The sequence below is a fragment of the Mesorhizobium sp. LSHC420B00 genome, assembly GCF_000503055.1.
Classification (GTDB): Bacteria; Pseudomonadota; Alphaproteobacteria; order Rhizobiales; family Rhizobiaceae; genus Mesorhizobium.
Genome location: NZ_AYVY01000020.1, coordinates 110987 through 156703, shown reverse-complemented (window position 1 = coordinate 156703; position 45717 = coordinate 110987). Strand labels below are relative to the sequence as shown.

The window sequence follows — 45717 nt, the reverse complement described above, 5'->3', positions numbered from 1 at the left end:
GCGGCGCGCGCACCGGAAACTGCGATCAGTGCCGCAGCGGAGCCGAGAAGAAGGCTCTTGATGTTCATTTTCTGACCTCCAGTCAGAATCGAGGGCGGAGGTCGGCAAAAAGCAGCTCGTTCGGCTGTTTTTATTTATATTTTCAAATAGATAAGTCCTAAGGCCGTCAGTGAGGCCCTGTCCGCCAAAAACGCTTACTGGCGAAGGCCTTGCCTGAACCGGTCTTGAAATATCGCTCGAGTTGCCGTGCGTTGGCCTCGGTTTCAACCCCGATGTAGGACTTCAAAGTTACAGGCAGATAGGCCTTGGTCGAAGTCACATAGCCTGATCGATGCGATTCGAAGCGGCGCCGAAGGTCGTTGGTCGACCCGACGTAGACATCGCCGTTACGAAGTTGCAGGAAATAGACGTACCACATAGTCCCCCTACGCTACTTCGTAGCTTCGGGCGACACCCTACGCCCAAAATGCGGTTCCGGGTGGCCTGCCACCCGAAGCCCGCAGGGCGTAGGGTGGCGGAGAGGATGGGATTCGAACCCACGAGAAGCTTTTGACCTCTACTCCCTTAGCAGGGGAGCGCCTTCGACNAACGGGGCGGCAGCGCCTGCCGATGCTGCAGCTGTCCCGCCAGCGCCTGCAGCGGCCGCCACACCGCCCGTGGCGGCAGCGGCACCGACGGTAGTTCCGCCGGAAGCCGCGCTGGCCGTCGGCCAGAAGGCGATCTTCTACGAGGAGCGCACCAGCACCGCTCAAGGCTCGGCCGAGCCCGGCAATATCGTCTGGTCGCTGGTGCAGGAATCGCCCGGCGGCGACCTGCCGCCCGAGCCGGCGATCCGCGCCGAGGCGACCATTCCAGGCAAGGATATCCAGTTGCGCATGACGATCCGTCGCAACACCGACCAGACGCTGCCGGCCAGCCATATCATCGAGATGATCTTCCTGACGCCTGACGGCTTCGAGGGCGGCGGCGTCGACAACATCCTGCGTGTCGCCATGAAGGGCTCCGAGCAGGATGCCGGCAGCCCGCTGATCGGCATCCCGGCCAAGATCGCCGACGGTTTCTTCCTGGTTGCGCTCAACGATACCAAGGCAGATGAAGACGCCAATCTGACCTTGCTCAGGGGCCAGGACTGGATCGACGTGCCGGTCGTCTACAAGACCGGGCGGCGGGCGCTGCTCACGATGGAAAAGGGCATTCCGGGCGAGAAGGTGTTCGATGAGGCGCTGAAGGCCTGGCAAACCAAGACGGCGGGTTGAGGCCGGCTCACCAGCCCAACCCCTCTTTGGCTCAGAAGCCTTGGAACAACATGTCGATTGCGCTCACGATGTCGTCGTGATGGCGAGAAAGATTTCCTTCGGCAATGGGCAATTCAGATGTCATCAAGGCTGACATGAATTGAGTGACCATGACATGGTCCTTACCGTTGATGGTGAAGATAGGATTTAGCCGGCGGCCCGGCACTGGAGCCTTATTGGCTGGCATCAGCGGGACGACTACCTTGGTGTCGAGCCGTCCCAGAAGGTCGGACTGAACATCGAGAAGATAACCGTCGCCTTCGGCACTCTGGTAGAAATCATAACGCGCCATCAAAACAGCCGGTGCTTGGCCAGAGGCAAGCCGTTGCGCCTGACATAGTCATTGGAACTTTCGATCGCTTCCTTGTTTTCCTCCCGCCATCGCCGGCTTTTTTCGGCCGAAATCGCCTTGGCGATACCCTCTTCTGCAGCGCGGGATATATTGATACCCAACGCCTTGGCGTCCTCGATCAATCCGGAGTCGATCGATGTATTAACCGACTTTCTTTGGGTTTTTGGATTCGATCGAAGCATGGAGCCGCTCCCATTTATGCGCATAATGTAGGCGCATATGAGCGTGCATTCAACCTCTCACCCCTCCATCTCTTCCCGCAACATCTCGAGTTCCAGCCATTCCTCTTCGAGCGCTTCCAGCGTGGCGCGCTCCTTGTCGAGCGCGGCAATCGTCTTCTGGAACGACGCCGGGTCGCGCTCATAATAGGCCGGATCGGCGATGTTGTTCTCCAGCCGCGAGATCGAGGCCGACACCGCCTCGATCTTCTTGGGTAAGGTTTCCAGCGCGAATTTCTGCTTGAACGACAGTTTCTTGGCCGGGCCCCTGCTAGCGGCCGCTTCGCTCCTGCTTGCCGCCGTCGCCTCGCCGGTCTCTGCCTTCGGCCGCGCCTTGCGGTCGTCCAGCCTGGTGCCGCCGCGCTGCGCCAGCATATCGGAATAGCCGCCGGCATATTCGATCCAGCGGCCGTCGCCATCCGGCGCGATGATGCTGGTCACCGTGCGGTCGAGGAAATCGCGATCGTGGCTGACCAGGATCACCGTGCCGGCAAAGCCGGCGACCAGTTCCTGCAGCAGCTCCAGCGTCTCCATGTCGAGATCGTTGGTCGGCTCGTCGAGCACAAGCAGGTTTGCCGGCCGCGCCGAAACGCGGGCGAGGATCAGCCGTGCCCGCTCGCCGCCCGAAAGCTCGCGCACCGGCGTGCGCGCCTGTTCCGGCTTGAACAGGAAGTCCTTCATGTAGGACACGACGTGGCGCTGCTCGCCATTGATGACGAGGTTCTCGCCGCGCCCGTCGGTCAGATACTGCGCCAGTGTCTCCTGCGGATCGACGGCCTCGCGCTTCTGGTCGAGCGTGGCGATCTCCAGGTTGGTGCCGAGCCGCACCGTGCCTGCGTCCGGCTTCAATTCGCCGGTCAGCATCTTCAATAGCGTCGTCTTGCCGGCGCCGTTCGGCCCGACCAGACCGACGCGATCGCCGCGCTGGATGCGTGTCGAGAATCCCTTGACCACGGTCAGATCGCCAAAGCTCTTCTCGATGTTCTTGGCCTCAATCACCAGCTTGCCGGATTCGGCGGCGTCGCTGGCTGTCATCGTCGCCGCACCCTCGGCGCCACGATGACCGCGAAAGCGCTGGCGCATGGTCTGCAACTCACCGAGCCGGCGCATGTTGCGCTTGCGCCTTGCCGTCACGCCATAGCGCAGCCAGTGCTCCTCGCGCACGATCTGGCGGCCGAGCTTGTGCTGCTCGCGCTCTTCCTCCTCCAACACCGTGTCGCGCCATTCCTCGAAATAGGCAAAGCCCTTATCGAGACGGCGGGTCTGGCCGCGGTCGAGCCAAATTGTGGCGCGTGACACGCGTTCGAGAAAACGGCGGTCATGCGAGATGACGACCAGGGCCGAGGAGGTGCGGGCAAGCTCCTCCTCCAGCCATTCGATAACCGAAAGGTCAAGATGATTGGTCGGCTCATCGAGGAGAAGAATGTCGGGCTCGGGCGCCATGACGCGGGCGAGTGCCGCGCGCCGCGCTTCGCCGCCGGAGAGGTCGTTCGGCCGTTCTTCGCCGGATAGGCCGAGATGCTCCATCAGATAGGTCGCGCGGTAGGGATCGTCGGCGGGCCCGAGGCCTGCCTCGACATAGGCGCGAACGGTCGCAAAACCGTCCATGTCGGGCATTTGCGGCAAATAGCGCACGGTCGCCGAGGGCTGGCGGAAGACTTCGCCGTCCTGCGGTTCGATCAGCCCGGCAGCGATCTTGAGGAGCGTCGACTTGCCAGAGCCGTTGCGGCCGACCAGGGCGATCTTGTCGCCAGCTGACGCCGTCAGGGCGGCACCGTCGAGCAGCGGCGCGCCGCCAAAGGTCAGCTTTATCCCGTCGAGATTGAGAAGTGGCGGCGCCATGTCAGCTTTCAGGTAGGGGAAAAGGATGCGCGAGCAGCAGCGCGCGGCCGCTGGCCAGCGCGATTTCCAGCCGGCCCTTGACCTCGTTGGAAATGGTCAGCGACGAGCCGAAGGCAACCTCGACATGGGCGAGCGGCCATTTGGCGCCGGTGACTGTCAGGCCGGCGAGATCCGAAAAGCCGAGCACCGAAAACAGCGTACCGTCGACATAATCGAAGCCAGTCTTTCCAGGCAGCAAAGGAATGCCTTCCTGTGCGCCGCTGGTCAAAAGCACTTCCGTTCCGCCTTCCGCCAGCCGGACGCTGAGCGCCAAATGCAGGAAGATGTGGTCAGTGCGTTTGCCGCCGAAGGCGCCTGCCAGCACAAGGCTGGTCGCACCGCGTTCGAGCGCGGCGGCGATAGCGAGTTCACCGTCGGTCTTGTCCTTTTCGGCGGGAAACACCTGCCGTGGCACGGCGGCCAGATCCTCCGGCAAATCGGCAGGCACGGAATCGAAATCGCCGACCCAGAGTTCCGGCATCAGGCCCAGCATAAGGGCATGGCCGATACCGGCATCGGCAGCGATGACGCGGGAGCCTTCGACCTGGCGGTCGAGCAGCGGCGTGCGGATGAGATCGCCGCCAAGCAGGATGGTGAATGTGCTCATATCTCGTGGCCCTTACCAGCCCTGCCCCGGAAACGGAAGATGAAACGGCAGATGAAACGGGACGCCGCGCTTTGGATGCCCGGCAAACTTCCGCTTGCGCAGCACTTCGGCCGGGCCTATGTGTCGCATCGCTCTAACGGGGTGCCGGACGCGATCTTCGCGGACCGGCTGAGAGGCAAGACTGCCAACCCGCTGAACCTGATCCGGTTTGTACCGGCGGAGGGATTAGACGTTTCGGACAGCCCGACGCCTCAATTCCTTTCAACGCGAACGAAGGAGGCGCCGATGCGCAGTTTTTTCCACTCTCTTGTCTCGATTATCCTGCTTGCGGCATCCGCGCTTGCCCTACCGGGGCAGGCATCGGCACAGGATAAGCTGACCGTCTATACCTATGAAAGCTTCACCGCCGATTGGGGTCCGGGACCGGCGGTGAAGAAGGCCTTCGAGGCCGAGTGCAGCTGCGTCGTCGAATTCGTCTCGGTCGCCGACGGCGTGGCACTGCTCAACCGTGTGAAGCTGGAAGGGGCCGCGACCAAGGCCGATATCGTGCTTGGCCTCGATACCAATTTGACGGCGGACGCCAAGGCAACCGGCCTGTTTTCGCCGCATGGCGCCGTGACGGACGTCAGTGTGCCGGGCGGCTGGCGCGACGATATCTTCGTGCCGTTCGACTATGGCTATTTCGCTGTCGTCTACGATAGCGAAAAACTGAAGAGCCCGCCGAAGAGCCTCAGGGAATTGGTCGAGGGCGATGCCGGCGACAAAATCGTCATCCAGGATCCACGCACCTCGACGCCGGGCCTTGGCCTGCTGTTGTGGGTCAAGTCGATCTATGGCGACAAGGCTCCGGAAGCCTGGGCCAAACTCAAGGCAAAGGTGCTGACGGTGACGCCGGGCTGGAGCGAGGCCTACGGCCTGTTCACCAAGGGTGAGGCGCCGATGGTGCTGTCCTATACCACTTCGCCAGCCTACCACATGGTTGCCGAAAACACCTCGCGCTACCAGGCGGTGTCCTTCGAGGAAGGCGAATATCTGCAGATCGAGGTCGCTGGGATCACCACCAAGGGCGCGAAGAACCCGCTGGCGGAAAAGTTCATCGCCTTCATGACCGGGCCGAAATTCCAGGATCTCATTCCCGAAACCAACTGGATGTTCCCGGCCGGCAAAACCGACAAGCCGCTCAATCCGGCGTTCGACAAGCTCGTCAAACCGACCAAAACCTTGCTGTTCAGCTCGGAAGAGGTCGCCGCAAATCGCAAGGCCTGGGTCGACGAGTGGCTGGCGGTGATGAGCAAGTAGCTCGGATAGAAAGATGATCGCCCTACGGCGCCCGCCTCTGTCCTGCCGGACATCTCCCCCACAAGGAGGGAGATTGGCCGTCATGCCGGCTTTCGCCAATCTCCGACATTGCCGGAATGAGCGGAGCGCTGAACCTGCCAATCTCCCCCCATGTGGGGGAGATGTCCGGCAGGACAGAGGGGGGCGCGAAGGAACGCAATCCTCGCTAAGAATCTCGAATCTGGTGGTCTAGCGTGCAACGCGCGCCATCATCGGATACCCGCGTCGCTGCCGGTATCGTCGCGCTCGCCGCCATCGCGCTGCTGATCGGCGGGGCATTCGCCGGGCTCGTCGTCGAAGCCATGCGCGACCTGTCGGGCGCCGCCTCCGCCTTTGATTCCTATCTTCTCCGTGTTGCCCGCTTCACGCTCTGGCAGGCTCTGTTGTCGACCCTGCTCTCCGTCGCACCGGCGCTGTTCGTCGCGCGCGCGCTGTCGCGGCATCCACAGTTTTTCGGGCGAGGCTTTGTCCTGCAGCTTTTCGCCGTGCCGCTGGCGCTGCCGGCCATTGTTGCCGCACTCGGTGTCTTGGCACTCTATGGCCGCGCCGGGTATTTCGCCGGCTTGCTCGGTGCGATTGGCGGCCAGAACTGGCCCGGCATCTATGGCCTATCGGGTATTCTCGTCGCCCACGTCTTTTTCAACCTGCCGCTGGCAACGCGACTGTTCCTGGAAGCGTTGCAGACGGTGCCGGCTAACCAATGGCGGCTGGCGAGCCAGCTTGGCATGGGTGCTGCGCCGGCCTTCCGGCTGATCGAATGGCCGGCGTTGCGTGCGGCCCTGCCGGGCGTTGCCGGGCTCGTTTTCATGCTGTGCATCACCTCCTTCACCATCGTGCTTACGCTCGGCGGCGGGCCGCGCGCGACGACGCTGGAGGTTGCCATATACCAGGCGCTGCGTTTCGACTTCGACCCGGCGCGGGCGGTGACGCTGACCTTGTTGCAGATTGCCCTGACCTTCGTCGTCGTGCTGGCACTAACGCGGCTTGGCGCCAATATGACCGGCGACGCCAATCTGCCGGTAGCCCCGCGCCGGTATTTTTCAGCCGGTGCGGCCGAGACCGTGCTGAACGCACTGGTGATCGGGCNATCTGCCGGTAGCCCCGCGCCGGTATTTTTCAGCCGGTGCGGCCGAGACCGTGCTGAACGCACTGGTGATCGGGCTGGCACTGCTGTTTGTCGCCGGACCGATGGCGGCTACGCTGTCGGCCGGGCTTGGCGCCGATCTCGGCCGCCTGGCCGGCGAGAGCGCGGTGCGGCAAGCGACGGCGACCAGTGCCGTGCTCTCCCTCCTATCGGCGCTGCTCTCCTTGGCGTTGTCGCTGTCGCTGGTTATGGCGCGCCGGGCGCTGGCGCTCACCCGGCGGACCGGCAGGCGGACGCTGCTCGAACACCTGGCCGACACCGGTGCGGGGTTCGTCCTGGTGGTGCCGCCCATCGTCATCGGTGCCGGCTGGTTCCTGCTCCTGCGCAGCGTCAGCGATGTCTTTGCGATCGCCCCTGTCATGGTGGTTGTGGTCAATGCGGTGATGGCGATGCCGTTCGCCATCCGCGCCATCCGCCCCGCCTATGACGCGGCGAGCGAACGCCACGAACGGCTCTGTGCACAGCTTGGCATCTCGGGCTGGAACCGGTTGCGTCTGGTCGACTGGCCGTCGCTGCGGCGGCCGCTCGCCACCGGCTTCGCCTTCGCCATGGCGCTGTCGCTCGGTGATCTCGGCGTCATTGCGCTGTTCGGCAGCGATTCCGTGCAGACATTGCCCTATCTGTTGCTGGCGCGCATGGGCAGCTACCGCACCGAGGATGCGGCCGGCCTGGCGCTGCTGCTCGGCCTTGTCTGCCTGGCGCTTGTGCTGACCGCGGACTGGCTGGGAAGGAGGGAGAAATCATGATGCCGATCAGCCCGGAACGGTCGATTTCGGTCGAAAAAGGCGCGGCCGTGCGGCTCGATAATGTCTCGTTCAGCTATGGTGAAACGCCGCTTATATTCGATGTCGATTTCCCGGCGTCGGAAATCACCGCCATCATGGGGCCGAGCGGTTCGGGAAAGTCGACGCTGCTCAATCTGGTGGCCGGTTTCGAAGCGCCGCGGTCAGGCCGCGTGCTCATCGGCGGCGCCGACGTCAGCACTGCGCCGCCATCAGCGCGGCCGGTATCGATGGTGTTCCAGGAAAACAACCTGTTTGCCCATCTGTCCCTCGAGCAGAATGTCGGGCTCGGCCGCTCGCCTTCGCTCATGCTGAGCGAGGCTGACCGCGCCGCAATCGCCGCAGCGCTGAAGCGCGTCGGCCTTGCCGGCAAGGAAAGCCGGCTGCCGCGCGAACTCTCCGGCGGTGAGCGGCAGCGCGTCGCGCTCGCTCGGGTCCTGGTGCGCGACCGGCCGGTGTTGTTGCTCGACGAGCCGTTCGCTTCGCTCGGACCGGCACTGCGCGACGACATGCTCGACCTGGTCGCCGACGTCCATTCGGAGCAGCGTATGACGGTGCTATTCGTCACGCACCAGCCGGACGATGCGCGCCGTATCGGGCAAAACATGGTTTTCCTGGATGGTGGCACGGTTGCCGCGACGGGCACTGCGGCCGATTTTTTCGTCGGGGCTGGACCGGAGGCATTCCGACGCTATATCGGCTCGGGTCCGTTTGCGGCTGGATCACGAGATGTTGCCCGGAAGCGGACATAATTTATGGTCAAACCGGCGGAAGGCGAAGCGGCGCTTGCTTGCCATGGTCGAGGTAGTGTGGCTAGGTCCGCCAGGAGCTGGTCCGGCTTAGACCGTGATTTGCCCTTGCTGCCTCGTATCTGTCGGACGCCGTAGCACTTGATTTTGCGCGTGATGCTTTCCGGAAATCGCGCCCGATTTTCGCGGTCACGTGCCAGGACTTGAAAGGAAGCCGATCTGCCGACCGGCATCGACAATCGGAGGGTGAAACCGCTGGCGCGCTTTCTGGCGCTGGCCGGTCTTGCCGTGGCGCTGGCAAGCTGCCAGATGTTCACGCCTCCCGACGTGCAGGAATCAGGCTTTCAGCCCTCAGACAAGCCGATCACGGTCGACAACGTCGCCGCCAACGGCAAGCTCGCCCAACTGGCGAAGGCGCAGCACCCGCGCATCCTCGCCACCTATGGCGGAGAATATTCCGACCCCAAGCTCGAGCGCATGGTGGCCAAGATCGTCGGCAGACTGACCGTAGTGTCGGCCAACCCGACCCAGACCTACCGCATCACCATCCTCAACTCGCCCAACGTCAATGCCTTCGCGCTGCCGGGCGGCTATCTCTACATCACCCGGGGCCTGCTTGCCTTGGCCAACGATTCAGCCGAGCTTGCCGCCGTCATTGCGCATGAAATGGGCCATGTTACGGCCAATCACGGCCTGCAGCGCCAGCAGCTGGAAGCCGAAGAGGGGTTGGCGACCAAGGTCGTTTCGGATGTGCTCGGCGACAACCCGACGGCCAAGGCGGCGCTGATCCGCGGCAAGCTGAGGCTGGCCCAGTTCTCGCGCAATCAGGAGCTGGAGGCCGACGCCATCGGCATCAAATCGATCGGCGAAGCCGGTTTCGATCCCTACGCTGCCGGCCGCTTCTTGCAGTCGATGTCGGCCTATACCGATTTCCGCTCGATCAGCGGCGCCACCGACGCCAGCCTCGACTTCCTGGCGACGCACCCCAACACGCCGCAGCGTATCGACCTCGCGCAGCGCCACGCCCGCCAGTTCGGCGCGCCCGGTGTCGGGTCGCGCGATCGCGATTCATTCCTTTCCGGCGTAGACGGGCTGCTTTACGGCGACACACCGGAGGAAGGCTATGTGCGCGGCGAAACTTTCCTGCATCCTGGCCTCGGCGTGTCGTTCTCGGTGCCCAACGGCTTCATCATCGACAATTCGGCAGCGGCGGTGACGGCGACAGGCCCGGGCGACATCGCGATCCGCTTCGACGGCGTTTCGATCGACAAGGGCCGCTCGCTGACCGACTACATCCGCAGCGGCTGGGTTGCCGGCCTCGACGACAGCAGCGTGCGCCAGGAAACGATCAACGGCAACGAAGCGGCAACCGCGCATGCCGGCGCCGATGGCTGGCAATTCGATATTGCGGTGATCCGCGCCGGCGGCCAGGTCTACCGCTTGCTGACCGCGGCGCCTTCGGCCAGCACCTCGCTGAGCACGGTGGCGCGCTCGGTCAGCGGCTCGTTCCGCATCCTGAGTGCTGCCGAGAAGGCGGCGTTGAAGCCGCTGCGTATCCGCATCGTCACGGTGCAGCCCGGCCAGACAATGGGCTCCCTGGCCGCACAGATGGTCGGCGTCGACCGCAAGCTGGATTTGTTCAGGGTGCTCAACGCGCTGTCGCCGGGTGCCGCCGTTTCGGCCGGCGACAAGGTCAAGATCGTCACCGACAAATAGCAGCCGACGCGATTCAGGCTGCGAGAAATTCCGGGTTCTGCTTCACCAGCGCCGCCTTGAGCTTTTCCATGGCGCGCGCCTCGATCTGCCGGACACGTTCCTTGGAGATGCCGAGCGTCTCGCCGAGCGCTTCGAGCGTCGCGCCCTCGTCGCTCAGCCGGCGCTCCTCGATAATCCTGAGTTCTCGCGCATTGAGCGCGCCGAGCGCCGTCTTCAGCCAGACAGAGCGGCGTTCGACATCGATCGTGTCGCCGACGACCTCGTCGGGCAGCGGGTCATCCGAAACCAGGAACTCCATCCGCTCGGTTGCGCCCGCATCGTCGGCAAGCGGCGTGTTGAGCGAGCTGTCGGGTGCCGAAAGGCGGGAATCCATCATCGCCACATCGGCCTCGGAAACGCCGAGAGCCGCCGACACTTCGCGGTAAAGCGTGGCATTCGACGTCTGCTCGGCGCCGTTTGCCAGGCGGGCGCGTAGGCGCCGCAGGTTGAAGAACAGCGCCTTTTGCGCCGAGCTGGTGCCGCCGCGCACGATCGACCAGTTGCGCAGGATATAATCCTGCATCGAGGCGCGGATCCACCATGTCGCATAGGTCGAGAACCGCACCTCGCGCTCGGGCTCGAAACGGGCCGCGGCCTCCAGCAGCCCGACATGGCCTTCCTGGATCAGATCGCCCAGGGGAAGGCCGTAGTGGCGGAACCGCGACGCCATAGAAATGACCAGCCGCATATGGGCGACGGTGATGCGGTGCAGCGCGTGCTGGTCATTGTTCTCCTTCCAGCGCAGCGCCAGGAGATGCTCTTCGTCGCGCTCCAGGTAAGGGGCTTTCATCGCCGCGCGAACCATGGTCCGTCCTGCACTGTCTTGCATCATGCCGCGCTCCTGCTTCAGGCGTTGCGGTGCGATCGCTGAATCGTGAGTTGGCGCCGATGGTTGAAATGGCGGCGCCGCGCCCTACAACAGCCAAGAACGTGCGATGCGGGGGAATGTTCCCCCGGACTGTCATGCCGATTGCGCTGTTCCAGGCGATTCGCCATCGGCCTTGACTCAGCCGGGTGGCGCCGGGAGGTGTTGGTTGAGAATGGGATTTCAAGGGCGCGAGATTTTTGAAATTTAGTTTCTTATTTTGGCATCGCGCATCTGTCATTTTCCGGCACTCGCAACGACGCCGGACATCGGCCAAGGACGGGATCACAGAAAAATGAAATGGCTCAAATCGCTCATTATCGCCGGAACGCTGCAGGTTCTGGCAATCGCCGCCGGTCATGCCGGCGCCAATCTCGACCAGATCAAGCAGTCCGGCGTCTTCAAGGTCGGCACGGAAGGAACCTATGCGCCCTTCACCTATCATGATGCTTCCGGCGCGCTGGTCGGCTTCGACGTCGAGATCGCCCGGGCCATCGCCGAGCGCCTCGGCGTCAAAGCCCAGTTCCTCGAAGGCAAATGGGACGGGCTGATCGCCGGTCTCGACGCCAACCGCTACGATGCCGTCATCAACGAGGTCGGCATCACCGAGGCGCGCAAGGCCAAATATGATTTCTCCGATCCTTACATCGCCTCCAAGGCGGTGCTGATCGTGCGCGGCGACAACACCGACATCAAGGGTTTCGCCGATCTCAAGGGCAAGAAGGCGGCGCAGTCGCTGACCTCGAATTTCGGCAAGCTGGCTGAAACCAATGGCGCCGAGCTCGTCGGCACCGACGGCTTCGACCAGTCGATCCAGCTTCTTCTCACCGGCCGCGCCGACGCCACCATCAACGACAGCCTGTCCTTCCTCGACTTCAAGAAGCACAAGCCCGACGCCAATGTGAAGATTGCCGCGCAGGAAGAAAACGCCGACTATTCCGGCGTCATCGTGCGCAAGGGCGATCCGGAACTGGTGGCCGCCATCAATAAGGCGCTGGCCGACATCAAGGCCGACGGTACCTACCAGAAAATCGCCGATACCTATTTCGGCCAGGACGTTTCGAAGTAAACGGCTTTTCTCGCGTGGGCCGAATGCCGGCCCGCGTCGTTCATGTCGCGGCGAGCTGTCTTTGACGGCCCGCCGCTTTCGCGTGATATGAGCGACGGCAATCTGGCAAGGAGGAGGCTTCGTGCCGCACTGGCTGCAATTGATGCTGGAATCCCTGCCTACGCTGCTGTGGGCTGCACTGATCTTCACCGTGCCGTTGACGCTGCTGTCGTTTGCATTCGGTCTTGTCCTCGGCCTGGTCGTGGCGCTTGTCCGGCTGTTCGGTCCCAAACCGCTGGTCGCCGTGGTCCGCTTCTATGTCTGGATCTTCCGCGGCACGCCGCTTCTCGTGCAACTGTTCCTTATCTTCTACGGCCTGCCATCGGTCGGCATCCTGCTCGACGCCTTTCCGGCAGCACTGATCGGCTTTACCTTGAACATCGGCGCATATTCGTCGGAAATCATCCGCGCCGTCATTGGTTCGGTGCCGAAGGGCCAGTGGGAAGCGGCCTATTCGATCGGCATGACCTGGGCCCAGGCAATGCGGCGCACCATTCTTCCACAGGCGGGGCGCGTCGCCGTGCCGCCGCTGTCCAACACCTTCATCTCACTGGTCAAGGATACATCGCTCGCCGCCGCCATTACCGTGCCCGAGATGTTCCAGGCGGCGCAGCGCATTGTCGCCACCACCTATGAGCCGCTGATCCTCTATGTCGAGGCAGCGGCTCTCTACCTGGTCATGAGCTCCGTGCTGTCGGCCTTGCAGGCCCGATTGGAAACGCGGCTTAACCGCTATGGTGGCTTCCTGGAGGCGCGTGCGTGATCGGCCTCACCAACATCGAAAAGCGTTTCGGCGACAATTTGGTGCTGAAGGGTGTGACCGTCACTATCGAGGAAGGCAGCGTCACCGCGCTTGTAGGGCCATCGGGCGGCGGGAAAAGTACGCTTTTGCGCTGCATCAACCTGCTCGAACTGCCGACTTCAGGCACGGTGCGGATCGGCGACGATGCACTCGAATTCCACCCCGGCGGCAGGGTCTCGACCAGGGATATCCAGCGGCTGCGGCTGCAGACCGGCATGGTGTTCCAGAATTTCCAGCTGTTTCCGCATCGCACCGCGATCGAGAACATCATGGAGGGGCTGGTGACGGTGCTTAAATGGCCCAAGGAAAGGGCGCGCGAACGGGCGCTCGCCCTGCTCGAAAAGGTCGGCATGGCGCACAAGGCCGACGCCTGGCCGGCGACGCTGTCAGGCGGCCAGCAGCAGCGCGTGGCGATTGCCCGGGCGCTGGCGCCGTCGCCGAAAGTGCTGCTCTGCGACGAGCCGACCTCTGCACTCGATCCGGAACTGGCGCAAGAGGTGGTCGACGTGCTCGGCAAGCTCGCCAGCGAGGGCACGACCATGGTGATGGCGACGCATGATCTGCGGCTCGCCTCCAAGATCGCGCGGGAAGTGGTGTTCCTCGATGCCGGCAACATCGTCGAACAAGGGCCGGCCGCGGTGCTGTTCAGCAACCCGGAGCGCCAGCGGACCAAGCGGTTCATCGCGACGCTGAAGCAGGAGGCGGAAAGGGAGGGCGGTGGCGAAGGTTAGCAATGCATTCGCCGGTCAGCCAAAACAAAAAACCCGGCGCGAGGCCGGGTTTTTCTGAATTTGAAGGCGAAAAAGCTCAGGCAGCCTCTTCCTGCTCGGCTTCCTCGTTGTCGGCCTTGGCGCCGCGCTTCGGGCCCTTGTTGAGGTTCACCTCGATAAGGCGCACCGCTTCGGTCTCCGACATGCGGTTGACGGCCGCGATCTCGCGGGCCATGCGGTCGAGGGCCGCCTCGTAGAGCTGGCGCTCGGAATAGGACTGCTCCGGCTGGTTGTCAGCGCGATAGAGGTCGCGCACCACTTCCGAGATCGAGATCAGATCGCCGGAGTTGATCTTGGCATCATATTCCTGGGCGCGGCGCGACCACATGGTGCGCTTGACGCGGGCGCGGCCCTGCACGACCTTCAGCGCGCGCTCGACATAATCCTCTTCCGATAGCTTGCGCATGCCGATCGAGGTCGCCTTGGCGACTGGCACCTTGAGGCGCATCTTGTCCTTCTGGAAGTCAATGACGAACAGTTCCAGCTTGTGGCCCGCGACTTCCTGCTCATCGATCGAGACGATCTGGCCGACACCATGCGCCGGATAGACGATGTACTCGCCGGTCTTGAAACCGTGGCGCGCTGCGGTGGACTTCTTCTGCGGGGTGATCGTTGCCATTACGCCCTGAACTCCTTGTTGTGGTACCGGCATCGTGCCGGCCCGAACTCGTGCGACCGGGGTGACCGGTCCTTAGCCACACAACGATGAACTCACCGGAAGGCCAGGACCGGCAAATCGCAACATTGCGACCGCCTGCCCCAGATCGCTCTGGTCCGGATTGAGAAATTCACCTTTCAGTGATTTGGGGCGTTTGCGCCATAAATCGACGTTGTGTCACCGGCATGTTGGGTTGATATAACACAAAAAGTCGGAAGAATCAAGGTTTTGCTGCACGCGCGAAGGCCATGCGCCATCGCCGCCTGTCAAGGCAGTTCTGTATCACGTCTGTTACGCCGCGTCAGGCTGCCGCAATCAGCGCTCTCGTTAATCGCCTTCGCCGGGCTCCGGGGAGAAATATTTCTCGAATTTGCCAGCTTCCCCGTCGAAGGATTTGGCGTCGGCCGGGGGCTCCTTCTTGGCGGTGATGTTGGGCCATTTATCGGCATATTCGGTGTTGATCTGCAGCCATTTGTCGAGGCCCGACTCGGTGTCGGGCTTGATCGCGTCGGCCGGGCATTCCGGTTCGCAGACGCCGCAGTCGATGCACTCGTCCGGGTGGATGACGAGCATGTTCTCACCTTCGTAGAAACAGTCGACCGGACAGACCTCGATGCAGTCCATGTATTTGCATTTTATGCAATTGTCGGTCACGACATAGGTCATTGGTCGGCTCCGGGACGTCCCATTTTGTTGGGCTTTTTTGGTGAGGTAACGCCTTTGTCCGCCGCTGGCAAGGGCAGCCCTTGCCAGCGGTGCCGGGGTTTCCGGAATGGAATTCCAGAGGCCCGGCAAAGCGGAAGTTCGACCTTGCTCAATCGTCGCCGAGCAGGTGGTCGGTCTGGCGGCGTTCCTTCTTCGTCGGGCGACCGCTGCCGGCCTCGCGCAACGGCGGCACCGCATCCGGAAGCGCCTCGCCCTTGGGCGCGGGGGGCGGCGACATGTCCTCGTAAAGCAGGCGGGCTTCTTCGGCCGGGCCGCGCCGTGCGCCGGTGCCAAGGACTTTCCAGACGAAGATCCGCCGCTCGAGCGTGATGGTCAAAACGTCACCCGGCCGGACCGTATCGGATGCCTGCGCTGCTTTGTCGCGATTGATGCGGACGCGTCCGGTGACGACCAGCTTGGCTGCCAGCGTGCGTGATTTTACCGCGCGCGAGAAGAACAGCCACTTGTCGATGCGCTGGCGGGCATCAGTGACCATCGGACGAACAGCTTACTTCTTCAGCTGGTCGCGCAACGCGGCGAGCTTGGCGAAGGGCGAGTCCGGATCGAAGCGGACCGGGCGTTCCTCACGCGGCTTTGGCTGGAAGGCGGGCTTTGCGCCTTGGGCGCCGCCTTTGCCGTCCTGCCGTCCAGCCTTCCAGTCGGGCCGGTTTTCGCGCCGGTCGAGGCGTTCGCCTTGCGGCTTGCCGGCGCGCTGCTCTGCCGCCTCGCCTTGCGGCTTGGGCTTGAACTTGCTGCGGTCGAAGCGTGGCTTGCCGGCGCCGTCGCGCTGATCGTGGCGCCCTTGACGGGCGGGCCGGTCGCCCGGCGTCGGTTGCCCGCCGGCATCTACCGGCGCATCGCTGCGGCCGTCCGGCGCAGCTTGACCATTGCGCGGGCGACTGTCCCGATGATTGTCCCGGGGGCGGTTGTCATGCTGGCGATGACGCGGGCGCTGGTCGAAACGACCCTGCCGCCACAACAGCACAGGTTTTGGCTCCTCGGCTTCTGGGGCAGCTTCGCCGGCGACGGCTTCCGCCGTTGCTGCAGGTTCGGCCGGCGATGCTTCCATAGTGTCGGAAACCGGCGGCTCTGCCGGTGCCGTAGCCTCAGTTTCCGCCCCAAGTTCCGTCCTTGGCTCAGCCGCTGGTTCTGCAGCCGCTTCGGCGGCGGGCTGGGTCTCTTGCGTGACTTCTGCCGCAGCTTCAGGGGCTGGAGCTTCCGGCTGGTCTTCCGCGACAGGCTCTGCCGCCGCTTCGGTCACGGCTTCGGCCGCCTCCGCAACAGGAGCCGCATCCGACACAGGCTCCGAAGCCTCCGCCGAAACCTCCGCCGGCGGCTCTGCCGCGGCAGCTGCTTCCGCCATCCTCGCCTGCTCGGCTCGCGTTGCCTCTTCCGCCGCCTGCTTTGCAGCGGCCGCTTCACGCGCGGCATTGTCCTGTGCTTCGAGCCGCGCCTTGACCTCGGCCGCCGGCTTGGCATCGGCGCGATAGCCGAGCCCCTTCAGGATTTCTTCCATGTCGTCGGCGGTGGCGCCGAGGATCGACATCATCGGCGGCGTCACCATGAAGGACTGACCGTCATAGGCGCCGTCGGGGCGAGGTCCGAGGCCCGGCTTCCAGTTGGTCGCCGGCCGGATCAGGTCGGCCAGCCGTTCGAGAATATCGACGCGTACAGCACGCCGGCCAAGATTGCGGTAGCCCGCCAGCTTGTAGAAGGTCTTGTCGAAGGTTGGATCGATGACCACCGAGGTGCGGCCGGAGGCCAGTGCGTGAACGACATCGCCGAAGCCGGGCTTGTCCTTGCCGTCGTTTCTCAGCGCCCACAGCAGCGTTATCAACCCGGCCGGCGCCGGCTTGATCAGCGCCGGCACGAAGACATGGTAGGCGCCGAAGCGCACGCCGAGACGGCGAAGCGCCGCGCGGCCCTCCTGGTCGAGCGACTTCATCTCGTCGGCGATGTCGCGACGGTTGATGAGGCCGAAATGCTCGACGAGCTGGAAAGCGATGCCGCGGCCGATGCCGGTGATCTGCTCGGCATTCTTGAGATCGACCAGCGGCTTCAGCAGGGATTCGATCTGGAAATTGACGAAGCGCTCGGCGCGCGCCGCAACCTTGTCGCGGGCCGGGCCGGTGAGTTGCTCGTCGGCGAGCAGAACGAGACGCGGCTTCAAAGCGTCTTCGCCAGCGACCAGCGTGCCGATCGGCGCGCCGATCCAGCGCAGCGTGCCATCCGAACCCAGCGCGATGTCGCCATTGGCCGAGGCGCCGAAGCGTTCGGCACGCGCCTCGAACTCGGCGGCAAGCGCCTTCTGCGCCGCCGCCCGCACCGCCTTGGCGTCCTCGCCGCCGGCGCTCTGGTCGGCGGTGAAGCGGAAACCCTGCAACTCGCCGACGTGATGGCCTTCGACGAGGACGGTTCCGGTTGGGCTGATTTCGGCTTCAGGCATCGTGTTTTCTCTAAGGCGCCGCATGAGGACGGAAGTCCTGCGGTCTACAAAACGTTTCGTCAACCGCTCATGCAGCGCATCCGACAATCTGTCTTCGATTTCGCGCGTCTTTTCCTGCCAGTGTGCCCGATCGGCCAGCCAGCCGGGCCGGTTGGAAACGAAGGTCCATGTGCGGATCTGGGCAATCCTGTGCGATAGCGTGTCGATATCGCCTTCAGTGGTGTCGGCCCGGCGCACCTGCTCGGCCATGTAGTTCTCGTCGACATGGCCGTGCCTGGCAAGGTCCATGTAGATGGAGGCGATCAAGTCGGCGTGCTGGGCCGGCGCGATCTTCCTGTAGTCGGGCAGCGCGCAGGCTTCCCACAGCAGCGCCACCCGCCTGGCGTCGGTGGTGAGTGCCCGGATGTCCTCGTCGCGCGACAGATGCTCGAGCGCCTGCGCGTCCACGGCCGGCAGTGCGCGCGTCAGGCCTTCGACCGGGGCGTTGGTCTCGATCGAGCGCTTCAGCGCATCGAGGTTGGCGAAATCGAAATGCGCGGTACGCCACTGCAGCACTTTCACCGGATCGAAATCATGCGCCTCGATCTTCTTGACCAATTCCTCATCCAGCGGATCGACCTGGCCGGTGACGCCGAAGGTGCCGTCGCGCAGATGCCGGCCGGCACGGCCGGCAATCTGGCCGAGCTCGGCCGCGGTCAGGTTGCGGTACTGGTAGCCGTCGAATTTGCGATTCTGGGCGAAGGCGACGTGGTCGAGGTCGAGGTTGAGGCCCATGCCGATGGCGTCGGTGGCGACGAGGTAGTCGACATCGCCCGACTGGAACAGCGCCACCTGGGCGTTGCGGGTGCGCGGGCTGAGCGCGCCGAGCACGACGGCGGCACCGCCCTGCTGGCGGCGGATCAGCTCGGCGATGGCATAGACCTCGTCGGCCGAGAAGGCGACGATCGCGGTGCGCCGCGGCAGGCGGGTCAGCTTCTTCGAGCCGGCATAGGCAAGATGCGACAGCCGTGGCCGGGTCACCACCGACACGCCCCGCAGCAGGCGCTGCAGAATGCCGTGCATGGTGGCCGCACCCAGCAGCAGCGTCTCCTGGCGGCCGCGCAGATGCAGGATGCGATCGGTGAAGATGTGGCCGCGTTCGAGATCGCCAGCGAGCTGGACCTCGTCGATGGCAACGAAGGCGGCGTCGGTCTCGCGCGGCATCGCTTCCACCGTGCAGACCGAGTATTTCGCGCCCGCCGGCTGGATCTTTTCCTCGCCGGTGATGAGCGCAACCTTATGGGCGCCGACCTTCTCGCAGACGCGCGTATAGACCTCGCGGGCAAGCAGCCTGAGCGGTAGGCCGATGACGCCGCTCTCATGCGCCACCATGCGTTCGATGGCGAGATGGGTCTTGCCGGTATTGGTCGGGCCGAGCACGGCCGTCACGTCTCGACCCGACAGGATCAGCGGTTCAGTGTGTTTCGGATGGATGTTCATCGGCCTGGAAATAAGGCTCTCTGCCTCGCATTGTCGGGAGCGCGCCCATATTGGCCGCGTATGACAGGCGACACATAGGGATTTCGGGCGCGAAGCGAAAGCGGAATGTGCCGAGGGCAGGCTGATTGGTCGGTTCGAAGCCAGAAATCTGTTCCCGATTAACAGTTGGAACGAGTCTGGAACGAATCAGCGACGAATCACTGACTCGCGCTGATTCAGGTTTTGTTCACGGCTACATCTGGGATTTCTGCCGGCGAGTCTCACCACATGCTGAATCACAGAAACTGGCCCGATTCATGCAGGCGGCATTCAAACGAGCACCACCGTTAACCTTTGCCGGTGAATGATCGTGGCCGGCCAATCTGCTTCGCCCAACATTATGGAATTATTGATGTTTCCTAATCCGCTTTAATCATTTCGAGGGTGTTTTCGGCTCTCGCCGTTAACGTTCCGCTCAAAGCCGGAACGAATCGGCGACGAATCAGCGATAGGCAAAGTTTCTTGGTTTGTTCACCGCAACATGTTGTGTTGTGAACAGCTTTTCCACCGAGAATCCACAGGCTGCCGGGCAGTTTTTGCACAGGCTGGGCAGCGGCCGTTAACCTTTGCGTGCCGGATTGGGGCAGCGTGCTGAATCGAGATCTTGCAACGGGAAGACCGCTATAGAAACGGGCCGTTTTGCAGGCCCGTTCGTCCAAGCGCGTATCTATCTCAACGTAAAGATAAACGGTCAGGCGATGTACTGCCCGCCATTGGCTGATATTGTCGAGCCGGTGATGAACCCGGCATCGTCGGAAGCGAGGAAGACGACGCAGCGCGCGATCTCCTCCGGCTCGCCGAGACGGCCGACCGGGATCTGCGGAAGGACACGCTCGTTGAGCACCTTCTCGTCCATCGCTTTGACCATCTCGGTGGCGATGTAGCCGGGGCAGATGACGTTGACGGTGATGCCGGCGCGCGCGCCTTCCTGGGCCAACGCCTTGGTGAAGCCGATATCGCCGGCCTTCGAGGCCGAATAATTGACCTGGCCGACCTGCCCTTTCTGGCCATTGATCGAGGAGATGGTGATGACGCGGCCGAATTTGCGGTCGCGCATGCCGCCCCACAACGGATGCGTCATGTTGAAGACGCCGGAAAGGTTGGTGTCGAGGACCTCTTTCCATTGCTCGCGCGTCATCTTGTGGAACATCGCGTCGCGCGTGATGCCTGCATTGTTGACCAGCACCGATACGGGACCGAGATCGGCCTCTACCTGTTTGATGCCGGCAGCGCAGGCCTCGTAGTCGGCAACCGACCATTTGTAGACCGGGATGCCGGTCGCTGCCTTGAACTTTGCTGCCGCTTCCTCATTGCCGGCGTAGTTTGCGGCAACCGAATAGCCGGCGCTTTTCAAGGCGACCGATATCGCCGCGCCGATGCCGCGCGACCCGCCTGTGACGATTGCAACCTTTGTCATGTGTCCTCCCGGGAAATGCAGATGACTGAGCGTTGAAGCGGTAGGGTTTGCCCTCTATTCCCTACTCGCTTTGCGCCAGTATCCTATTCGTATCGCTTATCTCATCACAATGCTTCCACGCACATGGCAACGCCCATGCCGCCGCCGATGCACAGCGTGGCAAGACCTTTCTTGGCACTTCTGCGACGCATTTCGTAGACCAGCGTGTTGAAGATGCGGGCGCCCGAGGCGCCGACCGGATGGCCGATGGCGATGGCGCCGCCATTGACGTTGACGATGGATGGGTCCCAGCCCATGTCCTTGTTGACGGCGCAGGCCTGCGCGGCGAAGGCCTCGTTGGCTTCGACCAGATCGAGGTCGCCGACCGACCAGCCGGCCTTGGCCAGCGCCTTGCGCGAGGAGGGGATCGGTCCCGTCCCCATGATCTGCGGGTCAACGCCGGCGGTCGCCCAGGAAACGATACGCACCAGCGGCGTGATGCCGCGCCTTGCGGCTTCCGCTTCGGTCATCAGCACCACGGCGGCCGCGCCGTCATTGATGCCGGAAGCATTGGCTGCTGTCACCGTGCCGTCTTTGTCGAAGGCGGGCTTGAGCTTGGTCATGGCGTCGATCGTCGCGCCATGGCGGATGTACTCGTCCTGGTCGACTATCGTGTCGCCCTTCCTGCCCTTGACTGTGAAGGCAACGATCTCGTCGTTGAATTTTCCGCCTTTCTGCGCAGCCTCGGCCTTGTTCTGGGAAGCCAGTGCGAACTGGTCCTGGTCGTCGCGGGTGATTTGGAACTGGCGGGCGACGTTCTCCGCCGTGTTGCCCATATGATAACCATAGAAGGCATCGGTCAGGCCGTCCTTGATCATGGTGTCGATCAGCTTGAAATCGCCCATCTTGACGCCACCGCGCAGATGCTGCGCATGCGGAGCCATCGACATCGATTCCTGGCCGCCGGCAACGATGATTTTTGCATCGCCCTGGGCGATCTGCTGCATGCCGAGCGCGATGGCGCGCAGGCCGGAGCCGCAGAGCTGGTTCAGGCCCCAGGAGGTCGCCTCCTGCGGCACGCCGGCGGCCATGGCCGCCTGCCGCGCCGGGTTCTGCCCTTGAGCCGCGGTCAGGATCTGGCCGAGAATGACCTCGTCCACCTCCTTGCCGTCGACGCCGGCACGGACAAGCGCTTCCCTGACGGCGACGGCACCCAGTTCATGGGCTGGCGTGTTGGCGAAGGCGCCGTTGAAGGAGCCGACAGGCGTGCGCGCCGCACTGGCGACAACGATGGCGTTGGAAGCGGACATGTTCTTCTCCAGACTTTCGGGGAGCGATTTCGGGTGCCGTCGGGGACTTTTCTTGCCCTTTCCACAACCCGAGTCAAACCCGAAATGGGCATGGCGTTCCTCCGCGGCAAGCAGGCCGCGCGTCGCTGCGATGACGGCCCATCCGTGCTGCGCAGCATAAAATGTTCCCGCACTGCACAAACAGCTTGGATTCATGACGCTTTTGCGCATATCCTTTAACAAGGCGCAATCGTTACCGGCGGCTTACTTAAGCTGGCCGGTGTCCGGGGAGGATGCAGATGGCCGCGAAAGACGAACCTATTGTTATCAAGAAATATGCCAATCGCCGTCTCTACAATACGGGCACCAGCACCTATGTGACGCTCGAGGATCTCGCAGAAATGGTCAAAAAAGGCGAGGACTTTACTGTCCAGGACGCCAAGACCGGCGACGACATCACGCATCCGGTGCTGACCCAGATCATCTTCGAGCTGGAGAACAAGGACGGGCAGAACATGCTGCCGATCCCGTTCCTGCGTCAGCTCATCGCCTACTACGGCGACCAGATGCAGATGATCGTGCCAAGCTTTCTCGAACAGTCGATGCTGGCCTTCTCGAAGGAGCAGGAACGCTTTCGCGAGCAAATGAAAGATGCCCTCGGCAAGTCGCCGATGGACATGATGAAGATCGCGACGCCGATCAAGGTGCTGGAGGAGCAGACTCGGCGTAACATGGAAATGTTCCAGAACGCCATGCGGCTGTTCACGCCGTTCCCGCCTGCGGGGTCTGCGCCGGCAGCAGCACCGGCCGAACAGGCCAGGAAAGAAACACCGGAAAAACCGGACGACCTTCAGGAGCTGAAGGAGCAGATCGCCGCGATGCAGCGCAAGCTCGACACGATGTCGTGACTGCCGGCCGGCGAAGCGCCGGCCCAAAATTTCCCTCAGCAGGCCTGTGTCAGAAAACATCTTCGCCTCGAAGGTGAAGATGTCATCCACGCTCTATTTTGTGGCACGCTCTATTTCGTGGCATGCCCTATTTCGTGGTCACCGTCACCAGAGCGGTAACAGGTTTGCCGTCTACTAGAATGGGCCGGTGATGATCATCGGCAAGAAGCACGCCGATCACGTGTCTGCCGGCGGCATCCGGGCAATGGCCGAAACGGGCCTTGATAAGATCACCGCCAAAGTCGCTGTTCATGCTGTTGTACGGCTTGCCGGGGATGTTGCAGGTGTCTCCGTTGGGATCGATCTTCATATGCACGTGGCCGCATTGCTTGATTTCCCCGCACTCACCCGCAGTGAGCAGCCTGAAGTTGCTCCTGACGACAACGCCTATCGCCTTCTCAGGAGAATTGCCCAGTTCGACAACTGAACCCGCCGTCGGCCAGACGACTTCCAGGGTGGGCCGATCCTCGGCCTCGGCAGATACGAGCGACAATAAGGAGAAAGCGAGGGCAGTCGTTGCGGTGATGCGAAACATGGTAACCTCCGTTGCGATGTAAACATTGATTACATACGCAGCGCTCGAACACAAGGGAAATAATCAGTGATTACATTCCGCTCTCGTGCTATTTGACTGAGATGACCAAGACAACTGATTCCGACGAAGCCGGAGATGCCAAGCGATACCATCACGGCAATCTCGTCGAGGCCTTGATCACGGCAACCGTGGAGATCATCGAGGAGCGGGGAGCCGAGCATGTGTCCGTACGCGAGGCCGCAAAACGTGCCGGCGTTTCGCCCGGCGCGCCATTCCGGCATTTTCGATCGAAAACAGCGCTGCTCACCGCGGTCGCCGAACAGGCCATGGATCGGCTGACAAAGGCCGTTGCCAAGGCGCGGTCGAAAATCGACAGCGCAGATCCCATTGAGGCCTTCGAAGCAATCGGACAAGGCTATCTGGAATGGGCAATTAGCAACCCCACGCATTTCCAGATCATCAGTTCCCGAACCCTGATTGATTTTGAAGGGTCGGACAGCCTTCGTGATCATAATGAGGCTATTCGGCGGACGATGATCGACTTGCTGACGCAAGCGCAACAACAGGGTCGGCTTGCTCCCGGCACCGACTTTGATCATCTTGTGCTTGCCGCGCGTGCACTCGTTTATGGGTTGGCACGCATGGCGATCGATGGTCATTTCCGGGAATGGCATCCGTCCGAGCCGCCAGCCCTGGCCGCGCAGCGGGCTCTCCGACTTTTCATGAGCCGGATGACCATTCCATCTAAAGCTTAATCCGCCAGCACCCAAAAAAAGGGCCCGCGATTGCGTCGCCAGCTAATGGAACTCCGGCAGCGGTCCCTGGTAGCGGGCGCGTGGTCTGATCAGGCCGCTGCTTGTCACCTGCTCCACGGCATGCGCGGCCCAGCCGATGCTGCGGCCGAGCGCAAACAAGCGAAACGGCGCATCGGACGGCAAACGGAGGCTGCGCGTCAGCGCGGCCAAGGCGAAATCGACGTTCGGGCGCATGCCCGTTGCCGCAAAGGCCGCATCGCAAAGCCGTAACAGCCCATCATCGACATCGATCGCGGCCAGCAACGGTTCCGCACGCGGATCGCCGTCGGGATAAAGCGGATGGCCAAATCCGGGCAGTGGCCTGTCGTGACCGAGCCAGCGTCCGACAGCCGCATCCGGCCCCAATCTCTGCGCATCCTCCGCCAGCATCATGACCGCCTCCGCGGCGCCGCCATGGCGCGGACCGGAGAGCGTGGCGAGGCCAGCAAGCAGGCAGGCCGAAACAGGTGCACCGGTGGACGCGGCGACCCGCGCGGCGAAGGTCGATGCGTTCAGTTCGTGATCGGCCAACAGCACCAGCGAGCGGCGGATCAAGTCTGCGCCGGCTGCATCGAGGGACCAGCCCTGCGCCAGTCGTTCGTGCACGGCACCGATTCCGCGAACCGCGCCGAGCGCCTGGGCCAGAGCGGCGATGGCGCCGGCCGCATCGTGGTTGAGCGAAGCCGCCCTGCGGCCGAGCGAAGGCCGGCCCTTGGCCGCCAACGCGGCCAATTCCGCGAAGGCAGCCGGCCGGCCAGTTGCGCCGTTGCCATGGCGGCTCGCCGACACGAACGACACTGGTGCGTCAGATGCCCAAAGCAGGTTTGCCGTCTGCTCCAGCGTGGCAGTCTCGCAGAGTGCAACCGCATCCTGGCCACGATAGACGAGGCGGCCGTGCAAAACGGTCGAGATCGTGGTGGCGATCGCCGGCTCACCCCAGGCAATTGCACTTTCGGCGATTGCCTGGGGATTTCGGCCGCGCGCCCGGCGGCTCGCCAGCGCCGCGATGTCGTCGGCGCGATACTGGCTGCGGCGTGGGTCGGCCCGATCCGGCCGCATGCCGATGCGTCCGCGGCTGACATAGGCATAGAGCGTCTGGGCGCGCACCTTGAGGCGCTCCAGGGCTTCGTCCCGCGTCAGCCACTCAGTGATGTAAACCTGGCACGTTGATTCGGTTGATCAAGATTGATGGTCCAGCCGCCAACCCTTATCTACGACCCGGAAAGGGTCAAGGAGAAAACCAATGGCGAATGGGCTCGATGATGTGGTGGTGGCAGAAACGGTGCTCTCCGATGTCGACGGTCTTGGCGGCCGCCTGACCATCCGGGGCCATTCGTTGCCGGAACTGGCAGGCCGCTGGAAATACGCCGACGTGGTTCGGCTGCTGTTCGACGGCTCTTTCGACGATCTTCCCGGCGAAAAGGAGCTGGCGAAAGCGATCGGCCGGGCGCGCAGTGAAGTGTTCGAGCGGATCGAACCCTTGCTGCCGTTTCTCGCATCCCTCGATATCTACAGCGCGATGCGCGCCGGCATTGCCCTACTGCCGGACGGCGACAAATTGCCGGACGCGCTCAGGCTGGTTGCGGCACCTGCCGTGCTGACGCCGGCCTTGCTGCGCTTGCAGCGCGGCGAAAGCCCAATTGCGCCTGATCGCAAGGCCGATCATGCCGCCGACATGCTGCGGATGCTGACCGGCATGGCGGTCTCGCCGAAGTTGGCGAAAGCGCTCGATACCTATCTTGTGACGGTTTGCGACCATGGCCTCAACGCATCGACCTTCGCCACGCGCGTGGTCGCCTCGACGCAGGCGGGGCTTACTTCGGCGGTGCTGGCCGGACTCGGAGCGCTCAAGGGGCCGCTGCATGGCGGCGCGCCAGGTCCGGTGATCGAGATGCTGGATGCGATAGAGGCGCATGGCGACGCCGCCATCTGGCTGCGCGACGAGATCGCGCGCGGCCGCCGCATCATGGGCTTCGGGCATCGCATCTACCGTGTGCGCGATCCGCGTGCCGACGTGCTGAAAGCGGTGGTGCGGCAACTCGGCGCCGAGGGCGAAGCCGGCCACCGGCTGGCGTTTGCCGAAAGCGTGGAGCAAGCGGCGCTTGAAGTGCTTCGCATCGCCAAGCCGTCGCGCTCGCTCCAGACCAATGTCGAGTTCTTCACAGCACTTCTGCTGGAGGCCGCGGGCTTTCCGAAAGAGGCGTTCACCAATGTCTTTGCTGCCGGGCGCGTCGCCGGCTGGATCGCCCACGCCCGCGAGCAGCAGACGAGCGGACGGCTGATCCGGCCGCAGTCGCGCTATATCGGGCCGGTGCCGGACCTCGTCGCCTAAGGATTTTCCCCCGCATGCTTTGCGGAAACCGGCCCCGCTACAGCCGGTGCCAGACACTCTCTCGTCAAGGTGAGAGAGGTCCTCATGACAAAAATTTCATGTCATTGCTCCACACATCCGCTGTTCTTGGGTGGCAGAGAGCCTATATGCTGCAGTGCAGCATGGTTCCGCGGGAGCCCGCCTCGAAAGGAATAAGCCGCCTTGACCGCCAGAAAAACCGCCATCGTCACCGGTTCCACCTCGGGCATCGGCCTGGCCATTGCCCACGCGCTCGCGGCCGAAGGCTGCAACATCGTCGTCAATTCCTTTTCCGACACCGCCGACGACCACGCCATCGCCGACGCAATTGCGAAACACCACAAGGTCCAGACCGCCTATGTCAAGGCTGACATGTCGAAGCCGGCCGAGTGCCGGGCTCTGGTCATGAAGGCAGCCGAGACATTCGGCTCGGTCGACATCCTGGTCAACAATGCCGGCATCCAGCATGTCGCGCCGGTGGAAAGCTTCCCGATCGAGAAGTGGGATGCGATCATCGCCATCAACCTGTCATCGGCCTTCCACACCATCGCCGCCGCCATCCCGTTGATGAAACAGGCCGGTGGCGGCCGGATCGTCAACGTCGCCTCGGCCCATGGGCTGGTGGCCTCGCCGTTCAAGTCGGCCTATGTCTCGGCCAAGCACGGCATTATGGGCCTGACCAAGACGGTCGCCCTGGAACTGGCGCGCGACAAGATCACCTGCAATGCCATTTGTCCCGGCTATGTGCTGACGCCGCTGGTCGAGGCGCAGATCCCCGACCAGATGAAGGCCAACAAGATGGACCGCGAGACTGTGGTCCGCGAGGTCATGCTCGAAAAGCAGCCGACCAAGGAGTTCGTCACCGTCGAGCAGGTTGCGGCGGCGGCAGTGTTCCTGTGCTCGGATGCGGCAGCGCAGATCAACGGCACGCACATCTCTGTCGATGGCGGCTGGACCGCTCAGTGAGCCGTCCAGCGGTCAAGGGTCACGCCATGCCGAAAAACGGCAAGGCGGAGGAGCCAAAGAAGATCAACATCGCGCTGCAAGGCGGGGGTTCGCACGGGGCGTTTTCCTGGGGCGTGCTCGATCGGCTGCTCGAGGACGGGCGCCTCGATATAACGGCGGTTTCGGGCACCAGCGCCGGCGCCATGAATGCCGTCGCGCTGGCCGACGGCTTCGTTCGCGGCGGCGTCGAGGGCGCACGGCGGAAACTTGATGATTTCTGGCGTGCGGTGGCGGCAAAGGGCCGCTTCAGCCCAGTGCAGCGCATGCCGTGGGACGTCGCCTGGGGCAATTGGTCGATCGAGAACACGCCCGGCTATTTCCTGTTCGATACGATGTCGCGGGTATTTTCGCCCTATGTCGCCAATCCGCTCGCCATCAATCCGCTGCGCGATGTGGTCGAACGTGAGATCGATTTCGACAATGTGCGCGCCTGCAAGTCGATGGAACTGTTCATTTCCGCGACCAATGTCGAGACCGGCCAGTTGCGTGTCTTCTCGGACGGCGAGATCGACCTCGACACGGTAATGGCGTCGGCCTGCCTGCCGCAATTGTTCCGCGCCGTCGAGATCAAGGGCGTGCCCTATTGGGATGGCGGCTATGGCGGCAACCCGGCACTGTTCCCGTTCTTCAAGACGGCGGCCACTGAGGACGTGCTTTTGGTGCAGATCAATCCGGTGGTCCGCGAAGGGACGCCGAAGAGCGCCAATGAGATCCAGAACCGCATCGACGAGATCACCTTCAATGCCGGGCTGTTGCGCGAATTCCGCTCGATCGCCTTCGTCAAGGAACTGATCGCCGCCGGCCGATTGCCGCACGGCGAATATCGCGACATCCGCATGCACCGCATCGATGCCGACGAAGCGTTCAAGGATCTGTCGGCATCGTCCAAGGTCAATGCCGAATGGGCGTTCCTTGCCTATCTGCGTGACCTCGGCCGCACCGCAGCCAGTGATTGGCTGGAAGAAAATTACGACGCCGTCGGCAAGCGGCCGACGATCGATCTGTCCGGCGAGCTCGACGACGGCTTGAAGCCGGTGCGCGGGCCGGCGCCGGGCCGGCGGGTCAAGGAGTTTCTTGCGGCGCGCAAGCAGCCCGAGGCCGCCCGCCGTCCGGCCTAGAACGATTTACCGTTTCACGGAAACGCCGAACCGCTCTATCTTTTTTGACGCAATTCCGGACGGAAAACCGTTTCACACTTTTCCTGGAATTGTTCTGGCTCCCCCGCAAAGCAGATGACATCGCAATCTGTCCAATCATCCTGACACTTGCTGCCATACCGCTGTTTTGGCGATCAACAGCCGATGCTGCAGCCGCATCTTTGCGGACAAAGCAACAATCCATCAACTTTTCTGACTATATTGCGACGCAACTTTAAGGTAGAAGCGCGCTTCGCCGATCACGGCAATTTGAATACGGCCTCGCGCGCACCCATATCGGCGACGCGCCCCAAGTAGAAGATGCGGCCTGGCCGAACCCCGCGCACTGGAAAAAATGACGATGCCGAAATTCAGGTTTCACAAGCTTGCAGCCATTGTTGTGCTCATCGGGTTCGCCGGCTGGATGGCGACAGGCGAATTCTCGTCCGTCGGCAGCGCGTCCGCCGACAACAAGCCCAAGGCAGGAGAGGTCGAGCAGCCCAAGGCCGCCGACTCAGGCAAGCCCCAAACTGGCGAACAGGGGGCTGCCAAGCCGGGGACTGCCGAGGCAGAACAGCCCAAAGCGGCCTTGCGGACGGTCGCGATCATAACCCCGCCGCGGCGCATCTATGCGCGCGCTATCCGCATTTCCGGACTGACCGAAGCCGACAAGCGCGCGGTCCTGGCGACACGCGTCGCCGGCGTCATCGACAAGCTGCCGGTCAAGCAGGGTCAGCACGTCAAGACCGGCGACCTGATCCTGATGCTTGCCGCCGAGGAAAAAATCTCGGCGGTCGACAACGCCAAGCAGCTTGTCGTGCAACGTGAGGCCGAGCTGGCTGCGGCCCTGCGGTTGATGAAAACCGGCAATCTGCCGACGCTGCAGCTCGATACGGCCCGTTCCAACCTGACGCTGGCCAAGTCGCAACTGGACGCCGCGCAAGCCGAACTCGACCGCAACGAGGTGAAGGCGCCCTTCGACGGTGTCATCGACCGGGTGCCGGTGGAGCTTGGCAGTTCCGTCATGCAGGGCGGCGAGGTGGCGACCATTCTGAAGCTCGATCCGGTGATCGCCCGCGGCGAAGTCAGCGAGCGCGATCTCGGCTATCTGAAGATCGGTGACGAAGCCAATGTGCGCCTGGTCAGTGGCCAGACCGTCAAGGGTACGGTGCGCTACATCAGCCGGGATGCATCTTCGGCAACCCGTACCTTCCGGGTTGAAGTCGCTATCCCCAATGCCGATGGGTCCGTACCGGCCGGCATGACGGCAGAAATTGCGCTCAGCGCCCAGCCGACCGACGCCGTGATGCTGCCGCGATCGGTGGTGACGCTCGGCGACAAGGGCGACCTCGGCATCCGCGCCGTCGACAAGGATGACAAGGTCGTGTTCTTCCCGATCGACCTGGTCGACGACACGCCGACCGGCCTGGTGCTCGGCGGCATTCCGGCCGACGCCCGCATCATCGTCGCTGGCCAGGAGCTGGTGAAGGAAGGCGAAGTGGTCAAGCCGGTCGAGGCCGACCAGGCGACCATTCAAAAGCTGTTGGGCGAAGCGACGACCGGGACGCAGTAATCATGGACATCGTCAAACTTGCAATCAGCAATGCCCGGCTGACCATTGCGGTCCTGGTCTTTCTCATCCTTGCCGGTGCGGTCGCCTACCAGTCGACGCCGAAGGAAGCGGAACCCGACGTTCCGATTCCGATGATGTATGTCAGCCTGATCTATCAGGGCATCTCGCCGGAAGACTCCGAACGCCTCCTGCTGCGGCCGATGGAAGCCAAGCTGAAGAGCCTGAAGGGCCTCAAGGAGATGCGCTCGGCCGCCTTCCAGGGCGGCGGTTATGTGCTGGTCGAATTCCAGCCACAGACGGATCTCGCCACTGCGCTGCAGGACACGCGCAGCAAGGTGCAGGACGGCAAGGCCGACCTGCCGCAAGCGGCTGAGGAGCCCGTGGTCTCCGAGGTCAACATCTCCGAGTTCCCCGTCCTGGTCGTGACGCTGTCGGGCGAGGTGCCCGAGCGCGTGCTGACGGCGGCGGCGCGCGAGCTGCGCGACCGCATCGAGGAAGTGCCTGGCGTGCTCGAGGGCTCATTGCAGGGTGCGCGCGACGACCTCGTCGAAGTGGTCATCGATCCGATGAAACTTTCGTCCTACGGGCTGCAGCTCGACCAGTTGATCGGTGCGGTCGGCGCTTCCAACAGTCTTGTCGCCGCCGGCAACATCGAAGGATCCGAGGGCAAATACGCAGTCAAGGTGCCCTCGCTTATCGAGACACCAGAAGATGTGGCGGCGCTTCCGGTCGTCGCCGGCCCCAACGCGGTGGTGCAGGCCAAGGATATCGCCACCGTCCGCTCGACCTTCAAGGACGCCGAGACGGTTACCCGCCTGGACGGCAAGCCGGCGATTGCCATCGAGGTGAAGAAGCGCATCGGCTCCAACCTGATCGATACGATTGGCAAGGTCAGGGAGGTGTCCGACGCCTTCATCAAGACGATGCCGGAGGGCATGCACGTCACCTACACGCAAGACAAGTCCGTCTTCGTGAACCAGTTGCTCGGCGACCTTCAGAACCACGTGATGATCGCCGTCATCCTGGTGTTCATCGTCATTCTCTACGCGCTGTCTGGCCGTGCCTCGCTACTGATCGGATTGGCCATCCCCTCATCCTTCCTGATCGGCATCCTGTTGCTGGCGATGATGGGCTACACGATCAACATGATCGTGCTGTTCAGCCTCATCCTGGCGGTCGGCATGCTGGTCGACGACGCTATCATCGTCACCGAATTCGCCGAGCGACGCATGAGCGAGGGCATGCCGAAGGAACAGGCGTTCGCGCTTGCGGCCAAGCGCATGGCCGGCCCGGTCATCGCCGCGACGATGACGCGCATTGCCGCCTTCTCGCCGCTGTTGTTCTGGCCGGGCATCATCGGCGATTTCATGAAATACATGCCGATCACGTTGATCGTGACGCTCTCGGCCTCGATGCTCTATGCGCTGGTCTTCGCGCCGACGCTGGGCGCCATATTTGCCAAGGCGCCGGCTCATCACCCCGACGACAATCGCGACGGCTGGTACATGGCCGTGGTCAAGCAGGCGGTGCATTATCCCATCACCGTGCTTGTCCTTACCGTCGCGCTGTTGTTTGGCGTGGGCTACGCCTATTCGAAATTCGGCGCCGGCGTCGAATTCTTCCCGAATGTCGAGCCTGACTACGGCCTGCTCTATGTCCACGCCCGCGGCAATCTTTCGCTTGCCGAAATGGACGCGGCTACCAAGACGGCGGAAAATCGGCTGCTCGGCTGGCCGGGCGTGAAGTCTGTCTATACCCGTGTCGGCAAGACGCAGGGCGGCGGCCAGGACGTTCCGGAAGACGTGGTCGGCGTGATCCAGTACGAATTCGTCGACTGGCGCGAGCGCAAATCGGCGAACTCAATCCTCGACGAACTGCGCGGCGTGATGGCCGGCATTCCCGGTGTCGACGTCGAGGTTCGCGTGCCGGAAGCCGGCCCGCCTACCGGCAAGCCGATCCAGATCAGGCTTTCGGCCGTCGATCCGAAGGGTCTTGACGACAAGGCCCGCGCCGTCGCCGCGCGCATTGCCAAGGTGCCCGGCGTCATCGATATTTCCGATGGCCTGGCGCCGCCCGGCGTCGATTGGGCGCTCGAGGTCGATCGCGCCAAGGCGGCGCAGTACGGCATCAGCCCGACCGCGGTCGGAACGGTGGTCCAACTGGTGACCAACGGGCTGAAGCTCAGCGAGTACCGCCCCGCCGGCGCCGACGATGCCGTCGACATCAGACTGCGCCTGCCCGAGGATCGGCGCACGCTGTCGACGCTCGACGAACTCAGGGTTCAGACCGCGCAAGGCTCGGTGCCGATCTCGAACTTCGTCGTGCGCAAGCCGGAGCCGACGGTCGGTATCCTCAATCGCATCGACGGCGCGCGAACGGTGGTCGTCCAGGCCAACGTCGCTGCCGGCGCCCAGGTGGCTGCCGTCCAGCAGGAGGTCACCAAAGCTGTCGCCGACATGAACCTCGGCAGCGGCATTCGCTGGAAGCTTGCCGGTTCCAATGAGGACAGCGCGGAGGCCGGGGCCTTCCTCAGCAAAGCCTTCGGTGCCGCGATCTTCCTGATCTTCATTGTGCTTCTGGCGCAGTTCAACAAGTTCACCAGCGTCTGGCTGGTGCTGTCCTGCGTGGTCATGGCGACGATCGGCGTGTTCCTAGGGCTGCTGCTGACGGGAGAGGCATTCGGCATCGTCATGTCGGGCATCGGTGTCATCGCGCTGGCCGGCGTGGTGGTGAACAACAACATCGTGCTGATCGACACCTATGACCGGTTGCGCGAAGAGGGCTGGGACAAATACGAAGCCGTTCTGCAGACCTGCCGCGAACGTGCCCGCCCGGTGGTGCTGACGGCGGTGTCGGCGATCCTCGGCGTGCTGCCGATCGCTTTCGGCCTCGGCCTCGAAATCTTCCATCACGAGACGACGATCAACGCGCCGTCGACGCAATGGTGGATTTCGCTGTCGTCGGCGATCGTCTTCGGCCTGTCCTTCGCCACCGTGCTGACGCTGGTGGTGACCCCGTCAATGCTGATGGTGTTCACCCGCGCCAAGGTAAAACCCGGTGCGCGTCGGGGCTGGTTCAGTCGCCTGTTGGGGCGCGGCAAGGCCGAGATCTCGTCGGAAGGCCTGGAGGCCGATCTGGGCGCCGAACCGGCGATCGCCTTCCCGAAGGCCGCCGAATAGAGGCTGAATCGCCGTTCTGATCAAGCAAAGGCCGCCCGGGAACAATGGGCGGCCTTCTGCATTGTTCCGTCATTGCAACCTCAAAGCGAGGATTTTCTGATGACGATAAGCACCATTCTCATCATTATCCTTATTCTTATCCTGATCGGCGCGGTTCCGGCGTGGCCGCATTCGCGGTCCTGGGGTTACGGACCATCCGGCATCGTCGGCGTCATCCTGATCGTTGTCCTGGTGCTGCTGTTGATGGGCCGGATCTGACCGCAATCATTGGTCCCCGACAAGCGGCGGATGACCGTCAGGCCATCCGCCTTTTTTCAGATTGCTTCTGCGCTGCCTTCACCGTGGCGATACCGATGTCTTCAAGCGCTTCCGACACTGCATTTTCCAGCGGCGTGTGGGGGATCGCACCGATAATGCCTTCAAGCCCGCCTGAAACCAGCCGGTGCGGCTCGAAGCGGAGATAGGACATCGAAACGATCTCGCGCCACATCGCCACAAATGGGCTGCCGGCACGCAGCACCCACCACGGCATCGACGTCAGTTTCAACGTGCGCCCGAGCGCCTTCTCAGCGGCCGCCTTGATCTCCAGATCGGTCACCGCATGGCCGGGAAAGTTCAGCGCCTCGTAGGAGCCGAGCTTGTCGAGATTGTCGGCCAGTCCGACGAAAGCCTTGGCCAGGTCGGGTAGATAGGCCCATTCATGCACGAGATCGACCGGCCCTGGGGCGGTATAGACGCCCTTGGTCATCTTGGCGGCGACGACCAGATCGAACCACGATCCGCTGCCGGTGCCGCCGAAGAAGTCACCGGCGCGCAGCAGGATGGTGCGCACCCGACCCGCGTCGGCCTCGCGGCGAAACAGGTCTTCCATGGCAACGCGGATGCGGCCCTTTTCCGTCGTCGGACGAAACGGCGTGTCCTCGGCGATCACCGCCGGCATCGGCGAGCCGTAATTGTAGACGGTGCCCGGGAAGAGATGCAGTGCGCCATTCGCCCGGCAGGCAGCCATCACATTCTCGGCCATCGGCAGGCATTTGCTCCAGTCGGTGTAGAGCGGGTTGAGGCCGTTGAAAATGATATCGACGCCTTCGGTCGCGCGGATCAGCGCAGCACGGTCGAGCGCGTCGCCGGCGATCGCCGTGGCGCCTTTGAGTTCCGCCGGCACCTTGCCGCTGCGGGTGACGGCACGGACATCGTAGCCGGCATTAATGAAGGCCTTGGCCACCGTGCGGCCGAGCCGGCCATTGGCGCCGAGAATTGCCATCTTGGTCATTGTTTGTCTCCATGTTTGCGTATGACCCAATATGATCTCCTCGCAAACGAATGGAAATTGACGAAAGCTGGCGGTCTGATATTCAATTTTGAATGGATATAGACTGGAACCTGATCAAGAGTTTCGTCACGGTGGCGGAGACCGGGAGCCTGTCGGCCGCCGCGCGAAAGCTTGCCGCAAGCCAGCCGACACTCGGCCGCCACATCGCCGAGCTGGAGCAGGCGCTCGGCGTCACCTTGTTCCGGCGCGGGCGGCGCGGCTATGCGCTCACGGAAGCGGGCAGCACGCTTTTTGAACGGGGCCGCGCGGTGAGCGAGCAGGCGAGCGCATTTTCGCTGCTGGCCCTGGGATCGGTCGAAGCGATCGAGGGCACGGTGCGCATTGCCGCCAGCGAGGTGGTGGCGGCCTATGTGCTACCCGAGATGACGGCGCGGCTTGCCGTCGAGGAACCCGGCATCGAGGTTGAGATCGTCGCTTCGAACCAGGTCGAGAATCTGCTGCGTCGCGACGCCGACATTGCCATCCGCATGGTCAAGCCGGCGCAGAATGAACTGGTCGCGCGCAAGGTGACCGACATTCCGCTCCGCGCCTGCGCGGCAAAATCCTATCTCGACCGGCGTGGCCGTCCGCGCGAGGCCCGCGATCTTGCCGAGCACGATCTGGTCGGCTTCGATCGCAGCGATGAAATCATTCGCGGCTTCGCTCAATTCGGGGTTCCGCTCAACCGCAATGCCTTCCGCTTCAGGACCGACAACCACATAGTTTTGTGGGAGGCACTGCGGGCGGGAAACGGCATCGGCTTTGGCCAGCAGCCGCTGGCCGAGCGCGATGCACTGGTGGAAATCGTGCTGCCGGACCTCCCGCTGCCGACGCTGCCGGTGTGGCTGGCCATGCACCGCGACGTGCGTACCAGCGTCCGCATCCGCCGCGTCGCGGATTTCCTCTACGAACAGTTCAAGCGCTATTCAGCCGGTGCAGGCTCGGCAGCAAATTCGGCGCGGTGAGCGAGCCCGGCCATCACCAACACGACGATCAGTAGCCCAGAGAGAGCGACGAAGATCGGGCCGAAGCTCGAGTGTTCGGCGATGAAGCCGATCGCCGAAGGCGCCACCAGGATGCCTGAGTAACCCATTGTGGTGACGACGCTCATGCCGGTGCCGGGCGCCATGCCCTCCTGGTTGCCGCCGGCCGAAAAGATGATCGGCACCATATTGGCAATACCCAGGCCGCAAAAGGCAAAGGCGGCAATGGCCAGCCACGGCGAGGGAGCCAGCCCGGCCACCAGCATGCCGGCTGCAGCGGCAAGCGCCGACGCGCGCAGCGTCGTAACGGCACCGAAACGGTTGCGGACGCCATCGCCGAGAAAGCGCATGACGGCCATGACGCCGGAAAAGGCGGCATAGGCCAGGCCTGCGATAGCAAGATCGGCGCCGAGCTCCTGCCTGAGATACAGCGCTGCCCAGTCGAGCACCGCGCCTTCGGAGATCATCGTCAGCAGCGCCATCAGCCCGACCAGATAGACAAGCGGGTTTGCCGGCAGGGCGAATTTGTGATGCTCGGCGACCGGATGCTTGTCCTCGGCGATCAGGTAGCGGATCGCTACCGCGATGACAGCAAAGGCAAGCGCCGTCACCATCGTCGCATGCGCGAGATGACCATAGTTCTGGATGGCGAAACCGCCCAAAGCGCCGCCTGCGAAACCGCCAAGGCTCCAGAAACCGTGCGAGGACGACATGATGGCGCGGGACAGCCGCCGTTCCACCGCCACCGCATTGGCGTTCATGGCGACGTCCATGCCGCCGATCGAACCGCCGAAGATGAACATGGCGATGGCCGCCAGGGGCACATTGGGGGCCAGAGCCACCATCAAAAGACCGAAGCTGCCGGCAAGTCCGAACCAGCGCAGCACGGTGCGCGAGCCATGCTTCGAGATCAGATGGCCGCACCAGGTCATGGCGGTGACGGCGCCGGCGCCGAACAACAGGATCAGCAGGCCGAGCGTGAATTTGCTGATGTCCAGCCGGGTCAGGAACACCGGGATCTGCGGCGCCCAGCTGCCGGTCAGGAAGCCGTTGGCGAGGAAGATGCCGGCCACGGCCCAGCGTCCACGAATCGCGATTTGCGTGATTTTCTGCGCGTCCATCGGGTAGAATCCGGTCCGGAAATGGCTTTGCGCGGCAAATTAGATCGATTCAATTCACAGTCAAGCGCTCTTCGCCGAAAGTGCTTGGACCAGACGGCGCCACAAGGCGCCGGTGGACGCTACGTCCTCTCGTGTCGGCCAACCACCTCGGTGGTCCACTCCAAAATCTCTACGGCTCGGGATAAGGCGCGCCATCCTTGTGCACAAACCGGCCGTCAGCGTTGGTGCTCATCATGTCGATGTCGGAGCAGGTGGTTACGTCGGCGGGCCAACGCGAACCAACTTCGAGATAGATCGCAACTGCGCCCGATTTGTTGATCATGTGATGGCCGTTGCCGGAGCCTTTCGGAAAGGCCGCGCAATCACCCGCGCGCAGCACCGTCTCGCCGGCATCTTCGACGAGCGTCAGCTCGCCTTCGCGCACGTAGACGAACTCGTCTTCGTGCGAATGCCAGTGGCGCTGGCTCGACCAGTTGCCCGGCGGCAGGCGCATGAGATTGATGCCGAAGTCGGTGAGCCCGCCGGCGTTGCCCAGCCGCTGCCGCACGCGTTCGGCACAGGGTGCATCGAACGGAGGTGGATAGGATGAGCCCTTGCGTCCGGGTACGTCGGCGACGTCGATCTTAGGCACGGCAGTCCTCCCATTTGGGGCAAAAACCATTCGTGAAGGTCGTTCAGTGCGATGGATTGTGACCTGGAACGGTTCATCGTTTCACGGAAACGCCGAACCGTTCCATCCTTTTGTCTTGACGCAATTCCGGACGGAAAACCGTTCACACTTTTCCTGGAATTGCTCTAGTGGTCCCTGGGGCGTCTTGCCTCGAACTCGGCCTTCTTGGCATCGGAGGCCTCGATCTGGTTCAGTGCCTGCCACTCGGCATAGGCCATGCCGTAGATGATCTCGCGCGACTGGTCCTTGCTGAGTTCGACACCCTCGGCTTGCGCCGCATCGCGGTACCAGTTGGACAGGCAGTTGCGGCAGAAGCCGGCGAGGTTCATCAGGTCGATGTTCTGCACGTCGGAACGCTCGCGCAGATGCGCGACCAGCCGGCGGAAGGCAGCGGCTTCGAAATCGCGCTTTTGTACGTCGCTGAGTTCGGTCATGGCTTGTTGGCCTCCTTGGCCTCCATCATGCCGGCCCGGTGCGCGAGCCGAATATTTTCACTGCATGTATATCGGCACGTCGATCTATCGCGTCAACGATCGGCGCCAGCCGTTCGGCCCAGGCGAGCGCACCCTTCCGGTCGGCGATCAGGTCCTGGCGGATCTCGATAAGCGCATGGGCAAAGCCGTTGACGATAGCGTGCCTGAACATGGTATCGCCGCGCAGTGCGCCGTCATAGGGTTCGTTGTCGCCGACGACGAGGCTCTTGTCCTCGGCGAGCATGTCGATCAGCGGCCGCGCAACGCGATCGTCGAGATCCCATAATATGCCGACATGCCACGGCCGCACGAAGCCCTGCATGGTCGGTGTGAAGGAATGCACCGAAAAAATGAAGGGCGCCTGCGCTGACGCTTGCGCCACCGAGGCGATCATGGCGCCGACGGCGTCATGATAGGGGCGGTAAAAGCGATCCAGCCGTCTTTCGCGTTCCTCCGGCGCCATGGGATAATTTCCCGGGATGACGGTGCCGTCATAGAGCTGGCGAATCAGCGTTGGATCGTCCTCGCCGCGATTGGGGTCGATCAGCAGTCGCGAAAAATTGGCAAGCACCGCCGGAACGCCGAGCAGACTTGCGAGTTCGCGGGTTACAGTCTCGACGCCGATGTCGTAGGCGATGTGGCGGTCGAACTCCGCCGCGGGCAGGCCGAGGCTGCCATACTCCTCCGGCAGGTCGCGGCGGGCGTGATCGGCCAAAAGCACCATGCCGCGCTTGCGATCGCCTTCGACGATGTCGAAAGGCGCGAAAACTGTGGATCGGGTCATTGGCGGGAAAGGTCTGTTCGCTGGCTTCCGGGGAGGGTGGTACCGTCATTCCACGAAGAGAACGCTCGCGCAATGCCGTTGTTTGGCCACGGTTTCTGCCAAAAAACTGAGCAGGGGCGACCGTAAGCGCGCCAGAGCCTTCTAAATCGATTGGATTGGACAGATCGGCGCGTTGACATGCGTACGGACTTTTCCGAAAAGGGGCGTTGAGAGATGCAAATGTGGTTCTTGAGGGGTTTCGGGATGGGTTTCGCCGGCAGGCTGCGTGTGCGCCATGCCTTGGCCATGCCGCTCCTGATACCGGCCATGGGCCTTTTTGTGGTGATTTCGGCCTCGCCGGCACGCGCCGATTTCCGCGTCTGCAATGCCACGCAGAACCTGGTCGGCGTCGGCATCGGCTATCGCGCCAAAGCCGGCTGGATCACCGAAGGCTGGTGGCACATCGAAGGATCGAGCTGCAAGACGCTGATCGAGGGACCGTTGTCATCAAGGTTTTACTATCTTTATGCAGAAGACGCCGAGCGCGGCGGACGCTGGGATGGCCCGATCAACATGTGCGTGGCCGAAAAAGAGTTCAAGATCGCCGGCGTTACCGATTGCGTCGCCCGAGGCTTTCAGCGCGCCGGATTCCAGGAATATGACACGGGCGAGCAGGCAAGCTGGATGGTCCAGCTGACTGACGAGCCCGCAACGGATGGCGCTCCAGCCGCCCCGGGAACAAACAGTCAATGAGACGCAGCCGCAAGGTCAAGATCCTCGCCACCATCGGTCCGGCCTCCTCGTCCGAGGAGATGCTGAAGAAGCTGTTCGAAGCCGGCGCCGACGTGTTCCGCATCAATATGAGCCACACCGACCATGAATTGATGCGTACGCTCGTCGGCCGTATTCGTGCCGTCGAGGAGGCGGTCGGCCGGCCGATCGGCGTTCTTGCAGACCTGCAAGGGCCAAAGCTGCGCGTCGGCAAGTTCGCCAACGGCAAAGAGGTGCTGACCGTCGGTCAGACCTTCACGCTCGACGACAATTCCGAACCCGGCAATTCGACGAGGGTCTACCTGCCGCATCCCGAAATCCTGCGTTCGGTCGAGGCTGGTCATCGCCTGCTGATCGACGACGGCAAGCTCGAGCTCAAGGCGGTCAGCAGCAACGGCAAGGCGATCGTCTGCACCGTCGTCGCCGGCACGATCATTTCCGACAAGAAGGGCGTCAGCCTGCCCGACACCGACCTGCCGGTCGGAGCGCTGACGGAAAAGGACCGCCGGGATCTCGACGCGGTTCTGGCGACCGGCGTCGACTGGGTGGCACTGTCCTTCGTGCAGCGGCCCGAGGACCTGGCCGAAGCACGCAAGATCGCACGCGGCCGGGCGCTGATCATGGCCAAGATCGAAAAGCCGCAGGCCGTCGCCCGGCTGGCCGAGATCATTGAACTTTCGGATGCGCTGATGGTTGCCCGCGGCGATCTCGGCGTCGAGATGCCGCTCGAAGCCGTGCCTGGCATCCAGAAGCAGATCACTCGCGCCGCGCGCCGTGCCGGCAAGCCGGTGGTGGTCGCCACGCAGATGCTGGAATCGATGATCACCGCGCCGGTGCCGACACGCGCCGAGGTGTCGGACGTTTCGATCGCCGTGTTTGAAGGCGCCGACGCGATAATGCTTTCGGCGGAGTCCGCCGCCGGCGCCTATCCGGTCGAGGCGGTGGCGATGATGAACCGGATCGCCACCAAGGTCGAAACCGACCCGACCTATGCCGGCATCATCAACGCGCAGCGCTCGGAACCGGAAGCGACGGGAGCCGACGCCATCTCGCTCGCCGCCCGCGAAATAGCCGAGACGCTTAAGCTGTCGGCGATCATCACCTATACCGCGTCCGGCACAACCGGCTTGCGCGCCGCGCGCGAGCGGCCGCAAGTGCCGATCGTGGCGCTGTCGCCGATCCTCAACACGGCGCGGCGGCTGTCGCTGCTGTGGGGCACGCATTGCGTCGTTTCTCCCGATGCCATCGACCTCGACGACATGGTCGATCGCGCCTGCCGCATCGCTTTGGACGAAGGCTTCGGCAAGCCCGGCGACCGCGTCATCATCACGGCCGGCGTGCCGCTGAGGACGCCGGGCTCGACCAACATGCTGCGCATCGCCTATGTCGGATCGGAAGTCGGCCGCTAATGTCGGCTGCGGCTGCCGGATGGGCCGGCTGCATGGCGCGTCGTAAACGCGGCGCCAGCCCGGCGCGTCGACCGCAGTCGGGTTAGGATCGACGCCGAACTCCGCCAGCTTGCATCAGCCTGTGGCCGGCCGTGAAGCGGTTCGAAGGCCCTATCCGACTTGAGCTGGAAGTCAGTTAAGGTAATCTCTCCTGGGAGAAAGAGGAGGGTGATCCAATGTGGATGCGCACTGATCTTCTGGAACTCCTCGGCATTGAACACCCGATAATCCAGGCGCCGATGAGCGGCATCACCACACCGGAACTCGCGGCGGCAGTCAGCAATGCCGGGGCACTAGGCTCGCTCGGATGCGGTATTCTGCCTGCGGAGGCTATCCGCGAGCAGCTCACGGCGACGCAGCACGCCACCAATCGTCCGATCAACGTCAACTTCTTTGCGCACCCGCCGCCGGCACGCGATGATGCGGCAGCCCAAAGTATGCGCGACCGCCTTCGCGGCCGCTATGAGGAGGTCGGCCTCGGACCGGTACCCGAGCCGGGCGAGCGCTTCCCCACCTTCGATCGTGAGCGTCTCGAAATTGTGCTCGAGCTGCGCCCGAAGGTGGTCAGCTTCCACTTCGGCCTACCCGACACCGCAATTGTGCAGCAGTTGAAAGCGGCCGGCTGTACTGTCTTGTGTTCGGCTACCACCGTCTCGGAAGCGCGCCAGCTTGAGGCAGGAGGGGTGGACGCCATTATCGCGCAGGGATACGAGGCGGGTGGGCATCGCGGCACATTCACTGGCGACCCTGCTATCGGCACAGCCGGCACTATGGCCCTCGTACCACAGATTGTTGATGCCGTGCGGGTGCCTGTAATTGCTGCCGGCGGTATCTTCGACGGTCGCGGCATTGCTGCCAGCTTTGCACTTGGTGCATCTGGTGTGCAGATCGGCACGGCTTTCCTGGCCTGTCCTGAAGCCAATGTGCAGCCAGTCTATCGCGTAGCATTGCGCTCGGCCAACGACGAGAGCACGTCGGTGACTCGCTGCTTCACTGGCCGCCCAGCGCGCGTGGTGCGCAACCGGTTTGTGATGGAAATGGCTGGTGAGGAAGATGCTGCGCTGGCGTTTCCGCTACAGGCGAGTCTGGTCATGCCGCTTTCAATGGCAAAGGATGAAAGCAAGCGGGCTGACTTCTTGCCTATTTGGGCCGGGCAGGGCGTTGCGAAGCTGCGGGAGATGCCGGCCGCCGCCCTTGTGGAGAAACTCGTCACGGAAGCAAGCGGCATAGATCGGGCCGATAGGGGAGTAGGGGAGTAGGGGAGTAGGGGATGTGTTCCGGAGTGCATCTACACCACTCACATACTGCCTTACTCCCCTATTCCCTTACTGGTCTCAAATGCCTTCGCCGGCAAGCTCTTCGGAAAGTGCGGCGACCTGGTCCTGGGCGCTGCGCATCATCGGATAGATGCCGAGAACGCGCTGCCAGGCCTCGAGCGCCGACTGCTTGTGGCCGGTTTCGGCCATGATCTGGGCCAGGCCGGAAAGCGCGCCGAAATGGCGTGGTTCGAGCTGCAGGGTACGGTCGATGTCCGACATCGACTTCCCGTAGTTCTTCATCATGAAATGAACCGTGGCGCGCCGGTTCCAGCCTTCCGCATAGGTCGGCTGCAGGGTTACCACCTGATCGAGGAAATCGAGCGCAACATCGAATTTCTGGTTTTCAGTCGCCTTTTGCGACCATTGCATCATCAGGTCGATCGAGGCACTGCCCGACTGGGACCACTCGCTGCCGATGCGCCCGGCGATGCGCTCGGCCGCCTTTTCGTTGCGTTCGCGCTTGAGATCGGCAAACAGCTGATCGAGCCGCGCCTGTTTCGTCATCACAACCGGAGGTGCTGTCGGCCGATTTGCTGTCGGATCTTCAGCCCACGCCGGCAGCGAGACAGCGCTGGAAACGAAGAAAGCCGTGAAAAATGCAAAAAGAATCCGCATCGCGGGAATCTAGCCCCCGACGCCGGATCGTCAAACTGAATTTAGCGTGAGAGGCGTATCATGCGCACGGAGGCACGCAGCCTCCGGTCAAAAACTCAACCCTGGCGCGCCTTGTAGCGCGGAGCGGTCTTGTTGATGATGTAGACGCGGCCCTTGCGACGAACCAGCTGGTTGTCGCGGTGACGCGCCTTCAACGCCTTGAGCGAATTCTTGATCTTCATGGTCTTGCCCGTCGGTCTGGGCCCGGTCCCGGGCCGAACTATTAAGGCGCGCCCACAGACGCGCCTTTGAACTGTGCGTGGCTCATAGACGAGGAGCCTTGCCCGTGTCAACCGCAAGCGCGTTGCCTAAACGATACGGACCGTTTCGTATCATCGAAATACCCGCCAACGGCGCCTTGCGGCATTGCGCGGGCTTGAGACGGCTGGAATGATGCGGTTGCGAATTGGAGATCATCATGCGCCGAATTCTTGTGTCCGCCTGTCTTGCCGTCCTTGCGGCAGGTTCTGTTGCCCATGCGCAGGAATGCGACCGCAACGACGACAGCCAGCAGATGATGAACATCTGCGCCGACGCGGACTACAAATCCGCCGACGCCAAACTCAACAAGGCCTACCAGGAGCTCATCAGCGCAAGCGATGCAAAAGCCAGGAAGCTGTTGCAGACGGCGCAGCGCGCGTGGATCGCCTTTCGCGACGCGGAATGCAGCTATTCCGCCGCGGACAGCGAAGGCGGCTCGATCTATCCGATGCTGATATCGGAATGCCTGACGCGGCTGACCGACGACCGCACCAAACAGCTCACCGCCGATTCGACCTGCGCGGAAGGCGATGTGAGCTGCGCCAGCCCCGACGAGGACGAGAGCGGCGACATCCAGTAAGCGTAGGTTCTAACTTTTGTTTGAGCATGATCGTTCCCGAAAACCGGATTCCACTTTTCGGGATCATGCTCTAGCTGCGGCGGCTCACGCGCGTGAAATGGCCCATCTTGCGGCCGGGCCGCGCCTCGGCCTTGCCATAGAGGTGCAGCATCAGATCGGGCTCGGCGAGAAGTTCAGGAACGCGCCGGATGTCGTCGCCGATCAGGTTTTCCATGACGCAGTCGAACTGCCGTGCGGGATTTCCCAGCGGCAGGCCGGCGACGGCGCGGATGTGCTGCTCGAATTGCGAGATGGTGCAGGCGGCCTCCGTCCAGTGACCGGAATTGTGGACGCGCGGCGCAATCTCGTTGGCCAGCAGCGAACCGTCGGCCAGGACAAAGAATTCGACGCCGATGACGCCGACATAGTCGAGCGCTGCAAGTATCTCGGCCGCCGCCGTTTGAGCCGCAGCCGCCGTGTCGGACTTCACCCCGGCCGGCAGCGTCGAACTGTGAAGAATACCGTTGCGATGGACATTCCAGGCCGGATCGTAGGCGGCGAGCGAACCGTCGATGCCGCGCGCGGCGATCACCGAAATCTCGCGCTCGAAGGCGACGAATGATTCCAGGATCAACGGCACGTTGCCCATCGCCTCGCAAGTGCCGGCAAAGCCGCCTGTTTCCATGTTGCGGAAGACACGCTGGCCCTTGCCGTCATAGCCCATCCGGCGCGTCTTCAATATGCCGCTGCCGTTGAACTTTTTCAGCGCGGCCGTCAGTTCCTCGTCATTGTCGACGGGGCTGAAATCCGCGGTCGGTATGCCGATGCCGTTGAGGAATTTCTTTTCCGCCAGCCGGTCCTGAGCCACTTCCAGTGCGCGTGCCGGCGGATAGACCGGGACCGTGGTGGCAAGTGCCGCGGCGGCCGCAACCGGAACGTTCTCGAATTCGTAAGTAACGACGGCACTGGCCGCAGCCAGCTCGCCGAGCGCGGCCGCGTCGTCATAGGCGGCGACGATCTGCCGGTTGGCGACCTGTGCCGCCGGGCAGTCCGGCTGCGGCTCCAGCACGACGATGCGGTAGCCGAGGCGGGCCGCGGCCATCGCCAGCATGCGGCCGAGCTGGCCGCCGCCGATGATGCCGATGCTCGATCCCGCGGGCAGGCTCACGGCGCATCCGTCGGTTCGGTGGCGACCCTGGCGGTTTGGGCGGTGCGCCAGGCATCNCCAGCACGACGATGCGGTAGCCGAGGCGGGCCGCGGCCATCGCCAGCATGCGGCCGAGCTGGCCGCCGCCAATGATGCCGATGGTCGATCCGGCGGGCCGGCTCACGGCGTGTCCGTCGGCTCGGCGGCCACCTTGGCGGTCTGCGCGGCGCGCCAGCTGTCCAGCCGGGCGGCAAGCTTTTCGTCGCTCAGCGCCAGCACCGCGGCGGCCAGAAGGGCGGCGTTGGCAGCGCCGGCCTTGCCGATGGCCAAAGTGCCGACCGGAATGCCGGCCGGCATCTGCACGATCGAAAGCAGCGAATCCTGGCCGGACAGCGTCTTCGATTCCACCGGCACGCCGAACACCGGCAGTGGCGTCATCGCTGCCGTCATGCCCGGCAGATGCGCCGCACCGCCGGCACCGGCGATGATCACCTTGTAGCCGGCGCCCTTGGCGCCCTTGGCGAAGTCATAGAGCCGGTCGGGAGTGCGGTGGGCCGAGACGATCAGCCGCTTGTGCGGAATGCCAAGCGCCTCAAGCGTTTCGGCGGCGTGGCGCATCGTCGCCCAGTCGGACTGGCTGCCCATGATGATGGCGACGTCGGCGCGGTGATTGTCCAAGCTTCTGCTCCCCGGCGGCAAACGCGCGCATTAGCGGAAATCGAGGGGAGCCGCAAGGATAGGAGCGTCCCGCACTCGGGCGAATGGCGCCATCGCTACCTAATCCGGCCAGCGCAAAGCCCCGGCAGACTGCTTGCGAGCGGACTTCATCGCATCCGCGGGCCGCTCAGCAGCGCTCAACACCGCCCGCAGGCGCTCGGCGACGATCTCCGCCTCGCCGGGGTGCAGATTGCACGGATCAAGGAAGAAGTGGCCGCGCTCGACCTCGTGGTTGCGAACGATAATGGGGGGCGAACCCGCCGCCAGTGCCGAGGCCAGCCCGGCGGCGGTGAACCGGCTTTCGGGCGCAACAAACACCTGC

General features: G+C 63.3%; 44 protein-coding genes, 2 pseudogenes and 1 riboswitch (1 of these 47 running past the window's edge). Of the genes and pseudogenes, 21 read left to right on the top strand and 25 right to left on the bottom strand.

Features of this window, described 5'->3' with window-relative positions; genetic code table 11:
* Positions 1-166: 166 nt before the first annotated feature.
* On the bottom strand, positions 167-418 hold the full coding sequence (locus X760_RS63805; RefSeq protein ID WP_023721031.1) for a GIY-YIG nuclease family protein: 252 nt from the start codon (positions 416-418) through the stop codon (positions 167-169).
* 178 nt (positions 419-596) lie between these two features.
* Between X760_RS63805 and X760_RS63800 the strand changes: the two are divergent.
* Positions 597-1256 (top strand): annotated as a pseudogene (locus X760_RS63800) (hypothetical protein); the annotation flags it as partial.
* Between the two features lie 31 nt (positions 1257-1287).
* Here X760_RS63800 and X760_RS63795 read toward each other — a convergent pair.
* Genes X760_RS63795 through X760_RS63780 form a run of 4 tightly spaced genes read right to left on the bottom strand, consistent with a single transcriptional unit; the run spans position 1288 to position 4353 of the window.
* Positions 1288-1587, bottom strand: coding sequence for a CcdB family protein (locus tag X760_RS63795; RefSeq protein WP_023721029.1), 300 nt, complete (start codon positions 1585-1587; stop codon positions 1288-1290).
* Positions 1587-1829 carry a type II toxin-antitoxin system CcdA family antitoxin gene (locus tag X760_RS63790; protein ID WP_023721028.1) on the bottom strand — a complete coding sequence of 81 codons (243 nt, stop codon included), beginning with the start codon at positions 1827-1829 and terminating at the stop codon, positions 1587-1589. The genes X760_RS63795 and X760_RS63790 overlap by 1 nt, the downstream gene beginning before the upstream one ends.
* A gap of 57 nt (positions 1830-1886) precedes the next feature.
* Positions 1887-3707 (bottom strand): ABC-F family ATP-binding cassette domain-containing protein, encoded by a 1821-nt coding sequence (locus X760_RS63785; RefSeq protein ID WP_023721027.1) that lies wholly within the window; start codon positions 3705-3707, stop codon positions 1887-1889.
* A gap of 1 nt (position 3708) precedes the next feature.
* On the bottom strand, positions 3709-4353 hold the full coding sequence (locus tag X760_RS63780) for a thiamine diphosphokinase (protein ID WP_023721026.1): 645 nt from the start codon (positions 4351-4353) through the stop codon (positions 3709-3711).
* 127 nt (positions 4354-4480) lie between these two features.
* Positions 4481-4595, top strand: a riboswitch (TPP riboswitch).
* Between the two features lie 43 nt (positions 4596-4638).
* On the opposite strand from X760_RS63780, the gene thiB reads away from it, so the two are divergent.
* The 4 genes and pseudogenes from thiB to X760_RS63760 all read left to right on the top strand — a co-directional run bounded on the left by thiB (position 4639) and on the right by X760_RS63760 (position 10082).
* Positions 4639-5652: a thiamine ABC transporter substrate binding subunit gene (gene thiB / locus X760_RS63775; protein WP_023721025.1), complete on the top strand. Its 1014-nt coding sequence runs from the start codon at positions 4639-4641 to the stop codon at positions 5650-5652.
* Positions 5653-5885: 233 nt separating this feature from the next.
* Positions 5886-7581: pseudogene (locus X760_RS63770) on the top strand (thiamine/thiamine pyrophosphate ABC transporter permease ThiP).
* Entirely contained in the window at positions 7578-8369 is a 792-nt protein-coding gene (thiQ, locus tag X760_RS63765) for a thiamine ABC transporter ATP-binding protein (RefSeq protein ID WP_023721024.1), read from the top strand. Before X760_RS63770 ends, thiQ begins: the two are co-directional and overlap by 4 nt.
* Positions 8370-8612: 243 nt before the next feature.
* Complete coding sequence (locus X760_RS63760; protein ID WP_023721023.1) at positions 8613-10082, top strand: M48 family metalloprotease; 1470 nt, start codon at positions 8613-8615, stop codon at positions 10080-10082.
* A gap of 13 nt (positions 10083-10095) precedes the next feature.
* On the opposite strand, the gene X760_RS63755 is transcribed toward X760_RS63760, so the two are convergent.
* A complete protein-coding gene (locus X760_RS63755) occupies positions 10096-10953 on the bottom strand; it encodes an RNA polymerase factor sigma-32 (protein WP_031194549.1) in 858 nt (285 codons plus the stop codon).
* 328 nt (positions 10954-11281) lie between these two features.
* Between X760_RS63755 and X760_RS63750 the strand changes: the two genes are divergently transcribed.
* From X760_RS63750 to X760_RS63740, 3 genes are all read left to right on the top strand, one after another.
* Complete coding sequence (locus X760_RS63750) at positions 11282-12055, top strand: amino acid ABC transporter substrate-binding protein (protein WP_023721021.1); 774 nt, start codon at positions 11282-11284, stop codon at positions 12053-12055.
* Between the two features lie 121 nt (positions 12056-12176).
* Positions 12177-12857 (top strand): ABC transporter permease subunit, encoded by a 681-nt coding sequence (locus X760_RS63745; protein ID WP_023721020.1) that lies wholly within the window; start codon positions 12177-12179, stop codon positions 12855-12857.
* A complete protein-coding gene (locus tag X760_RS63740) occupies positions 12854-13627 on the top strand; it encodes an amino acid ABC transporter ATP-binding protein (RefSeq protein ID WP_023721019.1) in 774 nt (257 codons plus the stop codon). The genes X760_RS63745 and X760_RS63740 overlap by 4 nt, the downstream gene beginning before the upstream one ends.
* Positions 13628-13703: 76 nt before the next feature.
* On the opposite strand, the gene X760_RS63735 is transcribed toward X760_RS63740, so the two are convergent.
* From X760_RS63735 to X760_RS63710, 7 genes are all read right to left on the bottom strand, one after another.
* The gene (locus tag X760_RS63735) at positions 13704-14285 is read right to left on the bottom strand and encodes a CarD family transcriptional regulator (protein WP_006327799.1); all 582 of its coding nucleotides are present in this window, start codon (positions 14283-14285) and stop codon (positions 13704-13706) included.
* A 366-nt stretch (positions 14286-14651) separates the two neighbouring features.
* A complete protein-coding gene (fdxA, locus tag X760_RS63730) occupies positions 14652-14990 on the bottom strand; it encodes a ferredoxin FdxA (protein ID WP_023721018.1) in 339 nt (112 codons plus the stop codon).
* A gap of 148 nt (positions 14991-15138) precedes the next feature.
* Complete coding sequence (locus X760_RS63725; protein WP_023721017.1) at positions 15139-15525, bottom strand: RNA-binding S4 domain-containing protein; 387 nt, start codon at positions 15523-15525, stop codon at positions 15139-15141.
* Between the two features lie 12 nt (positions 15526-15537).
* A complete protein-coding gene (locus tag X760_RS63720; RefSeq protein ID WP_023721016.1) occupies positions 15538-18954 on the bottom strand; it encodes a helicase-related protein in 3417 nt (1138 codons plus the stop codon).
* Between the two features lie 398 nt (positions 18955-19352).
* A complete protein-coding gene (locus tag X760_RS76570; RefSeq protein ID WP_156948164.1) occupies positions 19353-19652 on the bottom strand; it encodes a hypothetical protein in 300 nt (99 codons plus the stop codon).
* 32 nt (positions 19653-19684) lie between these two features.
* Positions 19685-20410 carry an acetoacetyl-CoA reductase gene (phbB, locus tag X760_RS63715; RefSeq protein ID WP_023721015.1) on the bottom strand — a complete coding sequence of 242 codons (726 nt, stop codon included), beginning with the start codon at positions 20408-20410 and terminating at the stop codon, positions 19685-19687.
* A 104-nt stretch (positions 20411-20514) separates the two neighbouring features.
* Positions 20515-21699, bottom strand: a complete 1185-nt coding sequence (locus tag X760_RS63710; protein ID WP_023721014.1) for an acetyl-CoA C-acetyltransferase — start codon at positions 21697-21699, stop codon at positions 20515-20517.
* 278 nt (positions 21700-21977) lie between these two features.
* On the opposite strand from X760_RS63710, the gene phaR reads away from it, so the two are divergent.
* Positions 21978-22586 (top strand): polyhydroxyalkanoate synthesis repressor PhaR, encoded by a 609-nt coding sequence (gene phaR, locus X760_RS63705; protein ID WP_023721013.1) that lies wholly within the window; start codon positions 21978-21980, stop codon positions 22584-22586.
* A 127-nt stretch (positions 22587-22713) separates the two neighbouring features.
* On the opposite strand, the gene X760_RS63700 is transcribed toward phaR, so the two are convergent.
* Positions 22714-23160 (bottom strand): hypothetical protein, encoded by a 447-nt coding sequence (locus X760_RS63700; protein WP_023721012.1) that lies wholly within the window; start codon positions 23158-23160, stop codon positions 22714-22716.
* A 101-nt stretch (positions 23161-23261) separates the two neighbouring features.
* Between X760_RS63700 and X760_RS63695 the strand changes: the two genes are divergently transcribed.
* Complete coding sequence (locus tag X760_RS63695; RefSeq protein ID WP_023721011.1) at positions 23262-23915, top strand: TetR/AcrR family transcriptional regulator; 654 nt, start codon at positions 23262-23264, stop codon at positions 23913-23915.
* A 42-nt stretch (positions 23916-23957) separates the two neighbouring features.
* On the opposite strand, the gene X760_RS63690 is transcribed toward X760_RS63695, so the two are convergent.
* The gene (locus X760_RS63690; protein ID WP_023721010.1) at positions 23958-25106 is read right to left on the bottom strand and encodes a citrate synthase; all 1149 of its coding nucleotides are present in this window, start codon (positions 25104-25106) and stop codon (positions 23958-23960) included.
* 91 nt (positions 25107-25197) lie between these two features.
* Between X760_RS63690 and X760_RS63685 the strand changes: the two genes are divergently transcribed.
* The 6 genes from X760_RS63685 (at position 25198) to X760_RS63660 (ending at position 33455) form a co-directional block, all read left to right on the top strand.
* Complete coding sequence (locus X760_RS63685) at positions 25198-26286, top strand: citrate synthase/methylcitrate synthase (RefSeq protein WP_023721009.1); 1089 nt, start codon at positions 25198-25200, stop codon at positions 26284-26286.
* Positions 26287-26487: 201 nt separating this feature from the next.
* Positions 26488-27270: a 3-hydroxybutyrate dehydrogenase gene (locus tag X760_RS63680; RefSeq protein WP_023721008.1), complete on the top strand. Its 783-nt coding sequence runs from the start codon at positions 26488-26490 to the stop codon at positions 27268-27270.
* A gap of 26 nt (positions 27271-27296) precedes the next feature.
* Positions 27297-28427, top strand: coding sequence for a patatin-like phospholipase family protein (locus X760_RS63675; RefSeq protein ID WP_023721007.1), 1131 nt, complete (start codon positions 27297-27299; stop codon positions 28425-28427).
* A gap of 379 nt (positions 28428-28806) precedes the next feature.
* Complete coding sequence (locus X760_RS63670) at positions 28807-30018, top strand: efflux RND transporter periplasmic adaptor subunit (protein WP_023721006.1); 1212 nt, start codon at positions 28807-28809, stop codon at positions 30016-30018.
* 2 nt (positions 30019-30020) lie between these two features.
* Positions 30021-33197: an efflux RND transporter permease subunit gene (locus tag X760_RS63665; RefSeq protein ID WP_023721005.1), complete on the top strand. Its 3177-nt coding sequence runs from the start codon at positions 30021-30023 to the stop codon at positions 33195-33197.
* A 99-nt stretch (positions 33198-33296) separates the two neighbouring features.
* Entirely contained in the window at positions 33297-33455 is a 159-nt protein-coding gene (locus X760_RS63660) for a DUF3309 family protein (protein WP_023678456.1), read from the top strand.
* Positions 33456-33492: 37 nt separating this feature from the next.
* Here X760_RS63660 and X760_RS63655 read toward each other — a convergent pair whose 3' ends face one another.
* Positions 33493-34470 (bottom strand): SDR family oxidoreductase, encoded by a 978-nt coding sequence (locus X760_RS63655; RefSeq protein ID WP_023721004.1) that lies wholly within the window; start codon positions 34468-34470, stop codon positions 33493-33495.
* 92 nt (positions 34471-34562) lie between these two features.
* Here X760_RS63655 and X760_RS63650 point away from each other — a divergent pair, with 92 nt between their 5' ends.
* Positions 34563-35474 (top strand): LysR family transcriptional regulator, encoded by a 912-nt coding sequence (locus tag X760_RS63650; RefSeq protein ID WP_023721003.1) that lies wholly within the window; start codon positions 34563-34565, stop codon positions 35472-35474.
* On the opposite strand, the gene X760_RS63645 is transcribed toward X760_RS63650, so the two are convergent.
* From X760_RS63645 to X760_RS63630, 4 genes are all read right to left on the bottom strand, one after another.
* Positions 35432-36613: an MFS transporter gene (locus X760_RS63645; RefSeq protein WP_023721002.1), complete on the bottom strand. Its 1182-nt coding sequence runs from the start codon at positions 36611-36613 to the stop codon at positions 35432-35434. The genes X760_RS63650 and X760_RS63645 overlap by 43 nt on opposite strands.
* A 169-nt stretch (positions 36614-36782) precedes the next feature.
* Complete coding sequence (locus tag X760_RS63640; RefSeq protein ID WP_023721001.1) at positions 36783-37244, bottom strand: cupin domain-containing protein; 462 nt, start codon at positions 37242-37244, stop codon at positions 36783-36785.
* Positions 37245-37408: 164 nt separating this feature from the next.
* Complete coding sequence (locus X760_RS63635) at positions 37409-37717, bottom strand: DUF1244 domain-containing protein (protein WP_023721000.1); 309 nt, start codon at positions 37715-37717, stop codon at positions 37409-37411.
* Between the two features lie 25 nt (positions 37718-37742).
* Positions 37743-38540, bottom strand: coding sequence for an N-formylglutamate amidohydrolase (locus X760_RS63630; RefSeq protein ID WP_023720999.1), 798 nt, complete (start codon positions 38538-38540; stop codon positions 37743-37745).
* A 285-nt stretch (positions 38541-38825) separates the two neighbouring features.
* Between X760_RS63630 and X760_RS63625 the strand changes: the two genes are divergently transcribed.
* The 3 genes from X760_RS63625 (at position 38826) to X760_RS63615 (ending at position 41997) form a co-directional block, all read left to right on the top strand.
* Entirely contained in the window at positions 38826-39272 is a 447-nt protein-coding gene (locus X760_RS63625) for a DUF1036 domain-containing protein (protein WP_245278666.1), read from the top strand.
* On the top strand, positions 39269-40699 hold the full coding sequence (gene pyk / locus X760_RS63620; protein ID WP_023720997.1) for a pyruvate kinase: 1431 nt from the start codon (positions 39269-39271) through the stop codon (positions 40697-40699). Before X760_RS63625 ends, pyk begins: the two co-directional genes overlap by 4 nt.
* Positions 40700-40914: 215 nt before the next feature.
* Entirely contained in the window at positions 40915-41997 is a 1083-nt protein-coding gene (locus tag X760_RS63615; protein WP_023720996.1) for a nitronate monooxygenase, read from the top strand.
* A gap of 75 nt (positions 41998-42072) precedes the next feature.
* On the opposite strand, the gene X760_RS63610 is transcribed toward X760_RS63615, so the two are convergent.
* Positions 42073-42672, bottom strand: a complete 600-nt coding sequence (locus X760_RS63610) for a hypothetical protein (RefSeq protein ID WP_023720995.1) — start codon at positions 42670-42672, stop codon at positions 42073-42075.
* A gap of 95 nt (positions 42673-42767) precedes the next feature.
* On the bottom strand, positions 42768-42893 hold the full coding sequence (gene ykgO, locus X760_RS63605; protein WP_006327841.1) for a type B 50S ribosomal protein L36: 126 nt from the start codon (positions 42891-42893) through the stop codon (positions 42768-42770).
* 236 nt (positions 42894-43129) lie between these two features.
* Between ykgO and X760_RS63600 the strand changes: the two genes are divergently transcribed.
* Positions 43130-43552, top strand: a complete 423-nt coding sequence (locus X760_RS63600) for a lysozyme inhibitor LprI family protein (protein ID WP_023720994.1) — start codon at positions 43130-43132, stop codon at positions 43550-43552.
* Positions 43553-43622: 70 nt separating this feature from the next.
* On the opposite strand, the gene X760_RS63595 is transcribed toward X760_RS63600, so the two are convergent.
* The 3 genes from X760_RS63595 to X760_RS63585 all read right to left on the bottom strand — a co-directional run.
* Positions 43623-44699: a 5-(carboxyamino)imidazole ribonucleotide synthase gene (locus X760_RS63595; RefSeq protein ID WP_023720993.1), complete on the bottom strand. Its 1077-nt coding sequence runs from the start codon at positions 44697-44699 to the stop codon at positions 43623-43625.
* 159 nt (positions 44700-44858) lie between these two features.
* Positions 44859-45356 (bottom strand): 5-(carboxyamino)imidazole ribonucleotide mutase, encoded by a 498-nt coding sequence (purE, locus tag X760_RS63590; protein WP_023720992.1) that lies wholly within the window; start codon positions 45354-45356, stop codon positions 44859-44861.
* Positions 45357-45455: 99 nt separating this feature from the next.
* A protein-coding gene (locus X760_RS63585; RefSeq protein ID WP_031194547.1) for an aminotransferase class V-fold PLP-dependent enzyme crosses the window boundary here: on the bottom strand, positions 45456-45717 show its 3' portion. 944 nt of this gene lie beyond the right edge of the window; only the last 262 of its 1206 coding nucleotides appear in the window; the start codon falls outside the window, past its right edge — the gene reads right to left on this strand; it ends in the stop codon at positions 45456-45458.

What these genes read in the sequence shown, in the direction of transcription:
- X760_RS63650 (WP_023721003.1), top strand. Translation starts at nt 34,563, where the DNA reads ATGGATATAGACTGGAACCTGATCAAGAGTTTCGTCACGGTGGCGGAG.
- thiB (WP_023721025.1), top strand. Translation starts at nt 4,639, where the DNA reads ATGCGCAGTTTTTTCCACTCTCTTGTCTCGATTATCCTGCTTGCGGCA.
- X760_RS63610 (WP_023720995.1), bottom strand. Translation starts at nt 42,672, where the DNA reads ATGCGGATTCTTTTTGCATTTTTCACGGCTTTCTTCGTTTCCAGCGCT.
- pyk (WP_023720997.1), top strand. Translation starts at nt 39,269, where the DNA reads ATGAGACGCAGCCGCAAGGTCAAGATCCTCGCCACCATCGGTCCGGCC.
- X760_RS63735 (WP_006327799.1), bottom strand. Translation starts at nt 14,285, where the DNA reads ATGGCAACGATCACCCCGCAGAAGAAGTCCACCGCAGCGCGCCACGGT.
- X760_RS63685 (WP_023721009.1), top strand. Translation starts at nt 25,198, where the DNA reads ATGGCGAATGGGCTCGATGATGTGGTGGTGGCAGAAACGGTGCTCTCC.
- X760_RS63695 (WP_023721011.1), top strand. Translation starts at nt 23,262, where the DNA reads ATGACCAAGACAACTGATTCCGACGAAGCCGGAGATGCCAAGCGATAC.
- phaR (WP_023721013.1), top strand. Translation starts at nt 21,978, where the DNA reads ATGGCCGCGAAAGACGAACCTATTGTTATCAAGAAATATGCCAATCGC.
- X760_RS63750 (WP_023721021.1), top strand. Translation starts at nt 11,282, where the DNA reads ATGAAATGGCTCAAATCGCTCATTATCGCCGGAACGCTGCAGGTTCTG.
- X760_RS63635 (WP_023721000.1), bottom strand. Translation starts at nt 37,717, where the DNA reads ATGACCGAACTCAGCGACGTACAAAAGCGCGATTTCGAAGCCGCTGCC.
- fdxA (WP_023721018.1), bottom strand. Translation starts at nt 14,990, where the DNA reads ATGACCTATGTCGTGACCGACAATTGCATAAAATGCAAATACATGGAC.
- X760_RS63655 (WP_023721004.1), bottom strand. Translation starts at nt 34,470, where the DNA reads ATGACCAAGATGGCAATTCTCGGCGCCAATGGCCGGCTCGGCCGCACG.
- X760_RS63670 (WP_023721006.1), top strand. Translation starts at nt 28,807, where the DNA reads ATGCCGAAATTCAGGTTTCACAAGCTTGCAGCCATTGTTGTGCTCATC.
- X760_RS63805 (WP_023721031.1), bottom strand. Translation starts at nt 418, where the DNA reads ATGTGGTACGTCTATTTCCTGCAACTTCGTAACGGCGATGTCTACGTC.
- X760_RS63755 (WP_031194549.1), bottom strand. Translation starts at nt 10,953, where the DNA reads ATGATGCAAGACAGTGCAGGACGGACCATGGTTCGCGCGGCGATGAAA.
- X760_RS63600 (WP_023720994.1), top strand. Translation starts at nt 43,130, where the DNA reads ATGCGCCGAATTCTTGTGTCCGCCTGTCTTGCCGTCCTTGCGGCAGGT.
- X760_RS63720 (WP_023721016.1), bottom strand. Translation starts at nt 18,954, where the DNA reads ATGAACATCCATCCGAAACACACTGAACCGCTGATCCTGTCGGGTCGA.
- X760_RS63780 (WP_023721026.1), bottom strand. Translation starts at nt 4,353, where the DNA reads ATGAGCACATTCACCATCCTGCTTGGCGGCGATCTCATCCGCACGCCG.
- X760_RS63660 (WP_023678456.1), top strand. Translation starts at nt 33,297, where the DNA reads ATGACGATAAGCACCATTCTCATCATTATCCTTATTCTTATCCTGATC.
- X760_RS63665 (WP_023721005.1), top strand. Translation starts at nt 30,021, where the DNA reads ATGGACATCGTCAAACTTGCAATCAGCAATGCCCGGCTGACCATTGCG.
- X760_RS63645 (WP_023721002.1), bottom strand. Translation starts at nt 36,613, where the DNA reads ATGGACGCGCAGAAAATCACGCAAATCGCGATTCGTGGACGCTGGGCC.
- X760_RS63785 (WP_023721027.1), bottom strand. Translation starts at nt 3,707, where the DNA reads ATGGCGCCGCCACTTCTCAATCTCGACGGGATAAAGCTGACCTTTGGC.
- X760_RS63675 (WP_023721007.1), top strand. Translation starts at nt 27,297, where the DNA reads ATGCCGAAAAACGGCAAGGCGGAGGAGCCAAAGAAGATCAACATCGCG.
- X760_RS63700 (WP_023721012.1), bottom strand. Translation starts at nt 23,160, where the DNA reads ATGTTTCGCATCACCGCAACGACTGCCCTCGCTTTCTCCTTATTGTCG.
- X760_RS63625 (WP_245278666.1), top strand. Translation starts at nt 38,826, where the DNA reads ATGCCGCTCCTGATACCGGCCATGGGCCTTTTTGTGGTGATTTCGGCC.
- X760_RS63790 (WP_023721028.1), bottom strand. Translation starts at nt 1,829, where the DNA reads ATGCTTCGATCGAATCCAAAAACCCAAAGAAAGTCGGTTAATACATCG.
- phbB (WP_023721015.1), bottom strand. Translation starts at nt 20,410, where the DNA reads ATGACAAAGGTTGCAATCGTCACAGGCGGGTCGCGCGGCATCGGCGCG.
- X760_RS63630 (WP_023720999.1), bottom strand. Translation starts at nt 38,540, where the DNA reads ATGACCCGATCCACAGTTTTCGCGCCTTTCGACATCGTCGAAGGCGAT.
- ykgO (WP_006327841.1), bottom strand. Translation starts at nt 42,893, where the DNA reads ATGAAGATCAAGAATTCGCTCAAGGCGTTGAAGGCGCGTCACCGCGAC.
- X760_RS63795 (WP_023721029.1), bottom strand. Translation starts at nt 1,587, where the DNA reads ATGGCGCGTTATGATTTCTACCAGAGTGCCGAAGGCGACGGTTATCTT.
- X760_RS63615 (WP_023720996.1), top strand. Translation starts at nt 40,915, where the DNA reads ATGTGGATGCGCACTGATCTTCTGGAACTCCTCGGCATTGAACACCCG.
- X760_RS63710 (WP_023721014.1), bottom strand. Translation starts at nt 21,699, where the DNA reads ATGTCCGCTTCCAACGCCATCGTTGTCGCCAGTGCGGCGCGCACGCCT.
- thiQ (WP_023721024.1), top strand. Translation starts at nt 7,578, where the DNA reads ATGATGCCGATCAGCCCGGAACGGTCGATTTCGGTCGAAAAAGGCGCG.
- X760_RS63725 (WP_023721017.1), bottom strand. Translation starts at nt 15,525, where the DNA reads ATGGTCACTGATGCCCGCCAGCGCATCGACAAGTGGCTGTTCTTCTCG.